This is a genomic window from Enterococcus sp. E4-150 (assembly GCF_035726465.1).
Classification (GTDB): domain Bacteria; phylum Bacillota; class Bacilli; order Lactobacillales; family Enterococcaceae; genus Enterococcus_B; species Enterococcus_B faecium.
The window spans coordinates 1-57,671 of record NZ_JAPRGK010000013.1 but is presented as its reverse complement, the minus strand read 5'-3'; the positions used below and the strand labels follow the sequence as shown (position 1 = coordinate 57,671).

The 57,671-nt window shown below is 36.7% G+C and carries 49 protein-coding genes, 2 pseudogenes and 1 riboswitch (1 of these 52 running past the window's edge); of the genes and pseudogenes, 10 read left to right on the top strand and 41 right to left on the bottom strand.

The annotated features are described in order from the left end of the window. The 3 genes in view from OZ002_RS10830 to OZ002_RS10820 are tightly spaced (at most 13 nt apart) and all read left to right on the top strand, a layout consistent with a single transcriptional unit that may run on beyond the window. Positions 1 to 489, top strand: the 3' portion of a protein-coding gene (locus OZ002_RS10830) for an AAA family ATPase (RefSeq protein WP_002303094.1). It extends 456 nt beyond the left edge of the window; 489 of the gene's 945 nt are visible here — the last part of the coding sequence; its start codon lies off the left edge, out of view; its stop codon occupies positions 487 to 489. Between the two features lie 13 nt (positions 490 to 502). After that, a complete protein-coding gene (locus OZ002_RS10825; RefSeq protein WP_325083297.1) occupies positions 503 to 1,576 on the top strand; it encodes a DUF58 domain-containing protein in 1,074 nt (357 codons plus the stop codon). Further along, on the top strand, positions 1,566 to 3,737 hold the full coding sequence (locus OZ002_RS10820) for a transglutaminase domain-containing protein (RefSeq protein ID WP_325083296.1): 2,172 nt from the start codon (positions 1,566 to 1,568) through the stop codon (positions 3,735 to 3,737). The genes OZ002_RS10825 and OZ002_RS10820 overlap by 11 nt, the downstream gene beginning before the upstream one ends. A gap of 111 nt (positions 3,738 to 3,848) precedes the next feature. Here OZ002_RS10820 and copB read toward each other — a convergent pair whose 3' ends face one another. From copB to OZ002_RS10735, 17 genes are all read right to left on the bottom strand, one after another. Then, positions 3,849 to 6,020 carry a copper/silver-translocating P-type ATPase CopB gene (gene copB, locus OZ002_RS10815; RefSeq protein ID WP_325083295.1) on the bottom strand — a complete coding sequence of 724 codons (2,172 nt, stop codon included), beginning with the start codon at positions 6,018 to 6,020 and terminating at the stop codon, positions 3,849 to 3,851. 19 nt (positions 6,021 to 6,039) lie between these two features. Next, positions 6,040 to 8,226: a heavy metal translocating P-type ATPase gene (locus OZ002_RS10810; protein ID WP_002323434.1), complete on the bottom strand. Its 2,187-nt coding sequence runs from the start codon at positions 8,224 to 8,226 to the stop codon at positions 6,040 to 6,042. Then, on the bottom strand, positions 8,226 to 8,435 hold the full coding sequence (gene copZ, locus OZ002_RS10805) for a copper chaperone CopZ (protein ID WP_002289040.1): 210 nt from the start codon (positions 8,433 to 8,435) through the stop codon (positions 8,226 to 8,228). Before copZ ends, OZ002_RS10810 begins: the two co-directional genes overlap by 1 nt. A 12-nt stretch (positions 8,436 to 8,447) precedes the next feature. Beyond that, a complete protein-coding gene (locus OZ002_RS10800) occupies positions 8,448 to 8,888 on the bottom strand; it encodes a CopY/TcrY family copper transport repressor (RefSeq protein ID WP_002294855.1) in 441 nt (146 codons plus the stop codon). Between the two features lie 77 nt (positions 8,889 to 8,965). After that, a complete protein-coding gene (locus OZ002_RS10795; protein WP_002323435.1) occupies positions 8,966 to 9,502 on the bottom strand; it encodes a hypothetical protein in 537 nt (178 codons plus the stop codon). 614 nt (positions 9,503 to 10,116) lie between these two features. Continuing rightward, the gene (locus tag OZ002_RS10790; RefSeq protein WP_002288779.1) at positions 10,117 to 11,583 is read right to left on the bottom strand and encodes an APC family permease; all 1,467 of its coding nucleotides are present in this window, start codon (positions 11,581 to 11,583) and stop codon (positions 10,117 to 10,119) included. Between the two features lie 310 nt (positions 11,584 to 11,893). Continuing rightward, entirely contained in the window at positions 11,894 to 13,975 is a 2,082-nt protein-coding gene (locus tag OZ002_RS10785; RefSeq protein ID WP_002301949.1) for a heavy metal translocating P-type ATPase, read from the bottom strand. A 524-nt stretch (positions 13,976 to 14,499) separates the two neighbouring features. After that, on the bottom strand, positions 14,500 to 14,859 hold the full coding sequence (locus OZ002_RS10780) for a YccF domain-containing protein (RefSeq protein WP_002288776.1): 360 nt from the start codon (positions 14,857 to 14,859) through the stop codon (positions 14,500 to 14,502). Positions 14,860 to 14,888: 29 nt separating this feature from the next. After that, a complete protein-coding gene (locus OZ002_RS10775) occupies positions 14,889 to 15,230 on the bottom strand; it encodes a hypothetical protein (RefSeq protein WP_002319756.1) in 342 nt (113 codons plus the stop codon). Continuing rightward, positions 15,227 to 15,901 carry an SGNH/GDSL hydrolase family protein gene (locus OZ002_RS10770; RefSeq protein WP_002301946.1) on the bottom strand — a complete coding sequence of 225 codons (675 nt, stop codon included), beginning with the start codon at positions 15,899 to 15,901 and terminating at the stop codon, positions 15,227 to 15,229. The genes OZ002_RS10775 and OZ002_RS10770 overlap by 4 nt, the downstream gene beginning before the upstream one ends. Positions 15,902 to 16,829: 928 nt before the next feature. Beyond that, positions 16,830 to 18,128, bottom strand: a complete 1,299-nt coding sequence (asnS, locus tag OZ002_RS10765; protein ID WP_002291771.1) for an asparagine--tRNA ligase — start codon at positions 18,126 to 18,128, stop codon at positions 16,830 to 16,832. 39 nt (positions 18,129 to 18,167) lie between these two features. Beyond that, positions 18,168 to 19,358, bottom strand: a complete 1,191-nt coding sequence (locus OZ002_RS10760; RefSeq protein ID WP_002296294.1) for a pyridoxal phosphate-dependent aminotransferase — start codon at positions 19,356 to 19,358, stop codon at positions 18,168 to 18,170. Positions 19,359 to 19,378: 20 nt separating this feature from the next. Further along, positions 19,379 to 19,906, bottom strand: a complete 528-nt coding sequence (locus tag OZ002_RS10755; protein ID WP_002348809.1) for a cell wall elongation regulator TseB-like domain-containing protein — start codon at positions 19,904 to 19,906, stop codon at positions 19,379 to 19,381. A 46-nt stretch (positions 19,907 to 19,952) separates the two neighbouring features. After that, positions 19,953 to 22,742 carry a helicase C-terminal domain-containing protein gene (locus OZ002_RS10750; protein WP_002301942.1) on the bottom strand — a complete coding sequence of 930 codons (2,790 nt, stop codon included), beginning with the start codon at positions 22,740 to 22,742 and terminating at the stop codon, positions 19,953 to 19,955. Positions 22,743 to 22,888: 146 nt separating this feature from the next. After that, positions 22,889 to 23,089 (bottom strand): cold-shock protein, encoded by a 201-nt coding sequence (locus tag OZ002_RS10745; RefSeq protein ID WP_002288762.1) that lies wholly within the window; start codon positions 23,087 to 23,089, stop codon positions 22,889 to 22,891. 451 nt (positions 23,090 to 23,540) lie between these two features. Then, positions 23,541 to 23,861 (bottom strand): hypothetical protein, encoded by a 321-nt coding sequence (locus OZ002_RS10740; protein WP_002301940.1) that lies wholly within the window; start codon positions 23,859 to 23,861, stop codon positions 23,541 to 23,543. A gap of 502 nt (positions 23,862 to 24,363) precedes the next feature. Continuing rightward, a complete protein-coding gene (locus OZ002_RS10735; protein WP_002294874.1) occupies positions 24,364 to 25,482 on the bottom strand; it encodes a baeRF6 domain-containing protein in 1,119 nt (372 codons plus the stop codon). Positions 25,483 to 25,714: 232 nt separating this feature from the next. Here OZ002_RS10735 and OZ002_RS10730 point away from each other — a divergent pair, with 232 nt between their 5' ends. The 3 genes from OZ002_RS10730 to OZ002_RS10720 all read left to right on the top strand — a co-directional run bounded on the left by OZ002_RS10730 (position 25,715) and on the right by OZ002_RS10720 (position 28,578). Then, positions 25,715 to 25,837 (top strand): hypothetical protein, encoded by a 123-nt coding sequence (locus tag OZ002_RS10730; protein ID WP_002296297.1) that lies wholly within the window; start codon positions 25,715 to 25,717, stop codon positions 25,835 to 25,837. 115 nt (positions 25,838 to 25,952) lie between these two features. After that, positions 25,953 to 27,260, top strand: a complete 1,308-nt coding sequence (locus OZ002_RS10725; RefSeq protein WP_002302201.1) for a serine hydrolase — start codon at positions 25,953 to 25,955, stop codon at positions 27,258 to 27,260. 118 nt (positions 27,261 to 27,378) lie between these two features. Further along, positions 27,379 to 28,578 carry a YdcF family protein gene (locus OZ002_RS10720; RefSeq protein ID WP_325083292.1) on the top strand — a complete coding sequence of 400 codons (1,200 nt, stop codon included), beginning with the start codon at positions 27,379 to 27,381 and terminating at the stop codon, positions 28,576 to 28,578. Between the two features lie 26 nt (positions 28,579 to 28,604). Here the strand turns inward: OZ002_RS10720 and OZ002_RS10715 are convergent, their stop codons facing one another. From OZ002_RS10715 to OZ002_RS10700, 4 genes are all read right to left on the bottom strand, one after another. After that, the gene (locus tag OZ002_RS10715; RefSeq protein ID WP_002327344.1) at positions 28,605 to 29,873 is read right to left on the bottom strand and encodes a voltage-gated chloride channel family protein; all 1,269 of its coding nucleotides are present in this window, start codon (positions 29,871 to 29,873) and stop codon (positions 28,605 to 28,607) included. A gap of 54 nt (positions 29,874 to 29,927) precedes the next feature. Continuing rightward, positions 29,928 to 29,994: riboswitch (Fluoride riboswitch) on the bottom strand. A gap of 41 nt (positions 29,995 to 30,035) precedes the next feature. After that, a complete protein-coding gene (locus OZ002_RS10710) occupies positions 30,036 to 30,683 on the bottom strand; it encodes a FusB/FusC family EF-G-binding protein (RefSeq protein WP_325083291.1) in 648 nt (215 codons plus the stop codon). A gap of 408 nt (positions 30,684 to 31,091) precedes the next feature. Then, positions 31,092 to 31,595 carry an HD domain-containing protein gene (locus OZ002_RS10705; protein WP_002289559.1) on the bottom strand — a complete coding sequence of 168 codons (504 nt, stop codon included), beginning with the start codon at positions 31,593 to 31,595 and terminating at the stop codon, positions 31,092 to 31,094. Between the two features lie 122 nt (positions 31,596 to 31,717). Next, on the bottom strand, positions 31,718 to 32,482 hold the full coding sequence (locus OZ002_RS10700) for a TrmH family RNA methyltransferase (protein ID WP_002327792.1): 765 nt from the start codon (positions 32,480 to 32,482) through the stop codon (positions 31,718 to 31,720). A 107-nt stretch (positions 32,483 to 32,589) separates the two neighbouring features. On the opposite strand from OZ002_RS10700, the gene OZ002_RS10695 reads away from it, so the two are divergent. Beyond that, positions 32,590 to 32,865 (top strand): acylphosphatase, encoded by a 276-nt coding sequence (locus tag OZ002_RS10695; RefSeq protein WP_002289551.1) that lies wholly within the window; start codon positions 32,590 to 32,592, stop codon positions 32,863 to 32,865. Between the two features lie 596 nt (positions 32,866 to 33,461). Continuing rightward, positions 33,462 to 34,412: a membrane protein insertase YidC gene (gene yidC / locus OZ002_RS10690; protein WP_325083290.1), complete on the top strand. Its 951-nt coding sequence runs from the start codon at positions 33,462 to 33,464 to the stop codon at positions 34,410 to 34,412. A 178-nt stretch (positions 34,413 to 34,590) separates the two neighbouring features. On the opposite strand, the gene lacD is transcribed toward yidC, so the two are convergent. The 4 genes and pseudogenes from lacD to pfkB all read right to left on the bottom strand — a co-directional run bounded on the left by lacD (position 34,591) and on the right by pfkB (position 38,413). Further along, on the bottom strand, positions 34,591 to 35,565 hold the full coding sequence (gene lacD / locus OZ002_RS10685) for a tagatose-bisphosphate aldolase (RefSeq protein ID WP_002330076.1): 975 nt from the start codon (positions 35,563 to 35,565) through the stop codon (positions 34,591 to 34,593). A gap of 50 nt (positions 35,566 to 35,615) precedes the next feature. Beyond that, positions 35,616 to 36,021 (bottom strand): annotated as a pseudogene (locus tag OZ002_RS10680) (fructose PTS transporter subunit IIA). Next, positions 36,018 to 37,481 (bottom strand): PTS fructose transporter subunit IIC, encoded by a 1,464-nt coding sequence (locus tag OZ002_RS10675; protein WP_325083288.1) that lies wholly within the window; start codon positions 37,479 to 37,481, stop codon positions 36,018 to 36,020. Before OZ002_RS10675 ends, OZ002_RS10680 begins: the two are co-directional and overlap by 4 nt. Further along, entirely contained in the window at positions 37,463 to 38,413 is a 951-nt protein-coding gene (gene pfkB, locus OZ002_RS10670; protein ID WP_104873740.1) for a 1-phosphofructokinase, read from the bottom strand. The genes OZ002_RS10675 and pfkB overlap by 19 nt, the downstream gene beginning before the upstream one ends. A 142-nt stretch (positions 38,414 to 38,555) precedes the next feature. Here pfkB and OZ002_RS10665 point away from each other — a divergent pair, with 142 nt between their 5' ends. Next, positions 38,556 to 39,251, top strand: a complete 696-nt coding sequence (locus OZ002_RS10665; RefSeq protein ID WP_325083286.1) for a MurR/RpiR family transcriptional regulator — start codon at positions 38,556 to 38,558, stop codon at positions 39,249 to 39,251. A 319-nt stretch (positions 39,252 to 39,570) separates the two neighbouring features. Further along, positions 39,571 to 41,055 (top strand): nucleotide sugar dehydrogenase, encoded by a 1,485-nt coding sequence (locus tag OZ002_RS10660; protein WP_174125190.1) that lies wholly within the window; start codon positions 39,571 to 39,573, stop codon positions 41,053 to 41,055. Between the two features lie 150 nt (positions 41,056 to 41,205). Here the strand turns inward: OZ002_RS10660 and OZ002_RS10655 are convergent. The 16 genes and pseudogenes from OZ002_RS10655 to OZ002_RS10580 form a co-directional block, all read right to left on the bottom strand. Further along, positions 41,206 to 41,603 (bottom strand): annotated as a pseudogene (locus OZ002_RS10655) (transposase); the annotation flags it as partial. Positions 41,604 to 41,785: 182 nt separating this feature from the next. Then, positions 41,786 to 43,198, bottom strand: a complete 1,413-nt coding sequence (locus OZ002_RS10650; protein WP_104878790.1) for a flippase — start codon at positions 43,196 to 43,198, stop codon at positions 41,786 to 41,788. Positions 43,199 to 43,249: 51 nt separating this feature from the next. Further along, a complete protein-coding gene (locus OZ002_RS10645; RefSeq protein ID WP_104770999.1) occupies positions 43,250 to 44,122 on the bottom strand; it encodes a glycosyltransferase in 873 nt (290 codons plus the stop codon). A gap of 46 nt (positions 44,123 to 44,168) precedes the next feature. Continuing rightward, entirely contained in the window at positions 44,169 to 45,503 is a 1,335-nt protein-coding gene (locus tag OZ002_RS10640; protein ID WP_174125191.1) for an O-antigen polymerase, read from the bottom strand. A 5-nt stretch (positions 45,504 to 45,508) separates the two neighbouring features. Then, positions 45,509 to 46,630 carry a glycosyltransferase family 4 protein gene (locus OZ002_RS10635; protein WP_104770997.1) on the bottom strand — a complete coding sequence of 374 codons (1,122 nt, stop codon included), beginning with the start codon at positions 46,628 to 46,630 and terminating at the stop codon, positions 45,509 to 45,511. Positions 46,631 to 46,682: 52 nt separating this feature from the next. Next, positions 46,683 to 47,585, bottom strand: a complete 903-nt coding sequence (locus OZ002_RS10630) for a glycosyltransferase (protein ID WP_104770996.1) — start codon at positions 47,583 to 47,585, stop codon at positions 46,683 to 46,685. A 41-nt stretch (positions 47,586 to 47,626) separates the two neighbouring features. Continuing rightward, the gene (locus OZ002_RS10625; protein ID WP_104770995.1) at positions 47,627 to 48,808 is read right to left on the bottom strand and encodes a glycosyltransferase; all 1,182 of its coding nucleotides are present in this window, start codon (positions 48,806 to 48,808) and stop codon (positions 47,627 to 47,629) included. After that, positions 48,783 to 49,385 carry a GNAT family N-acetyltransferase gene (locus OZ002_RS10620; RefSeq protein ID WP_270791004.1) on the bottom strand — a complete coding sequence of 201 codons (603 nt, stop codon included), beginning with the start codon at positions 49,383 to 49,385 and terminating at the stop codon, positions 48,783 to 48,785. Before OZ002_RS10620 ends, OZ002_RS10625 begins: the two co-directional genes overlap by 26 nt. Positions 49,386 to 49,404: 19 nt before the next feature. Continuing rightward, positions 49,405 to 50,139, bottom strand: coding sequence for a sugar transferase (locus OZ002_RS10615; RefSeq protein WP_128712587.1), 735 nt, complete (start codon positions 50,137 to 50,139; stop codon positions 49,405 to 49,407). A gap of 13 nt (positions 50,140 to 50,152) precedes the next feature. Then, positions 50,153 to 51,376, bottom strand: a complete 1,224-nt coding sequence (locus OZ002_RS10610; RefSeq protein WP_128712588.1) for a DegT/DnrJ/EryC1/StrS family aminotransferase — start codon at positions 51,374 to 51,376, stop codon at positions 50,153 to 50,155. Between the two features lie 13 nt (positions 51,377 to 51,389). Beyond that, entirely contained in the window at positions 51,390 to 53,207 is a 1,818-nt protein-coding gene (locus OZ002_RS10605) for a polysaccharide biosynthesis protein (protein WP_325083274.1), read from the bottom strand. A 12-nt stretch (positions 53,208 to 53,219) separates the two neighbouring features. Next, a complete protein-coding gene (locus tag OZ002_RS10600) occupies positions 53,220 to 53,984 on the bottom strand; it encodes a tyrosine-protein phosphatase (RefSeq protein WP_002329470.1) in 765 nt (254 codons plus the stop codon). Between the two features lie 27 nt (positions 53,985 to 54,011). After that, a complete protein-coding gene (locus OZ002_RS10595; RefSeq protein ID WP_325083272.1) occupies positions 54,012 to 54,710 on the bottom strand; it encodes a CpsD/CapB family tyrosine-protein kinase in 699 nt (232 codons plus the stop codon). Between the two features lie 11 nt (positions 54,711 to 54,721). Beyond that, on the bottom strand, positions 54,722 to 55,501 hold the full coding sequence (locus tag OZ002_RS10590) for a YveK family protein (RefSeq protein ID WP_002326287.1): 780 nt from the start codon (positions 55,499 to 55,501) through the stop codon (positions 54,722 to 54,724). Positions 55,502 to 55,516: 15 nt separating this feature from the next. Continuing rightward, positions 55,517 to 56,461 carry an LCP family glycopolymer transferase gene (locus OZ002_RS10585; protein WP_002294932.1) on the bottom strand — a complete coding sequence of 315 codons (945 nt, stop codon included), beginning with the start codon at positions 56,459 to 56,461 and terminating at the stop codon, positions 55,517 to 55,519. A gap of 45 nt (positions 56,462 to 56,506) precedes the next feature. Beyond that, positions 56,507 to 57,286, bottom strand: a complete 780-nt coding sequence (locus OZ002_RS10580; RefSeq protein WP_104770989.1) for a hypothetical protein — start codon at positions 57,284 to 57,286, stop codon at positions 56,507 to 56,509. Between the last annotated feature and the right edge of the window lie 385 nt (positions 57,287 to 57,671).

Here is a 57,671-nt window from a genome sequence, read left to right as displayed (position 1 = left end):
CCAATCGAGTACGAAGGAACATATCCTTTGCCGGAAGCACAGCTCGATCGTTTTTTATTCCGACTACAAATCGGTTATCCTTCTTTTGATGACGAACTTTTGCTACTTTTGGATAAATTCGAAAAAGTGTTGGATAACTTAAATGAAGTATTGAACAGTTATGAAATAGAAGAAATAAAAACAAATGTGGCGAATGTCTTTGTCAGTCCCGAAGTGGCATCTTATGCCTTGCAGTTAGTGTCAGCAACAAGAAGTCATGCTGCCATCCAGCTTGGCATCAGTCCACGAGGAAGCCTTTCCTTTATTCAGGCAGCAAAAGCTTATGCTTTAATCCATGGGAGAAATTACGTCACGCCCAAAGATTTGCAGGATTTAGTTCCTTACGTGTTTTCCCATCGCCTGATTTTTTACGATCGTTCATTGAAGGAAGACGAAAAGAAACAAATCATTCATACTCTTGTTGCACAAATTCCTATTCCTGTGAGGTAGATTGAGGTAGACAATGGAAAAAATCAAAGATTATTTCATTAATTTTGTGTTATTTCTGGTATATTTCATCATTGTGCTTTTTGCTCTTGTATTCAACAATTCTTTAGGCTGGTTCTTGTTGGCCTTTTTTACTCTTTATGTATCATGGAGCTTGATTTCATTAAGCAGCTTTCTAAAGAAACTTTCGGTTACTTGTACATTGCAGCCACTCGTTTATCGCAAAAAAAGTATGCAGGTTATTTTTTCCATAGCAAAAAAGAGAACTTTTTCTTTACCTCTCCCTCGTTTACAAATCGGCTTCCCAGCAATCTTTGCAGAAAAAAAACAAGAGATTTTGATTCTTACAAATAAACCGCAAGAAGTCCAATTGCTTTGGCAGCCAAAAGAAAGAGGATGCCATGAAACATTAACTGTCATTTTTACAGCCTATGATAGTCTAGGACTTTTCAGAAAAAGTGCAAAAAGAGAGATCTCTTTTCCTGTGACTGTTCTGCCTGCTTTTTGTAAGATTCAAGCAGAAAAATTACAGAGAGTTCTGGAAAAAAAACAGCAGCTGAACGCGTACCAAAGAGGTCTTGATTTTCGGGAACATCGCGCTTATCGTCCAGGTGATTCTTTCAACCGAATCGATTGGAAATTGTCTGCTCATACTCAAGAGTGGTTATACCGTGAATACGATTATCAAGAAGAAGAATGTTCTCCTCTTTTTTGCTTTTGGGGTTCGCCCAGTCCAAAATTTGAACCTCTGCTAGACTTGTATTTTTCTTTATGGCATTTGAGAAAAGAAAAGCAGCCGGAATTTCTGATATTAGGCAACCGCGCCTTTCATGGCAAAGACCCCGGTCATACCTATTTTGCTTCTTTGGAAGCTGGCGATGAGAAAGCTTTTTTCGCACACTTGAAAAAATATGCAAAAAAACAAATCGTCCTCTTTGTTCCTGAGAATTCTCCTGAAGTCTCAGAAGCTATTGAAACATTGTCAAAAGATCGAACGGTTTATCTTGTTTATTTCGTAGAAAAACAACTCATGGTCCAAGAAAAAGACAAGATATGTTCATTGCCAGGAGGTGAATGGATTGACGATTAAACGGGAAAAATGGCTGCGTGGCGTTTACTCCTTTGTGATACTAAGTGTAGGTGCTCCTATATTTGTAGTAGCTAATCAATTGCAAAACAGCTACCTTCTTATCCTAACTATTGGTGTCCTATGCCTTATTGTCTGCTGTATTCCTAAAAAATGGGTACGTTTGCTGCTTTCTTTGCCAGTAATGATAGGTTGTTTGTTTTTATATTTTCCTTCGAAGACATTTTCCATATTATGGATCTTACAGTTTTTTTCGTCAGTCACAGAGGAATTCTTCCATCTATCCCAAGGTAAACTTTATTATTTGCCAGAAAAGACAGCTTTTTTTCTCATAATGTTGCTGATCTATTTATTTATTACATTGACCGTGGATTACGACTATTGGTACGCACCCTTTCTTTCTTTGATGGCTTACTTCATGATGCTTACCGTTTTTCGGAAAAAAGATTTACTGTACGAAATGATTGCGGTAGTAACTGTTTTGTTCGTGTATCTGGCAGCAAGGCAATTTTTCTCCATCCGGTTGTTGTCGGGAAACACTCGATTCCAGTCATTGACTACAGTTCTGCTTATTTGTTTCTTAACTTTTAGCGCTATCTTGCCTTTATATCTTCCGAAAGTACACCAATCTCTCGAGGAAACGAGTGAACCGATCCGAGAATATCTTAATGATGAAGGGCTTTATGACACACTCCATGAGTATCAATTAACCGGAAGTGCAAGAACAGGCTTCAGTAAGAATGATGAACAGCTTGGTGGACCTTTATATGATAATGGCGAAGTTGTTTTTACAGCGAACCAAAAAGGAAATGGCTATTGGAAGATCGAAAATAAAAATCATTACACCGGTTCTGGATGGATAGAAGATCAGGACGCACCCATCCAACCAATCCAAGAATTCCCTGTTGACATCACGAGCTACCAAACCGTTATAGAAGACAAAGAAAACATTACATTGACCCTAAAAAAACAAGCTTTCTTACCTTATCCTTATGGAAATACTACCTTGACTGATTTTTCATTAGCTAGTGGACAAACGCTTTACTATTTGCCTGAAAGCCAGCGATTCATTCCTGTCCCGAATGAATCGACACGTTCTGCAACTTTACAAACAGAAAGGTTAGTTTTTACGAGAGAAGAATTAAAAAGCAGTCAGTTAAAAGCTGATGATTTAGAAAATCAGCAGACAAATCTTCAATTGCCAAAAAGTTTGCCTAAACGTATTGAGGACTTGGCGGTCGAATTGACCAAAAATGAAGCAACTTTAATTCGTAAAGTCGAAGCTGTCGAACAGTATTTAAAAACAAGCGGAAATTTCCGCTATTCCAAAACGGATACCGGGCATACTCCGAAAGAACACGATTATGTGGATTATTTCCTCTTTGATTCAAAAGTCGGCTATTGTGACAACTTTTCAACTTCTATGGTCGTCCTTCTTCGAACACTTGGTATCCCAGCTCGCTGGACAAAAGGTTTTACAAATGGGCTCAGAACAGGCACAGATAATCAAGGGAATGAGGAATACAGCATTCTCAATAGTCATGCTCATTCTTGGCCAGAGGTATACTTTCCTGGATTTGGCTGGCTTCCATTTGAACCAACCCCTTCATTTGCCAATCCAATGGGTTCACAACCAGTTGCTGAAACAACCGAAACCGTCCAGCCTGCTATCGAACAACCAAATGAAAGCGAAAATATGGCAGAAACTATTTCCAGTGAGAGATCTGAGGTCATTCCATCAGAAGAAACAACACTCACACCAGCTTATAAAATCGTCTTATTCAGCCTTGGGGTGTGTTTATCCGTCTTGTTGTTCTTTCTATTGTTATTCAGAAAATTTCTGCGCTGGACAAGTTATCTTATCTATCTTCATTTTTTTGCTTCTACTAATACGATTGCATATCAAAAACTTCTTAACCATTTGGAAACATTGGTACCGCGCAAACCCGCAGAATCTTTGCAGGAATATAGCCTGCGAATAGAACAAGAATTCAAGCTAGATCTGCGTTTCATTCGATTAACTACTCAATATGAAGCAGAAATATATGGACGACAAGCAGATCCGGTAAAATTCGATAAAAAAACCTATTTAGAAATAACGCATATAATAAGAAAAATTGTATACAAAAAAGTTCTGACAAAAGGGAGCCGCTTCAAAAAATAAGATAAAATTTCTGGAGAATCTACTTCTGGAATGCCGAGAACCAGCTGATTGAGTATCGATTATTCGAAAAAAAGGTTGTGACACGTTTTTTGTCACAACCTTTTTTCATTATTATTTGATTTTCAATGTCAAAGAATTTAGAGCTACAACTATTGTACTTAACGACATCAAGACAGCACCAACTGCTGGACTTAATATGATACCAATTGGCGCAAGAATTCCGGCTGCTAGCGGAATTGCAAGAATATTGTAACCTGCCCCCCACCAGAGGTTCTGGATCATTTTCTTTCGCGTTTGCTTGGCTAGATCAAGAAAATGCAAAATATCTTTTGGATCGCTGTTTGTCAACACGACATCCGCAGAATCGATTGCGATATCTGTCCCTGCACCGATTGCCATCCCGATTGAAGCACGGGCTAAACTTGGCGCATCATTGATCCCATCACCCACCATGATTACTTTTTTCCCTTGGTCAAGGTATTTCTGGACAACAGCTTCTTTATCATCTGGTAATAAACCGCCATAATATTCTTCGATCCCTAAATAATCTGCTACTGCTTGGGCAGCGTTTTTATTGTCACCAGTAAGCATGACAGGAGTGATTTTTCTTTCTTTCAATGTTCGGATAAATTCTTTTGCTTCTGTTTTTACTACGTCACCTAAAGCAACGATTGCAGCTAGATGATTTTCTAAAATCAGGAAGCTGATGGTATTTCCTTGTTCTTGGTAAGGTTTCAATAATGCTTGTTCTACGTTTAATCCGAGACGCTCAACTTCTTTTTCATTAACTATTTTCACTTGTTGGTTTTTGACTGTTGCCTCTAGCCCGACTCCTGAAAGATTTTTTAGATTTTCGGCTTGATAAGGCTTGATTTCATGTTCTTTCAAATAATTCATAATGCCAACAGCCAATGGATGATTGGCATTCGCTTCCAATGCTCCTAAATATTGAAGGATTTCATTTTTATTGAACGCATCATCAAGTACTTCGACACCCGTTACAGTAAATTTTCCTTCTGTTAGTGTTCCTGTTTTGTCCAGCATGATCACATCTAGATCATTGGCTTGCTCCAGTGCATTGCGGTTTTTCAAAAGTAATCCGTTTTTAGCTGCTATTGATGTAGAGCGAGCAACAACTAATGGGATAGCTAAACCTAGAGCATGAGGACAGGCGATGATAAAGACTGTTACCATACGTTCTAATGCATTAGGAAGATCTGTCAAGAACAACCAGGCGATGAATGCCAGGATACCCACAATTAATGCGACATAAAACAGCCATTTTGCCACTTTGTCAGATAATGACTCTAGCTTGGATTTTTCTCCTTGTGCTTTTCGCACCATTTCCATAACCTTCGCTAGATAACCATTTTCACCAGTTCCAGTTACTTCGATTTCGATCGTTCCATCCCCATTGATAGAACCGCCAATCACTTTGTCATTGGCTTGTTTTTTGATTCCTCTTGATTCGCCAGTCACAGCTGATTCGTCAACAATTGTTTCACCTTTCAAGATTACACCATCTGTTGGCATTTTATCACCAGACCGGACGATCAAACGATCACCTTCGTTTACTTCTTTCAATGAAACTGTCTCTTCTTTTCCATCTTTCGTCAAGCGTTTCACTGATTCTGGCAGTAATTCTGCTAGTTTTTGTAAAGCATTGCTGGCATTCGACACAGCATTCATTTCAATCCAGTGACCTAGTAGCATAATAACGATCAAAGTAGCCAATTCCCAGAAGAAATCCATGACGTGTGTATGTGGATTGAGCAGATTTGCGATAAACGAATAGACACTATAAATATATGCAACTGTAATCCCCATCGCGATCAGTGTCATCATAGCAGGACTTTTTTGTTTCAATTCCATCTTAGCTCCACTTAAAAATGGCTGACCGCCATAGATAAATAGTATAGTTGCTAAGATCAATACGAGCCAATCAGAACCAGGAAACGTTACTTGAAATGGAAATTCCATTCCCATCATTGGTGAAAAAAGAATGATTGGGATAGCTAGGATAAGCGATAGCCAAAATTTTTGTTTGAAATTCCCCATGTGCATGGAATGATCCATGCCGCCGTGTTCGTGATCCATGTGCATCGAATGGTCCATTTGTTTGCTGTTTGCTATATCTCCATGGTTATGTCCCATGTGCATGGAATGATCCATCTGACTATGGTCATGTTTCATCTCCATCTGTTTTTCATGAGATTCTGTACTTTCTTTGTTTACTACTTCTTTTTTATGCTCATGTTTTTTCTCCATATCGTTCCCATTCATTTTTACTCCATCCCTTCTCTTACTTTTTCATGTGTCGATTTAAGCTTAGGGAATTCAACAATACACTGACGGAACTAAACGCCATCGCTCCTCCTGCAATGATTGGATTCAAAAAGCCTAGTGCGGCAAAAGGAATACCAATCGTATTATAGACAAAAGCCCAGAAAAGATTTTGTTTGATTTTTCTCAATGTCACCCTAGACAACTCGATTGTTTGTGCAATGGATGCCAAACTGCTATTCATCAGCGTCACATCGGCTGTTTCCATCGCGATGTCCGTTCCACTTCCCATTGCCATACCAACATCAGCTAATGCTAAAGCCGGTGCATCATTGATTCCATCGCCTGCCATACCGACTTTTTTGCCATCTTTCTGAAGTTTTTCTACGTAGGCTGCTTTATCTTCTGGAAGTACTTCAGCAAAGATATGCTTTGGATCAATACCAACTTGTTTACCAATCGTTTCGGCTGCCAGTTTGTTGTCTCCTGTCAGCATAAAAACATCTAATCCTTTATTCTGTAACTGCTTGATTGCTTGTTTGGCTTCTAGTTTGATTTGATCAGCCACGGCAATCAACCCGATCACTTGCTTTTCATCAGCTAAAAACATGACTGTTTTTCCCTGCTGTTCTAATTCTAACGCGTGTTCTTGGTATTCATCAAATGATAGGTTCAATTCAATTAATCGTTTACGTGTACCCGCAAAATAGCGTACTCCATTAATCGTACCGCTGATCCCAGCACCTGGGTGGGCTGTAAAATCAATCATATCGTATGTTGCTGCTTCTTGCAGTTTTCCGTACTCCACGATTGCTTTACCTAGTGGATGTTCAGAAGCTTGTTCTAAAGTATAAAAAATAGATAGGACTTCTTTTGAACCGACTAGATCTGTAACTTTGGGCTTTCCTTCTGTAATCGTTCCAGTTTTATCCAAAACAATGCTGTCTAAGTGAGCAGCTGCTTCTAATGCTTCTCCACCTTTAATTAAGATTCCGTTTCGTGCGCCAACACCCGTACCTACCATAATAGCTGTTGGAGTCGCTAAACCTAATGCACATGGACACGCAATGACTAATACAGAGACACTATGGATCAATGCGAGTTGCCAATCACCAGTGATCAAACCTGTAGCTACGAGCGTGATGAACGCGATGACTAATACGATCGGAACAAAAATCCCTGAGATCCGATCTGCGATTTTTTGGATTGGGGCTTTGCTCCCTTGAGCATCTTCCACCATTTGAATGATTTGAGCTAATACTGTCTGCTTGCCGACTTGTGTAACTTCCATGTGAAGTAGACCATTCGTATTGATTGTCCCGCCAAAGAGCGTGTCATCCGGATTCTTTTCTACAGGAAGATTTTCACCAGTAAGCATACTTTCATCTATCGCACTGCTTCCTGAAATAATTCGACCATCTGCTGGAATCTGCTCACCAGGACGGATGACTAGTTGATCACCAACGACTACTTCTTCAATCGCTAACGTTTCTTCTTTCCCGTTTCTTATCACTTGGGCGGTTTTTGTTTGAAGAGACATCAATTGTTTGATTGCATTACCTGTTTTCGTTTTTGCTGTATGTTCCAAATATTTGCCGAGCAAAATCAGCGTGATGATCATACTGCTGCTTTCAAAATAAAGATCTTGGGGGTGTCCACGGAAAAATCCGTTGTAAATGCTCAATGCAAAGGCAGCCGATGTTCCAATTGCTACCAATACATCCATATTTGGTGCTTTCGTCTTGATTGCATGGTACGCACCTTTATAAAAACGAGCACCGACATAAAATTGGACAGGAGCAGACAGCACTAACTGGACGATTGGAAAATGAAAAAAGTGAACAATCGCCGCATGGCTTCCTAACATCATAGCAATCATTGACAACATCAACGGCAAAGTCAAAACCGTACTCAATATAAGATCGAATAGCATTTTTTTCAAATACGCTTGCTTTTCTTCTGCAATTTTTTGTTTGTGGGCTTCATCGTACAAAATTGCACCATAGCCTATGTTTTCTACGCTTTGGATTAATTTTTCAGTGGTCGTCCCTTCATATTTGACACTTGCTTTTTCAGTGGCCAAGTTGACTGTGGCATTGACCACACCAGGTTGTCCGTTCAGCTCTTTTTCGATCCTAGCAGAACAATTTGCACAAGTCATACCTGTAATGACGAACGTATCCATTTTGGTTTCTGCTGTTGCCATCAAATCACCTCTGCTTTATAACCCAATCCATTGATTGCTTGACAAATCTTTTCGGATTGAACTTTTGTTTCATCAAACTTGACCGTACCGTTTGCTTTTTTCAAATTTACTTTCACTTTTTGCACGCCGTCAAGTGCGCTTACTGTTTCTTCTACTCTTGCTGCACAATGATTGCAGCTCATACCTTCGATTGAAAATTGTTGTTTCATTTTTTCTTCCTCCTATTGATGTTGTTTACATTCACATTGACCTGGGATACAGTTACATTCGATCGTATCTACTGGTTGCTTTTGTTCCAGTTGTTTCAAAATCTCATTGATATCTTCTTGAGTCAAAGTGGCTTCTTCTACTAGATCCGCAATCGTCTCTCCAATCCTTTTTGCACAGATATGGGAAAAAAGATTTTCCGTCGCACTGCGAACTGTTTCCATCTCCGAGACAGCTGGATGATAAATGAATTTTTTTCCTTCTTGTTCTGTCCAGATCACTTCTTTTTTTACCAAACGTCCCAGCAAAGTTTTGATCGTTGCTGGTTTCCAATCCATCGAATCAGCTAAGATCTGCGTAATTTCTTGGGCTGTCGTCTGTCCAAGTGTCCAAATAACACGCATGATCTCCCACTCTGAATCACTGATCTTTACTGGCGTTTTGACTTTTTCCATTTATTTCACACCTTTCGTTTACAAACGTAATCATTAGCTTATGAATACAGATTACACTTGTAAACAAAAACTGTCAATTATTTTTGCTCTCTATTTTTCAATTTAGTTAAAAATTCTTGTTTCTCTCGTCTTGTTTTAAGGATGATCAGTTTATTTCTTGCATTAGCTACTTGGATCAGCTGCTGTATTTTCGGTTCATTGTTTTCTTCAAAATGCCAGATAAAAGATAAAAATTCTAAGTATTCCCTGTTTAGTTTCTCCGAAAATGATTCAGGCATATCTGGCCGAGATTTTTTGTTTATCTTTCTTTTTAGAGAACGCCAAACTACTCGGTAGATGGCGAGATAACGCGGCACTTTAAGCCAAATGATCTTATCTGCTTCTTTAATCCTTTCCTCTAATGTAGAAGTATAATTTCCTTCAACGATCCATGACGGATTAGATACCATAAACAATTGCTGTTCTTGCAAAAACCACTTTTTTGCCTGAATACTGTAGTCTGTTGTATGCCATAAAAGGTCTAGCGGCAGTAGCGGAAAGTCGGTGATTTCTTTGATCTTCCTTGCGAGGGTCGATTTTCCCGACCCACTTTGTCCAATCACGATGATCTTCATTCTTCTCCCTCACTTCTCTTTGGAATTTGGTTCGATCATACCACTTATAACGCCGCAAAAAAACAAGGGACTGTGACAAAAGTCGTGTCAAAGTCCCTTGTTTCGAATAAATGGTGTTCAATCAGCTGACCTTCAGCATTAGCTCAAAAAGCGGCAAAATATGAGGAGCTATTTTTCCGTTTGTTTCTCTAATACTCAGGTCAAATCGCTGATTTTACAACCTCTTCCTTAAACGGTGTTCTCCTGCCAACACCTCGGTCACAAGTCACAATAGTCAACAAACATGAGAAGTTGTTTTTTGAAATTGCTCCTTGTGACTCGGAGTTAAACGGCAGGCTCACTACCTCTTTCTTAAACGGTGTTCCAAAGCTTGCATCTGCGGTAATAAGCCCAGCCAAACGAAAAATATGAGGGGCTATTTTTGTTTGGCTGTTCTTATTACTTGATGCAGGACAGCTTTTTCACAACCTCTGATTCACGGTGTTCCAGAAGTAGCTTCTTCGAAAAACAAGCCGAAACTTCACAAAAATTTGAGAAGCAATTTTCGTAAATTCCTTCTTATTTCTTGAAGCTGACCACTTCTGTCACAACCTCTTGTAACAAGTATTTCTATTTTAAGGCTGAACCACTGTTTCTGGTTCAGTGATTTCTTTGTTTTTGTCTCGACGAGCAATTGCTGGCAAGATCATACCTAATAAGATCAAGACGATTGGTGTGATGATATTCGTAAATAATTGGAACCACCATGCTTTAGGATCAGCAGTATAATCTACTTTTGGCACCATTCCTAGGATACATGCAAACGCAGTGAAGGCAAAGCACCAAGCACCAAAGATAAAACCGATTTTTGGATTTTTAACAAATTTATATTCAGAATTGAATTTCTTATAAGCTTTATTCAACATCATATATGCCAAGAACACCCATAGGTAACGCATTGGCATGACAACTGAGTTCAAGTTCGTCAACCATTTTACTAATTCATTCATATCTTTGATACCAAAAATCGGCAACAAAATAATGATTCCTACTAGTATACCTGTCAGAAGATAACCATTCACCAATGTACCTTTACGATTACGTTTACGTAGCCAGTTTGGTACAAATTCTGGATCCGCATCTGCTAACAAGATTTTTAGTGGTGCATCAATTGAAAAGGCTAATGCGGAGATTTGTCCAATCATGTTTGTCAATGCGTAAATGATCATCAATGAGTTACCGATACCATAGTAATTACCTAAAATTTGAAAAGCACTGTATGCCCCATTTGCCATCAAGTCTTTAGGAATATTATCACTAGCAAACAGCATACCCATTGCGACTGAGCCTAATACAGCACAAATCCCTACCATTGCTGCTAAGAAGATCATCCCTTTAGGAAATTCCTTTGCAGGATTTCTTGTAGAGTTGACATAAGGGGATATTTTTTCCGCCCCTCCAACTGCAAATACTAGCATCGAAACGGTTGTGAAATAACTGAAATCAAATGTTGGAATATATGTTTTCACTTGATTCATATGTGGTGTGGCAAATTCCATCGTTGGATTGATGAACGGTGCCGTTACAGCTAAAAGAATAAATAAGATCGACATGACGAACATCGCTGTTCCGGCCAGTCCGCCAATCACTTTCAAAGTAGAAAGTCCTTTTGTTGATAAATATAAAAAGGCAAGAAATATAATAAGTGAAATAACTGCTACCATTTGTACTGACATCGTATTTACGATATTTCCATTTCCTTGGACTGCCCAACCACCAGCAATCAGAATTGCTTGAGGCTTTTGTGCCAAATAAGGAATATGGACGACCCAGTAAGTCCAAGCGGCATAGTATGCCAGTCGTTTATTAGATGTCGTATTTTCGACCCATGAACTGACGCCTCCTTTACTATCCTTGAAGGCTGATCCTAATTGTCCAACGATCAATGCGTATGGAATAAAATAAATGGCCAAAATCAATAGCCAAGAGGTGACAACTGATACTCCTTGCTGAGCATAGTTATTAACTACATTCCCCATGCCCCAAACCATGTTAAATGCAATTAACGCAACAGTAAACCAGCGTAATTGTTTGTTGTTCATTCGTTCTCTCCTTTATGATAAAAATTTGTTATCCAGATGTAATCATATTCAATTTTTAACAAACTTACAAGACAGTGTTATTTTATGTGTGTATTCTTTTATTTAATACACATCGTTTTTTCATATTTTTTCCATCAAAAAAATAAGTTATTTTCTTTTATTTCATTGACCTTATTGAATTTCAAGCTATTTTGAATTTTCTGCAAAATTAAAAACATTAGTTATTTTATAATCCTATCTATTTTCTTTACATTTTTCATTAAGAAAAGGATATAAAAAAAAGAGGACGTTCATTCGTCCTCTTCATTGATCAACGTTTATTTTTTACATGCAAGCTTCGCATGGCATTCAAAACAGCTAATACTGTCACCCCAACATCTGCAAATACTGCATCTCCCATTGATGCAAAACCAAAAGCACCTAAGGCAAGTACCAAAATTTTTATCCCAATAGCAAAGACAATGTTTTGTTTGACGATTTTCAATGTTTTCTTTGCTAAATGGATTGCTTCTGCAATCTTCGATGGTTGATCATTCATGATGACTACATCTGCTGCTTCAATTGCAGCATCGCTTCCCAATCCACCCATTGCGATTCCTACATCTGCTCTTGCTAGCACCGGTGCATCGTTGATTCCATCTCCGACAAATGCGGTCTTTTTATTGTTTCTTTGTAAGATTTCCTCTAACCGCTGCACTTTATCTTCAGGAAGCAATTCGCTATATATCTTGTCCACGCCTACTTGCTTCCCGATATGATCAGCAATTTTTTTCGAGTCGCCCGTCAACATGACTGTGTTCTTCACACCAGCCTGTTTTAATTGAACCAATGCGTCTACGGCATCTTCTTTCAAGGTATCTGCAATAACAAGATAACCACTGTAACTTTGATCGATCGCTAGATAAAGCAATGTACCGATTTCTTGACTTAAAGGAAAAGAGATTTCAAATCTTTCCATCAATTTGTGATTACCTGCTAATACTTGTTTGCCATCAACTTCAGCTAAGATCCCTTCACCTGCAAATTCCTGGATATTAGTTGTTGGTAAAAGCGGACCTGCGTAGCCTTCTAAAACAGATTGAGCAATCGGATGTGTAGAAAACTGTTCTGCACTCGCAATATATTGCATGAATTTCTTTGGATCGATTTTTGTATCGATCGTCTGGATCGAAAAGTCACCTTTCGTTAATGTGCCGGTTTTATCGAATACCACTGTCTCGGTTTGCGCAAGCAACTCCAAGTAATTTGAACCTTTTACTAATACACCGATTTTACTTGCGCCTCCGATACCGCCAAAGAAACTAAGTGGCACGGAAATCACTAATGCACATGGACATGAGATCACTAAAAATGTCAATGCTCGATAGATCCATTCAGAAAACGCCGCTCCAGAAACAACAAGTGGAGGTAAAACAGCTAATAAAACGGCCAATCCTACAACGACTGGTGTGTAATAGCGCGCGAATTTAGTAATGAAATTTTCAGCTGGTGCTTTTTTACTGCTGGCATTTTCTACTAATTCTAATAATTTGCTGATAGTAGAATTTTCATAAGATTTTTCTACTTGAACTAAAAATGGTTTATTTTTATTGATAAATCCGCTTAATACTGTTTCACCAACATATACAGATTTAGGGACTGATTCTCCTGTAAGTGCTGACGTATCGACTAATGATTCTCCTTCGATGATCGTTCCATCTAACGGTACACGTTCACCAGGCTTCACAAGTACAAACTGACCGATCTGCACGTCTTCAGGGTTCACGGTCATCAATCCTTCCGTCGTCTGCACGTGAGCTGTTTCTGGACGGATCGCCATCAATTCGCGAATCGATTTTCTTGAATGACTGACTGCCAATCCTTGGAAATACTCGCCGATTTGATAAAATAGCATCACTGCTACGGCTTCTGGATATTCACCGATCAACATAGCGCCAATCGTAGCAACAGACATAAGAAAATTCTCATCAAAGATTTTTCCTTTGACGATATTCATCACTGCCTTCTTCACTACATCATATCCTATCAGCAGATAAATCAATAAATACCCTATCAAGCGAATTGGTTCATTAAAATCAAATAATAGCAATAAAGCGATACCTGCAAGGGAAAATAAAATCCGGAACAGCGTATTTCTCTCTTTTTCATTTCCATGTTCAGATACTTTTTCCTTATCTATTTCTGTTACTTTGACATCTGGTTCTAATTCCTTCACTACTTTTTTTGTTTCTTGTTCAATCGTAGCCAAATGATCTTCCTCTGCGTCAATCGTTAGTTTTCCAGAAGTGAAGTTTACCGTTGCTTCCTTGACTCCATTGATCTTCTGAACTCCTTTTTCGATTTTCATTGCACAGTTCGCACAATCTAAACCTTCTAATCTGTAACTTTTCATTTTAATGACCTCCTCGCCTCAACATATGAATATCTCTTCATAACTAATTATAAATGAATGGTTATTCATATGTCAAGGTATCCGAAAGAAAAAATGAAAAACATCTGCATCGGAAAATTTCTTCCATACAGATGTTTTGGCTTATTCTTTCTTTTTCTCTTCGATCATTGCCCCTGCTCTTATCCAACCCGCACTTGCCTTCTTGATCTTGACAGGATAGCAACTAAGTTTGAAGCCTGTTGCTGGCAATTTGTCTAAATTCATTAATTTTTCGATAGGACAATATCTTTTTTCAATCCCTGCAAAATGTCCTTCCCAGATATTCGAAGCTCCACTACGCTTTCAAAAATATAGAAAGAGTTCTTTAATGAAAATTATTTCAACTTTCCATAAACAGTAATCCCATATAAATAAAAGACGTAAAAGTCACATGGGAGAACTTATACAGGAAAACACATAGAGTCAGGTGAAATACATGTATCCCACCTGACTCTATGCGTTTTCTAACCTTTATTATTCTCTTTTTATACAATTTCTGCACCGAATGGCATCAACGCCAATCGAGCAAGTTTGAAAGATTGCTTGGCAAAAGGTATCCCTATGATCGTGATACATAGAAGGATGCCGCTGACGACATGTGCGAGAGCAATTGGTAGGCCTGAAACGATCAGCCAGATGATATTAACGATCAATGACATGCCAGACTGGTGATAAATTACTTCTTTGCCAAAAGGCGCAAAAGAAAGGGAGGCGATCTTAAAACATTGCATACCGATTGGGATACCTATGATCGTGATACACCAAAGTATCCCCGCTGCTAACCAGCTAAGACCACCGATTAGTCCGCCGAATATAAACCAGATGACATTTCCTAAACAACTCATTGTATTTCTCCTTTTATTACTGTTTTTGATTAAAACTGGGCAAAAATTGATTTTATTCTTCTTTTTTTAGCTTCCAGCATCAAGTATTCTGCAAATTTTTTTTGGATTTCTTCCGTATTTTCTTTTGTTACTAATGTGTGTTGGATTAGTTTTCCTGATGGTCGCTGATCCACCCGTTCTTCTGACTGTTGCACGTCCGCTTGCGCAAATCCGATAATCCGTTTTTCTTTTGTTACAGCAACGAGCAATAGTTTATTCTTATCATTTAGGTCAGCTGCCGTTTTTGCTTTTACGAATGATTCTGGATGATCAGTAATCAGCTGATTGATTTGAGGTAAATCTTCTTTTACTGCCCACCGTATTTCCATCATTTCTCACTTTTCTTTCGCTCATTTTTATCTCCACTAAAAAAATCGACTGCGGCAATTGCATCTATCCAGCTTTGTGCAATGATCTCATGTCCGCCAATCGTTGGGTGGACCCCATCTTCTCTTGTATATTTCGAAAAACCATAAGCAATCCCTAAAGCATTGAATATGCCATCTAAAGGAACCAGCAATGCGCCATATTCCTTAGCAAGTTTACGAACAATTTGGATTTTAGGGTCTAAGTCTTTACGCCAGCCATGACGGTCGTCGGTTATAGGAAGTACAAACGGCTCCATCAAGATGATGTTGCAGATTTCCGCTGTTTGAAGTTCATTTAGTAATTTTCGATAAACGGATTCAAATTGCTGCGCAGATTTCTCAGTTCCGAATATAGCCTGATCGCTAGTATTATGCCAGGTATCATTGATTCCGATCAAAATCGATACATAGTCAGGTTGTAAAGCTAAACAATCTTCTTGCCAGCGTACTTGCAGATCTGCAATTTTGTCTCCTCCTATCCCACGGTTCATGCATTCAAATTCCATCGTTGGATATTGGGAGATTAGTTTTCCGGCAATCAAAAGTGGATAACCTTTACCTAGATCAGTTGCTTCTGCTCGGTCTCTTCCTGCGTCTGTAATGCTGTCACCGATAAATAATATACGTTTTTTCATTTGTCAAAAACTCCTTTTTGAATAAAACGATGATTTTCTTCCTTATATTATCCCATAAGCCCTATCAAGACGAAAGAGAAAATATATGTATAAAAAATGACACCAGCCTAGTCCCTTCAATCAATTGAATGAACGCTCATCAAGTGTCTAGTTTTTTATACTTTTTTTCTTAACGTGCCGGATTCCCCTTGATTCCTTCGTTGTTTGGTCCAGAGAAATCGATCACACCTAAGCTTCCGTCAATCAGACCACTGATGACGCCATCAGAACATATATTTATAGGCTCATCTAAGACTTCCAGTAAATGTTCTTTTACTAATATCTCTTCTAGATTGCTTGGGATAGATTGGTCATAACTTTATCTGGTCCGATGATTTCAAGGATGAATTAAACTTACATATGGATCATTGCATGCTGAAAATACGGACCTACTCCATCTTCGAATGTTACTATTAGTTTGTTTTCAGGTACTAGATGCTGCTTTATTTCAACAGCAGAAGCATCATCAAATCAGATTTCCATTTGAATAACCTTCTTTGTATATGTTTGATTGATTGCGATTTCGTTATAGAACCTTGTGAATCAAATAGCAATTTCTTTTGCTTTCTTCTCTTGTCTGCTGGAAACTTACTTTATCCCGTATTTTAAAAAAAGAACTGCGAGAGTTCGCAGTTCTTTTTTTTAAATAAACGTTGCTCTCCGGCCAACTCCTCGGTCACAAGTCACAATAGTCATCAAACATGAAAAACTGTTTTTTGAAATTACTCCTTGTGACTCGGAGCTGAACGGCAGGCGCACAACCTCTCCACTAAACGGTATTCAAAAGCTTACATCTGCGGTAATAAGTCCCGCCAATTCAAAAACATGAACAGCTGTTTTTGCTTGGCTGTTCTAATTACTTGATGCAGAACAGCTTTTTCATCACCTCTTATGGATAAATTCGGTTCAACAAACGTGGGAATGGAATAGCTTCACGCACATGGTCGATACCAGCAATCCAAGTGACTGTTCGTTCAAGACCTAGACCAAAACCAGAGTGCGGAACAGAACCGTATTTACGTAGATCAAGATACCATGAATATTCTTTTTCATCCAAACCGTGATTACGGATTTGTTCTAGCAAGAAATCATAGTCTGTTGCCCGTTCGCTTCCGCCAATAATTTCACCGTAACCTTCTGGTGCGATCATATCTGCACAGATCACCACGTCTTCTCTTGTTGGATGTGGTTTCATGTAGAATGGCTTGATGGCTTTTGGATAGTTTAGGATAAAGACAGGCTGTTCGAATGAATTCGCAATGAACGTTTCATGAGGTGAACCAAAGTCTTCGCCCCATTCGATGTCATCAAATCCATTTTTCTTCAGTAATTCGATCGCATCATCATAAGTAATACGAGGGAATGGCAATTTTGTATAAGTTTTTAAGACTTCTTTGTCTCGTCCTAGTACATCTAATGCGTATTCGCAATGATCTAAAACATTTTGTACTAAGAATGCTACATATTGTTCCTGTACTTCTAAACTTTCTTCTTGATGAGTGAAAGCCATTTCTGGTTCGATCATCCAGAATTCAATCAAATGACGTCGTGTTTTTGATTTTTCAGCACGGAAAGTCGGACCGAATGAAAAGACTTTTCCGAAAGCCATAGCAGCAGCTTCCATGTATAATTGGCCACTTTGAGATAAATAAGCTTTTTGATCAAAGTAATTTGTTTCGAATAGATCCGTAGTGCCTTCTGGTGCGGAACCAGTCAAGATCGGCGGATCGATTTTGACAAAATGATGTTGATTAAAGAATTCATACGTTGCACGAATGATTTCATTTCTGATCTGCATAATCGCATGTTGTCTTGAAGAACGTAGCCATAAATGACGATGATCCATCAAGAAGTCTGTTCCGTGTTCTTTTGGTGTGATCGGATAATCGTGGCTCTCGCTTACCACTTCCACATTTGTAATTCCGATTTCATAACCAAATTTTGAACGGCTGTCTTCACGGATTTCTCCAGTTACTAACACGGATGTTTCTTGGTGCAGATTTTTAGCTGTTTGGAAAACTTCTTCCGGCACTTCGCTTTTTACAACTACACCTTGGAAAAAGGCTGTTCCGTCTCTTAATTGTAAAAATGCGATTTTTCCGCTTGATCGCTTATTTGCGACCCAAGCGCCGATTGTTACTGTTTCTCCCACATGGTTTTTCGAATCGATGATTTGAATTTGTTCCACGTATGACTCTCCTTTTATATTCCTTGAATTTCTTCAGGATTAATTTTGACTTTTACTCTCAATAAATTGCTTGATTCTGCGTACCGCTTCTTCTAACGTAGCGCGATCAGTGGCATAACTCATGCGGACATTTTCTGGTGCCCCAAAGCCTTCGCCAGTCACAAGCGCTACCCCTGTTTCTTCTAAAAGATCTTCTACCCATTGTGTGACATTTTCATATTTACACATGCGTAGCGTTTCTTTTACATTAGGAAAAAGATAAAAAGCTCCTTGTGGCTTTTCAAGAGAAACACCCGGCAGTTCTGCCACAAGCGGATATAACGTATTCAGGCGTTCTTCAAAGGCGTTCCGCATTTCTTCCACTGTATCTTGCTCGCCTTTCAATGCTTCAACAGCTGCATATTGACTGACTGCTGTCGGATTGCTAGTTGATTGGGAAGCAACAGCGATCATTCCATTGATGATCACAGGATTTCCCACCGCATAACCAATGCGCCAGCCTGTCATCGCATATGTTTTAGACACGCCGTTGATGATGATGGTCTGATTTTTGATTGCTTCTGAAATCGTTGCAATTGGAGTAAACTCATTGCCATTATAAACTAAACGGCCATAAATATCATCAGCAACTATCAAAATATCATTTTTTACTGCCCATTCACCGATTGCCTGCAGTTCATTCTTGCTATAAATCATTCCAGTCGGATTCGATGGAGAATTGATGATTACGGCTTTTGTTTTTTCTGAACGTGCTTGTTCTAGCTGCTCAACAGTAACTTTCCAGCTATTGGATTCTTCCCCTTTCACAAAGACAGGAAGTCCTTCTGCCAGTTTTACTTGCTCACCGTAACTGACCCAGTAAGGCACAGGAATGATGACTTCATCTTGCGGGTCAAGGATCGTTTGGAAAAGGGTATACAAAGCAAATTTCGCTCCGTCTGTTACGACTGTTTGTGAAGGTTCATAGACAAGTCCATAGTTTTTCTTCAGATAATCAACGATTGCCTGTCGAAGCTCTGGGATTCCTGCTGTTGGTGTATAATAGCTAGCTTTCCCATTGCGGATTGCTTCGATTGCTGCTTCTTGGATGTTTTCTGGTGTCGCAAAATCCGGTTCTCCCACAGTCAAACTCAGCACATCTCTGCCTTTGGCTTTTAATGCCTTGGCCTTTGCCGCAGCTGCCAAAGTGACAGACGGTTCTAATCGTTTTGTTCTTTTTGATAACTCCATCCCATTCATTCCTTTACCTTTTAAATTCCCTTGATTGTCTTGACTTCATCTCCAGATTCAAAGCCAATCAGGTAATAATTCAGTTTCCCATTTGTTTCTTTTCCTACTACTTCCCACACAGGCTGATCATCATACATCCCCAAAGCAGCTTTTTCGATTTGGATTTCAGGATGGGCCGCAGCAATTGTCTGTTTTGCTTCGTTTTCAGTCAGTCCCTTTGTTTGATCCAATACTTTTACTTTTTCACCAGATTTAGGAATGATAACGGCGATTTCTTTTCCTTTATCATTTGTACCTGTCAGTGAAAAGTATGTCTTCTTTCGAGTAAACCAATAAAAATGATCGGCTTCCTCAAGATTTGCATATTTCTTTGCGATTTCTACTGCTTCTTTCTTCGCCTGCACCGCCGGACGACTGGAACGCAAGTAAAAAATCGAGCTGATCACGATGACCGCTAATAAAAATACGATCAAGCCAAGTAACACGCGATTAATCGTTTTTTCCTTTGTCTGTTTTTTCTTCAAGGGTCGTCGCTCCTTTATCTTCATTCCTTTTCATTATAGCAGATTTTAATTATGAAAAAAGACAGCTCCTCTAACTTCCTTCTTCATTTTTCTTTAAGAATTCCTGGATGTCCTGGTAGATTTCCTCCATAGCTAGCTCTTTGATCGGTACTTTTTTCGGTAATGCATGGATGATCCGTGCACCATATTTTGCAGTGACTAGTCTTCGATCCAAAATAAGCAATACGCCACGATCTGTCTCCGTCCTTATCAAGCGACCTAATGCTTGGCGTAACTTCAAAGCTGCTTTAGGTACGGATTCCTGGTAAAAAGGATTGATCCCCTCTGATTCTAAATAAGCGTTCCTAGCTTTGACCATCGGGCGAAGCGGATTATCGAAGGGTAAACGTGTGACTACAACGATCTGCAAAGCATCTCCAGGCAAATCTACACCTTCCCAAAAGCTGTCAGCGCCAAACAATACGCTTTTTTCTGACAAAATGAAGCGTTTCAAAAGCTTCTCCCGGCTTCCGCCAAACCCTTGAGCTAGTATTTCTCGTCCTTTTTCTAGCATAGACAGATGCATTTTCTGATAGACCTTCTGCAAAACATCATGAGAAGTGAATAACACAAGTATTGGCCGATCTTCTTGTTCGATCAGACCTGTAAGTGCTGTCTCTAGATAATCGATATATGCTTGATTGCTGACTTGATGGACGGCAGGTGCCTCTTTTGGCACATAGATCCTTGCCTGTTTCTCATAATCATAAGGAGAGGCAATCACTTTAAGAGGTGCTGCTTCAATGCCAAGCCGCTTAGAGAGATAGTGTCGATTAGGGCCGATCTTCAGCGTTCCTCCAATATAAAGAATACGATCATATCGAGGATACCAAACAGTCGACGGCAACATAGCCGCTTGAAAATCATGGAGATGAAAAATCATCTGCTGCGCTGTGTTCCCAGGAACGAACCAATGGATCAAATGATCTCGCCAGTCTTCCAGCCATTGATCCATCAGCAAGTACTGCTTGTCTAATTGATCAAATAAGCTATATAAACTTGCTAAATCGATCCGCATCTGGTTTGTCCAGCTTTCTTGGATAATCTCAAAAGTCAGACGCATTTGTGACTGTAGCTGCTGGATCTCCTGATAAAAAAGCTGCAGGTGATCAATGGCTGTCCCAGATTCCAGTGGCAGCTGATCCAACATCTCTTTTGTCATCATGACTTCTTCTGGATACTGTCCGTTAGGTTGCTTGCCGCTCACTAAACTCATTAATCCTTCTGCCATACAAATCTGTGCTTCGCATAGCGCAGAAAGTTCTTCTCGATAAATCGATAACCAGCGTAAGGCTTCATGTTCTTTCGGTAAATAGCTTTGTATTCGGTCAAACAGCTGATTTGGTTCTTCTAATTGCTGGATTTGTTTATGGAAATAGTTAATACTTAATCGTTTGTCATTTACTTTTTCAGCGATTTCCGGCAAATGATGTACTTCATCGATCAACAAAAATGGACTAGCTGGAAGCAATGGTTCTTTTCGCTGTGTTTCTTGTATTAAAAACGCATGATTGACAATCAAAAAATTACTTTGCCTGATTTTCTTTTGCAAGAAACGAACAAAGTCTTGTTCGTAAAATGACTGATTTCTTGCTAAAAATCCAATACCTCTGTGCGCGATATCTGCAAAGAATGAATGGTTCAAATTTGTTAAATGTAATTCATCCAAATCACCGGTCTTCGTTTGCGTCAGCCAAACTAAGACCGCCATTTGATACAAAGCATATTGTTTTTGTTCTGGCGGTTCCACAAGTGTGCCTTTAAAACGCTGTAAATCAATATAGTGGCGATAGCTTTTGATAATTACAGGTTGTATGGGCTGATCTAGCAATTGATTCAGCAATGGAATGTCTTTTTCTATGATCTGCTGCTGCAAAACTAGCGAAACGGTACTGATGACAGCGGGTTTTTCAGGTGTAGCCAAATAACTCAATGGCAGCAGATAACCGATTGTTTTACCCATTCCTGTAGCTGCTTCGATCATCAAATCTTTTGATTCATCTTTTGTGAAATGGTCGTAGACCGCATTCATCAGTCTGTTCTGTTCTTTTCGATACATCAGTGTTTTACCAAACATTTTTTCTTTTGCTTGTTTTTTTCTTGGATATGTCCGCTCGCCATAATGGACGGATGTGAATAGTTCCACTTCTTTTTTCTGCAAAGCTAGCCCATCGACGATTTCTAACGAGGGATCAAGTGGCTCTGGTTTTTCTTTCATTTCTTCAATCACATGATAAATGAAACGACTCGTATCCATACCTGTGTGTCTACTTAATCGCGCAATCTGCTCTAACGTGATGATTGGCAATTTTCTCATCCGTTCTTCGATCAGCAAAAGAAGTTGACCTGTCACTTCGGCATCACTATCTGCCTGATGAGGATTCTCATGAATAAATCCAAGGCTTTCTGACAAATCAGCTAAGCGAAAGCTTGGTTCCGTCGGCAAGAAAATTTGTGCAAGTTCTACTGTATCGATGCCTGGTATCTTCAAACTAGGAAGTCCGCATCGCATGAGTTCATGGTTCAAAAAATTATAATCAAAATAAATATTATGCGCGACAAATATGGTGTCTGCCAAAAGATTGTAAATCGTTTGGGCGACATCTTCGAAATAAGGCGCTTTTTGGACGCGTTGATTCGTGATCCCTGTTAAATGCTGGATTTGTTTTGAAATCTTCCGCCCTGGATGAATATCGATCGAAAAACGTGAAGTGATCCGACCTGATTCAATCATGACGCAGCCAAATTGGATGATCCGATCTTCTTTTGGATTCGTCCCAGTCGTTTCGATATCAACGACTGCATAAGTTCTTGGTTTCAAAATATCTTCCTCTTCTCCTGCCTCTAATGTTCTTTTGAAATTATACTACAAAGTGCAGAAAAATACTCTCATCGCTTTTTAAAGAAAATAGACAAAAACGCCCAGACACGCAAATGTCTGGGCGTTTATTTTTTAGTATAGATTAATTAAGCTTTAGTAACGTTTGTTGCTTGAGGTCCGCGTTGGCCTTCTTCAACATCGAAAGTTACTGCTTGGCCTTCTTCTAAAGTTTTGAATCCGTCGCCTTGGATAGCTGAGAAATGAACGAATACATCGTTTCCGTTTTCTGCAGTGATGAATCCAAATCCTTTTTCTGAGTTAAACCATTTTACTGTACCTGTTTCCATAATAAAAATCCTCCTTGTGTATCAACACATATTTTGCAATTACTTGAATGGTGTATATCTGGAAGATGTTTATTTGAAACAAGCTACCACAGATTACCGAACAAAAACTACTCCTATAGTATATCATACCGTTTACAAAAAAGCTAGAGTTTTTCGACTTTTTTTATTAAAAAAAGTTTTCTCAGCGATTACATAAAGTGAAAAACCGAACTTTTTTTAAAATAAACGACATATTGTTCAGTTGGTGTTTTTTTGCTCTGATGTTCTTCTTTAAACTAAAAAAATTATTCTTTCTGACTACTTATCGGTTCTGTTTCAACGGTCGAGGCTGGGGAAGATTCTTTAGTAGGTCTGATGTTCTCATGGTATTTCTGATAGCCTATGACAGTGACCAGAAGAACAAGGCAAACCAATACGATCAACGAGATTAGTTTTTCTTTTTTGCTCATATCTATACCTCATAAATAACAGGATGATGTCCATCATATTTCTGAGTATGAGTAAAAGCAAAAGCTGCAGCTGTAGAATGTAAGAAATGCCAGCAACTTTCATAATCACAGGTCGGACAGTACCAAAAGTAACCAAATCTTGGCTGCAAAGACCGTTCTTCTGTTTCAGGAATCGCAGAATCAAGATTTGGTGTCTGTACATAAACATTTTTGTACAGACGTGTGCCTGTAATAGGAGACCGCTGTGTTTCTTCAGCAAAAACTGGCTGACTTGTTAAACTTAGGGATAGAAACAGCAAACACCATAACAGTCTTTTTTTCATAAAGACCTCCTTATCGATAAGTTTTTCCCAATTAAAATCATATCTCAAGAACGCCCGTTATTCACATTTTGTTCATAAATGATGTTTTTTGTATCATAATCGTCAAAAAGAGGTCGTGACCACGTCACAACCTCTTTTTTAAACGGTGTTCCAGAAGTAGCTTCTTCGGAAATAAGCCGAAATTTCACAAAAATTTGAGAAATAATTTTTGTCAATCTCTTCTTATTTCTTGAAGCTGACCACTTCTGTCACAACCTCTTCCTTAAACGGTGTTCAAAAGCTTGCATCTGCGGTAATAAGCCCACCAAACAAAAAATATGAAGAGCTATTTTTGCTTGCTGTTCTTATTACTTGATGCAGAACAGCTTTTTCACAACCTCTCATACACGGTGTTTAATCAGCTGACCTTCGGTATTAGCTCAAAAAACGGCAAAATATGTGAAACTATTTTTCCGTTTGTTTCTCTAATACTCAGGTCAAAACACTGATTTCACAACCTCTTTTAATAACGAAGAATCGCTGTCAGACTCTTTTCATCTGGCGCATCTTTTTGATCCAAAATAAACACTTTTCCGCCATTAATGATCACATCATCTGCTAATGCATTCAACACTTGACGCCGATCATATTCTGTTTCAGGATCTTCACCGAAACCATCAGCTAAGTTTGACGTAGCGATAAATAAATGTGACACTTTTCCTTCTTTCGCAGCTGGAACGATATCAACTAACTGATCGATGAATTTCTTATCTAAGAGTTTATTGTATTCTTTTGATTCTTGAGCTGCGAGTTCACTTGACAGCTTCTTCGCCCCTTCTTCGATATCTCTAAAGGATAGCTGCGCAGGAGAAGCAGAAATCGCAACGTCTGCACAATAATAGGGATTTTTAGCAATTTTTTTGAACATCGTCTGATTTTCTGGTAGAGCAAATAAATAAATCGGCCATTGTTCTGGATTTTCGAAAGAATCCTTCAAGTACGTATCAACTGCTTGGTAATAGTTGACCCAATCGATCTCTACTTCTTCATCTTTTGGATTTACGCCATGGAAAGTTACTCCATCTCGGGCTCCGCCTCCTCCATTAGAAGAGAAGTTCAAACCGCCACCTGTCAGTTCAGATCCCAATGCAGTAACGACATCAACCGGTGCCCCTTCTGGTAGAGATACTTCTTTTACTTGTTTGTTGCTGACTTCATACAATTTCATGGAGTCGCGGTTCAATCCCAATAAATAATAAGAATAGTTGAACTGCCCATTTTTGATAATAGCCAGTAAATAAGGAAGATCACTTACATAGTATTGATCGTCTACCGGGATACTCAAACGATGGATATAGGTTTGGTCAGCAGTTATAATGACCGCTACACTCGTAGTTGCACTACGCCAAAACGAAGGATCTCCTAACAAATTTTCAATTTTTTCTTGGAACGGGGACCAGTCATGTTCGGAATATTTTTTCTCAAAACGTTTCTTTGCTTCTTTCGCAAAATTTTTGAATTTGATCTGATCTTTTTCCACATCTTGATGGGCGACATGCGTATTCAGCATAATCGTGACGAATGGTCCTTTAGCGCCTTCTGAAGTCAATTGTGACAATAATTCTTTATCCTTTTTTGCCATAAACGTACCCCTCCTAAAAAAATCATTCCTTTGTTTCTATCTAAAGTCTACCACAACACTATTTTTCCATACAATAAAACGTATCTAAAAAAATAAAACGGTTTCTACGGTTTTAAATTTAGCTATTTTTTTAAGTTATCTTCATAATTTCCTCAATTATTTATCCCCAGTCTTCAACTATTCTTCATGAAATGCTGATAAACTAAGAAAAAGAATAAAAGAGGTGGATCTTATGCATTTGATTATGATTTTCAGTTTATTAAGTATTATCAGTTTATTTGCTTTCAGCGCTTCCCGCTTATTAGATGCGGAAACACAGCCTATTCCTGTAAAAGTACGTAAAAACGACCGCTAACCTTCCATAACGTGCGTTCTTATCCTAAAGTTTTTTCAGAAACATTGAAACTCTCTCCCCTCTCTGATAAAATTTTAATTTGTAGCGAAACAAATTAATTACAAGGAGATCGGATATGTCCATAAAAAAAACACGTCTAGTCCTATTATTGGCTAGTCTCATTCTTTGCCTTGCTTCTTTTCTACCAGCTGTTGCTGTGCAAGCTGAAGATACGTTCAAAGTAAATGCAAAAGCAGCTTTTGCTGTAGATGCGCAAAGCGGTAAGATTCTTTATGATCAAGATGGAGAAAAAACCATGGGGATCGCTTCAATCACAAAAATCATCGGTCTTTACATCGTTCTTGATCAAGTAAAAGAAGGAAAACTATCATGGGATGATAAAGTTTCGATTTCAGATTATGCAGAAAATTTGAGTATCACCCCAGATTTATCGAATGTTCCTTTGCATAAAGAAAACACCTACACTGTCAAAGAATTATTCGACTCTGCAATCATCCAGTCAGCCAATGCTTCAATGGTGGCCTTGGCAGAAAAAATCTCTGGCAGCGAAGCTAAATTCACTGAACGAATGAAAGAACAATTGAAAGATTGGGGAATCAAAGATGCAACGATCGTTAATGCATCAGGACTGAATAACTCTTATCTTGGCGAAAACCGACCAGAAGGCACTGGAGAAAACGACGAAAATCAAATGTCTGCTCAAGATGTGGCCATCGTTGCCCGCCATTTGATCTTGGATTTCCCAGAAATACTGGATGTATCAAGTACTACGACCCAAATGTTTGGCGAAAACACGCAATCACCAGTGGAAATGGTCAACTGGAACTGGATGCTCCCAGGATTCGTTAATTACAAGGAAGGCGTGGACGGATTAAAAACTGGTACGACTGAGCTTGCAGGTGCTTGTTTCGTTGGTACGATCACTAAAAACGATCAACGGATCATCACTGTCGTATTGAATGCGGACGGCCATGCGGAAAACCCGAGTGCCCGCTTCAATGAAACAGACCGTTTGATGGACTACTGCTATGACAATTGGTCAGAAAAAGAGCTCGGAAAAGCTAACGCAAGTATTCCTAGCCTAAAAACCATTGATGTAAAAGACGGAAAAGAATCAACAGTTCCTGTTGTGCTTAAAAGCCCTGTAAAAGTATGGGTACGAAACGATATGGATACTGGCAAATTAACGATCACGCCAACACTTGACAAGAAGCAAGTCACTGACAACGAGATCCAAGCACCTATGGATAAAGGTACAAAAATCGGTACCGCTACGATCACCTTGGCAGACGATAAATTAGGCTATTTAGAAGACAACAATGCGCCATCGACAGAGATCATTACGGATAAAACAGTGGAAAAAGCGAATATGTTCGTGATTGGCTGGCGACGCGTCGCAGAATTTTTCGGCAACTTGTTTTAATTGAACAATAAGAAAAGCATCTTTCCATCGGAAAGATGTTTTTTTGCTTTTTCTAGTTTAAATAACAGCTTTTTTCATCTATTTTCGTTATACTGTATAAGAAAAAGGAGTTGAATTTATGAATCTAACCAGAGATCTGATCTTTTTAGTTCTCTATCTTATTGGGGTATTCTCTATCGTTTATTGGCGAAAACAGAAGAAGGATCCTTCCTTGTTCTTTTACGGCAGTACGTGGACATTTACGGTAATCTTAACTTATTTTGTCGTGTTGGAAATTTTTTATTCGACCTTTTATTTTTTGATTCCATTGTTGTTCTTTAGTATCTTTGCTTTTTCTTATTTCACAGAAAAACGAAGGCTGCTGAATGGTCTTTTATTCAATATTTTCCTCATCAGTTTCGGCATCTACTTGTTTGTCTTGCTGTATGAAACGCAAAATATTTTCCTTGGCGGACTGATCGCCTTGATCACGATTCCATTGCTACTTGTCCTTTTATTTGGTATTTATGGATTGATTGTTTTACTTTTTTGGAACGGGGTCACAGTTTTACGTAGAGAATCGCATTCATTAGCTAATCTTTTAACGTTGATACTAGCCATTTTTCTTACACTGTTTCTTGTTTTTGACTTTTTCTTGTTAAAATATTTGCCGCAATGGATAAATGCTTTGTTTTTCTGCGTTCCCCTGATCTTGATCTATCTATTTATCGTATTCTACAACTTTTTGACTGTCTCATTCTTGTATCAGTTCAACCGGCCTCGATACAATCAAGACTTCATCGTTGTGTTAGGCGCTGGGTTGATCAATGGAGAAACAGTTTCTCCTCTTCTAGCCAAGCGAATCAATAAGGCAATTGCTTTTTATCGGGCTCAAAGCCGTGCTACATTAAATCCGCCCATCTTATTGATGTCTGGTGGGCAAGGAGCAGACGAAAAATTACCAGAGGCCATTGCGATGAAACAATATGCCATGGAACAAGGAATCCCTGAAAGAGACATTCTTGTCGAAACCAATTCGACAACCACTTTGGAGAACATGCTCTATTCAAAGGAAATCATGGATCAGCAAATGAAAGGGCCATACCGCGCGATCTTCAGTTCCAACAATTACCACATTTTTAGAGCCGGTCTTTATGCGCGGCAAGCCAAATTGAAAGCAAATGGTATTGGTGCAAAAACAGCTTTCTACTACTTGCCTAATGCGTTTTTGAGAGAATACATCGCCATCTTGATGATGAACAAAAAAAGACATATGATCATTTGCGGATTGCTTTTCGCAGGCTCCGCATTCTTATCGCTGATTACTTTACTTTTCTAAAAAAACAAGGTGTGACAAAACATATGTCACACCTTGTTTTTTTCTTTCATTCTCTTAACTATTGGCAAAAAGAGTATCCCTTTTTTGACCGCTACTTGCTGAGCAGAATAAATACCGCTGTTGCCTGAACACATAAAGCTGATCAAGCAGATCATAAAGAAGTATACTGCCGCTTGTGAACCGAACAATTCGATCCCCATCACAAAGCAGGCAATCGGTGTATTTGTCGCACCAGAAAATACTCCGATAAAGCCCAATCCTGCAAGAAAAGGAACAGAAACATGGAGCAAAGGCGCTAGTGCTGCACCAAGCGTTGCACCAATTTCAAACAATGGTGTCACTTCTCCCCCTTGATATCCCGCGCCTAAAGACAAAACTGTGAAGAATAACTTCCCAATAAAATCATAGACATGTGCCTGTCCATTAAATGATTCTTGAAGTAACGGAAGACTCAATCCGAGATAACGTTGTGTTTGCAAGATCAATGCTGCTGCCACAACTACAGCTCCACCTATCGTATTTCGCCAAACAGGGTGAGGAATCCATTGCGCATACCGTGCTTTTAAAAAGACGATCGAACGGCTGAATACCCAACCAATCAAACCAAAAGCAATCCCAGCAACAAAAACTTTGAAGAACAGCAACATACTCCATTCAGGAATCACACCCATTTGGTAATGTAGATGAGAAACACCATAGCTTTCCGTCATGAAATTTGCAAACAGTGCAGCAAAGAAGCTAGGGAAGATCGCTTCTGTTCGGACTTTCCCGATTGCCAACACTTCTAATCCAAATAATGTTCCAGCTAAAGGTGTGCCAAATACAGAACTAAAACCCGCACTGATTCCACTGATAATCAAGATTTCCCGTTCTGCTTTATCCAATCGGAACAAACGTGCTGTATTATCTGCTAACGCTCCCCCCATTTGGACTGCTGTTCCTTCACGGCCAACAGATCCACCAAATAAATGGGTAGTTATGGTTCCAAACAGTGTAAGTGGAATAAGTCGCAACGGGATTTTTTCTTCTCCACCATTTCCTTGATCGATCACTAAGTTGTTTCCACGACTAGAAAGTCCGCCGTGATACGCATAGAGATAAGCAAAAAGCGCACCACTAACTGGTAGTAGATAAAGGAGCCAAGGATGTGATAGTCGGATATCTGTCACAACTGTCAGGCTATTTAAGAAAAAAGCAGACAAGCTCCCCATGAATATACCGAGAATCGCTGTGATCACCAGCCACTTCAGCATGTACACTAAAATGCGCACTGGACTCGGTAATTGTTTTTCCATAAAAAATTCCTCCTCAATAAAAAAACGCCTACTAAAGAAAGGGGCTGTCCCCAGACTTTAGTAGGCGTCATTAGCTATCTTTCGTTAGCATTTAAAGGCGAACACCATCACCTATTCACTTCCATTAAAAGATAGCATATTTTTCTGTAAAAAACAATAAAATTATCGTTCTTTCTTTACACGTTCAGCAAATTCATAGAAAGGAGCCAATTTCGTTAACTGTTGATTACATTGGTCACTATCATGACAAATATAATTCCCCTTTTTCGTATACGTGCCATCAGAACCTGCTTTCGTTGTAGAAAGAAAAAGCGAAACATTCGATGTTTTCTGACAGATTGCACAGATTCCCTTATTTATCGTTGGTGATAAAGTACCGCTAATCCCTTTTAATTTTTCATCTTCGTAATAGATCATGAATTTTTTCTGCGTACCTGGATCATTCCAGCCGATGTACGTATGTTCTTGCAAGTCGATTTCATTCCAAGCTGGTTGTTTGAGTTTTTTCACTTTTCGGAATAATTTCTCGATTTGTGGTTTGCTAGGCTGCATAAACGGCTGAACGATTTGCTTCAGCTTCTCCAATGCTCTTTCTGCTTGCGCTTTTGTCAGTTTTACGTCTAAAACTGTCGTTAAAAATGTATCGATTTCTGGCAGTTCGTGATCTAATATGTCTCGAATCTTTTCAGTTGCTAGTGCCTGAACTGTTTGTACCGTTTTTGGATCATTGACAGATGAGTACGCATTTAATAACTGTTCTACTTCTCTTTTTATAAAAAAATATTGGTATGGTTTTATTGTTTGTTCCATGATTTTAAAGTCCTTTCTTCTAACCAAAGTGCATACTTTGTAGAAAAAAGTGATCTTCTGCAAAGTATGTGTTACCTGAAGATCCCGGACTCTTTTAAATAAGATACGTTTTGCATCTTATCATCACCCCCTTTAATGCTTATTCTTCTATGTACATGATTCATTCGATAAATAAAAGTAAACCGTATCTTGAACAGATAGTCAACTGCAAACAGAAAAAAGGACTGTGACAAAAGTCGTGTCAAAGTCCCTTGTTTCGAATGAATGGTGTTCCAGAAGTAGATTCTTCGAAAAATAAGCCGAAACTTCACAAAAATTTGAGAAGCAATTTTCGTAAATTCCTTCTTATTTCTTGAAGCTGACCACTTCTGTCACAACCTCAATATGGTCTATTATTGGTTTTACCTGTTAAATCGAGGATTCTTTCCCAAAGTAACGTTGCCATCTCTTACGCATACTTGCAGACATGGGCTGAGCCGCTTCTTTGACTGCGCAGTATTTGTCCACGAATGTCACGATATATCCTTCTTTATACTTAGGCGGTGCGATCGTTGCACCCCACATGTGCTTCAAAATGATATCTCGCTCAAGATCCGACAAATCGGTGATTTTTTCTGCATTCTTTACAGCAATTCTTGGATGGATATACGCATGTGTCCCCTCGTCAAATTTCGTCGTACGCCAATCATAGTAGAACAGATCATGCAAAAGTCCAGCACGCGCTGTTGCTTTAGCATTGCCACCCCATTTTTTTGCGAGCAGATAACTATAGTAAGAAACACTGATGGAATGCTCCAAACGAGTGGAATGAACATGCTGTGTGTAATTCGCTAATTTTTTCACTGCTTCTGTTTCTAAAAGATCTTGTACATAAGACATATATTCTTCGTCTTCACGCCATTTTTCTGTCATAATTATCGATCTGCCACCTTTTTGAATTTCATTTTCTTCTGAAATTGATCTAAGTATACCACCAGTGTTCGGATTATTCTAGTCGCTCTAGATAAAATAGCTAAAGCTTAATAGTTCCTTAATCATAAAGAAAAATGATAAAGAACGATCCCTGCTGCGACTCCGACATTCAATGATTCCGCATTTCCTTTCATTGGGATATATACGTTCTGATCAGTCAAAGACAAGATTTCCTGACTTACTCCCTGACCTTCGTTTCCCATGATTATAGCGAAATCCTCTGTTTTTTCTACTTTGTCTAATGCATGTGCTTCTTCATTTAATTCTGTACCGTACACCGTAAACCCTTTGCCTTTCATTACAGGGATTACATCTGCCAAATCTTTTTGTAACACAGGCAAATGATAATTGCTTCCCTGCATGCTTCGCAGTACCTTTGTACTATAAATATCTGCCGTTCCTTTACCTAATAAAACACCAGCCATACCAAACGCATCTGCCGTACGGATCATCGTTCCCACATTTCCAGGATCCTGTACATTATCTAGTAAAAGCCAGCCTCCTGAAAAATCTGGCGTATCTTCAGATGTTAACGTCATCACTGCTAAGATCCCTTGCGGTGTAGGTAGATCTGACATAGCGGTCATGACCTCATCTGAAACTAGAAAAGTAGAAATCTCTTTGTTTACAGCCAGCCAGTCTCCCCATTCTTTCATACCTCTCTGTGTCACAAAAAGTTCTTTTATTTCTGCATCAGACGACGCAGCTTCTTCGATCAGATGGAACCCTTCCAAAAGATATTCTGCCTTTTCTTCTCTGTATTTCTTTTTATGTAGTTTTTTTAATTCTTTGATTCTTGGATTTTTTGCTGATTGGATCTCTTTCACATTCCTTCACCTCACCTGATTATATCATGGAATAGGTGCTTGAGCTTGTTTCATCCTAAAAAAATCGGTATCATTGATTTATAAAACAGGAAAGAAAGGTGACGAACATGCGCAAAGTTAAAATGAATGTCCAAGGACGTGTCCAGGGCGTGGGATTTCGCTATATGACCAAGATGGTTGCTGATCAGTTAGGCGTGACCGGAACGGTAAAAAACGAAGACGACGGCTCAGTCACAATCGAAGCAATCGGAAATGACGACATCATCCAAAAATTTATCGAAGAAGTCAAGAAGTCTCCGAGCCCAAGTGGACGAGTGCAGTATGTGGATGTCCAAGAAGATCCGATGATTGAGGAACGAAAGAAATTTGATGTGGTGGGATAAGGTTGTTTTTGAAGCGCTTTGCCTCGAGTATTAAGGAGAAACATTTTCAAAATAGCTTCTCATATTTTGAAATGTAATGACTTAATACCGAGAGGCAGCTGATAAAACACCGTCAATAAGGTTGTGAAAAAGCTGGTCTGCATCAAGCATTAAGGACTGGTTGTGAAAAAGTCGCTTAGTTTTGAGTATTAAGGAAAATTTTGTGAAAATGGCTTTCCACATTTTTGCATAAATTTGACTTAATACCGAGAAACTGACTTTTGAACACCGTCGATAAGGTTGTTTTTGAGGCGCTTTGCCTCAAGTATTAAAGACAGGTAGTAAAAAAGCTGATCTATAACTTGCAATGAATTTGCTTAACCCATATTTTCCAGACAGAACAAAAAAGTTTTTAGTTTTTTAAATAAGAAAGAAACACATGGAATCACTCTTTTCTTTCCAAGTATTTCTTTCTTGATTTTTTGTCTTTTTTTCAAAATTTTTCGCTACGAAAAAGAACGAATATTTATATGAAATTTCTATGAAGTTGATTGAATTCCATGCGCTTTTTTAGTATAGTTAAGTTTGTGTAAAAATTATAGAAGAGGAAGTATTCTATGAATAAATGGAAAAACTGGTTATTGGGATCCGGACTTGTCAGTATCCTGCTCTTTTTATCTGGCTGTGTGCGGATGGATTCAAGCGGAAACCCTGACACTTCAGGAATCGTTTATCGAGTACTCGTCCATCCTATGGGCCAAGCGATTACATATCTAGTTGAGAATTTCAATTGGTCTTACGGCTGGGCAGTTATTGCAATGACTGTGATCGTTCGTATCATCATCTTGCCACTAGGTATCAGTCAATCGAAAAAAACAATGATCCAATCTGAAAAAATGCAAGCGTTAAAACCACAAGTTGAAGCAGCACAGCAAAAGCTAAAAGCTGCAACAACACGTGAAGAACAAATGGCAGCACAAGCAGAAATGCAGCAAGTATATCGCGAAAATGGATTGAGTATGACCGGCGGAATCGGCTGTCTGCCTCTATTGATCCAAATGCCGATCTTCTCTGCCTTGTATTTTACAGCACGCTACACAGAAGGTATCCGTGAATCATCTTTTTACGGCATCGATCTAGGCTCACCAAGTATGGTGCTTGTGGCCATTGCAGGGGTCGCTTATCTGCTTCAAGGATATATTTCAACAATCGGTATTCCTGAAGAACAGAAAAAGACGATGCGTACGATGCTGATCGTCTCTCCTGCTATGATCGTCTTCATGTCGATCAGTGCGCCAGCCGGTGTTACACTTTACTGGGTAGTCGGTGGTGTGTTCAGCTGTCTGCAAACATTCATCACAAACGTTATGATGAAACCACGTTTGAAAGCACAAGTGGCAGAAGAGTTGAAACAAAACCCGCCAAAACAAGTCGTCACTCCAAGAAAAGACGTGACAGAATCAGCAAAGCCAGCTAACAACAAACAAGCAACAAAACAAATCAAACAACCAAAAAACAGTACAAACAACAAAGGCCGCAACGCAGGAAAGCAACAGAAGCGGAAGTAGATAGTAAATAAGAGTGTAATAAAAATTCATTAACAGTTTTAGCAATTAAAAATATCGACCAAGATTTTTGAAAAAGAAATCTGGTCGATATTTTTATTTAAGTGAATGTTTAATTTGAATCATCGATTGATCGCTATCTAATTGCAGCAGCATCTTTTTATGAAGAAACAACTTTTTCTTATCTATCAACGTAGACAGGTGTTGCTGTTTCTTTTAATAATGTACTTAATTCCTTAATATTTTGTTTTCCTTCTTCTAACATCCAACTACTCGCTTTTTTTTCGCCTTCGGTAACAAAAGGTGCCACTCCCTTCGCCCATGTTGCTCGCCCACATAAGACACCATTGAATGTCGAACCTGATTGTTTTGCAAAACGTAATGTATCTTGAAATAGCGTAGCATTGACTCCCGCACTTAAAAAAATAAACGGTTGTTCAGTCACTTTCGATTGTTCATAGAAATACGCGGATGCCTCTGCTTGACTATAACAAGTCTCTTGCCCATATCCTTCCACAAATCTCATATTCACTGGCACTTCTACTTTCAATACATCCACTTGATAACGTTCTTTTGAAAATTCTCGCATGGCTTCAATAACTTTATGTGGTTTTACTTTTGCATAGGCAAGAGAAGACGGATCGCCAATAGTTGCATCATAAGAAAGGATCTCTAAAAAGAAAGGTATGCCTTCTGCTTCGCATTCTGAACCAATCCGTTCTATAACTATTTGTTTTTGCACATTAATCTCTGCTGGTTCATCAACGTCATAGTACAATAAAAATTTACAAGCATCCGCACCAGCTTCTTTTAACCTTTTCACCGACCAAATATTCAATAAATCAGGTAATCTTCCCGGCATTTTCGTATCATAGCCGGTTTTTTCATAAGCTAGCAGCAAGCCACATTCTTTCTCTCGAAGCGCTGCTGCAGGCAGGCCGTATTCTGGATCAAGTAAAATAGCTGAGGCATAGGGAGTCAGGTATTGAGAAACCATCTGTTTAAATTGGATGATGTCTTCTGATGTAGCTTCTTTATATTGGTTGATCATTTTCTTCAAAGCACCACGCTGGTCGATTGCTAACGCGCTAATAATTCCAGCTTCATCCGTCAATCGCTTCAAACGTTCCTGCTTTTCTATACTCATCTTCTTCATAGATCTTCACCTATTTCTTTAGTTAATATTGTGGCTATTTCTGTTTTTGATTATGCTTTTCTCAACTGTTCTGTAACCTCTTTTTCGCATCAATGATCGTGCAACGAGAGACAATAATTTCAAATGAGTCGTTCCTGCTTCTGAATCTGGAATAAATAACGCAAAAATAAAATCAACTGACTGTCTATCTAAACTGTTCCATTCAATTCCTTTGTTCAGTGTGACGATAATCATACTAGGTTCGTTGATTGTTTGAGACTTCGCATGAGGGATAGCAAAACCTGATATTATTCCTGTAGTACCTTCTTTTTCTCTTTCTAGAAGTTTTTGATATACTTCTTTTTCGTCATGAGCGATTCCTAAACAGAATGTTTGCTTTGCTAAAAACTTAAATGCTTCTTCTTGACTATCTAATGGCTGTTGTAAAAAAATGTTCTCTTCATGAATGATTGTCATGATAAGTCTCCTGCTCTTCCTTTTTCGATAACTGTACGATTTGCTGCTTTACTATCCATCTTCTTGTCTTTATCAGTTACTCTTTTCTTTTGGATTAATCCTAGTATCACTCCACCAACGATCGAACCAATAAGAATCGCTGTAACCCATTGGATTTTTCCTGTTACTACAGGTAATACTAAAAAACCGCCATGTGTTGCTGGAACTTGGACGCCAAACAAATAAGTCAAGACAGCAGCAATTGATGAGCCTAACATCATCGTGGGTAACACTCGGATCGGGTCTTTCGCAGCAAACGGAATAGCTCCTTCCGTAATATGAGTTGATCCTAAAATAAAATTAACCAAACCTGCATTACGATCATTGGTATCAAAGTATTTACCAAACAATAAAGTAGCAAAACCAGTAATCAACGGTGGTGCAATACAAGCTGCTGACACACCAGCCATAAAAGTCGTGTTTCCTTGTGCCAAAAGAGCTGTTCCTGTTACATATGCCGCCTTATTAACCGGTCCTCCCATATCAAACGCACACATACAGCCAACAATCACGCCAAGAACAAGTGGATTCGAATGTTCAAATCCAGCTAAAAAGCTCATCATTCCTTCATTTATAGCCTTCATTGGACCTGCCAGCAAAGACATCACAATGCCAATAAATGCTACACCAATAACTGGATATAAGAAGATTGCCTTCAAGCCATCTAGTTGTTTAGGTAAAATTGTCAGTAGCTTTTGCAAAAATAAGATAAAATAACCTGCTAAGAACCCAGCTAAAATACCTCCTAAAAATCCAGTACCGCCATTCATGGCTACGATTCCACCAACAAATCCAACGACTAACCCTGGACGTTTCGCGATCCCTTCTGCAATATAAGCTGCTAAAACTGGAACCATCATTCCCATTGCTGCATCGCCAACTGCTTTTACCATTGCCGCTGTAGCATTGTATTGTGCATGATCTGGATCAAAAGAATAGATTCCCCAAACGGCAAATGAAATAGCAATCAATACTCCGCCAGCTACCACGAAAGGCAACATATGAGAGACACCATTCATCAAATTTTTATAGATGCTACGACCAAAATTAGCACCACTCATCACTTCTGGTTCTAAAGTATCAACAGCTTCATTATCTGCTAAGACAGTACCTTTTCCTGCCAATGCCTCGTCAATCAGCCGTTGTGCATCCTTGATTCCTGTACTGACAGAAACATCAATGACTCGTTTTCCCGCAAATCTTTCTGAATGGACATCTTTGTCTGCGGCAATAATGACAGCATCCGCCTGTTTGATTTCTTCAGCCGTTAATTCATTTTCGATCCCAATTTGTCCATGGGTCTCTACTTTGATCGTGATGCCTTTTTTCCTAGCTGCTTGTTCTAATGCTTCTTGCGCCATGTAGGTATGCGCAATTCCTGTCGGACAACCGGTTGCTGCAATTAGTTGATATTTTCCCATCTTTCGAACCTCTCTTCCCTGATTTTGATTTGTTTACTTAATTCCTCCACATCTAAAAAATCTGTTAATCCTTTGCGAAAAGCGGTTGAGCTGCCTGCTGCTATGCTTTTACGTAACGTTTCATCAAGTGGTCGTCGATTCATGTATCCTGCTAAAAAAGCGCCTAACATGGTATCACCTGCACATGCTGTATTGACAACTTTTCCTTTTGGCGAGTTTCCTCTAAACACCCTGTCTTTCGTAAAAAGAATCGCTCCTTTCTCACCGAGGGATAACAAAACATTTTCTGCACCTAACTCTACTAGTCGTTGTCCATAAACAAAGTAATCTTCATCTGTAACCATTTTTCGTCCGAACCAAGAAGAAAGTTCTTCCTCGTTTGGTTTCAGCAAAAACGGTCGATAGGGTAAACAATCCATGACTTCTTGATCACTACTATCAATAATCAAATGAATCCCCTTTTCCTGACAAATCCGACTGATTTCTATTAAAACCTTTGGAGACAGCCCTCTTGGTAAACTCCCAGAAACACAAAGATAATCTTCTTTTTGTAATGCTCTTATTTGATTTAAAAAATTATGGACAGCTGTCTGCGGTATTTCAGGTCCTTGATTCACTAATTTGTATTCTTCTTTCGTTTGATTGACTTGTGTAAATACATTGATACGCGTCATACCAGGCACTTCAATAAACTCTGTTTGGATTTGTTTCTGCTGTAAATAGTCTTCTATATACTTTCCTGTGAACCCAGCAGAAAAACCAAATGCCGTACTTGGGAAATCTAGCATCTTTAATACTAGTGACACATTCACTCCTTTTCCGTTTGCCTGAATGTCATCCTCTTTTGTGCGATTTACCATAAAAGGATGCATCTCCTCTGTTTCAATAAATAGATCAATTGCCAAATTCATCGTGCATGTGTAGATAGACATAACCAATGACCTCCTTGACTCTATTATGAAATACGCGAAAGAGAAAATGTTTTCTTAATCGTCCCAACGCAAAGAAAACCTTTACATTTATAAACTCGTCGTGCTATTTTTTAACTAACTTTTGGTGAAAGAAGGAAAGAATATGGATCACAAATTAAGTGAAACAGAACAGTACCTCTGGAACTTTATCGAACACCACATCCTAGAGATCCCTAACTACTCCATCGCGAAACTAAGTGAACAAGCAAATGTCTCAACAGCCACCATTGTGCGGACAATGAAAAAGAAAGGCTATGAAGGGTTTACTTCGTTTAAGCATCATCTAAAAGAAGGAGAAAACAAGAACATCAATTTTTCTTTCTTAGATAAAGTAGACAAAGGTATCCGCCGAGCCATTCTAAAAAATGAACAAGAAGTGGTACGTACGATCAATATGTTGGAAATCGGAAACATTGAGGATGCGATACAAAGAATCAAATTTGCTGACCGGGTTTTTGTCTTTGCCCGAGGATTTTCAGAAATGATTGGCCAAGAAATGCTGGTAAAACTTCAATTAACGGGAAAAAATTGTCAAATGCATACTGATCCAGAAATTATCAAAAGCATCAGTCAGAAACTGACTAAGAAAGACAGCGTTATTTTTGTTTCTTTGAACGGCGAGACAAAAGAACTCGTCACCGCCGCAAAGAATTGCTATGATGCAGAGATTGGTTCGATTCTAGTTACAGCCAATCATTCCTCTACACTGAAAGACTATTGCGAGATCAATCTCGTAGGTTTCAAACCAGAAGGTTCTTATTTCCCTGATTATGAAGTACGGTCACGTTTGCCTCTCTAGATCATCGCGAGAATCTTGCTTGACGCCTATGTATTGCGTATGGGGGAGAATTGAAAAGCAGTTTATTATGGTTGGTTACAGTTTAAAACATCACATTTTTTATTCTTTATATTGTATGGACTCACGGAAACTTTTTATGTATAAAGTTATTCACAATCTATAAAGTTACTTTAAGTAACAAAAAATAATTGAAAATACTTAAAACCAAAAAATATCTTTTTAATCAATAAAAAAATTGACAGTTTTATTAATAATAAGCTATTCTGTTATAGAAGAAAAAATTGTTTGTTATTAATAGCAACAAAAGAAGGAGTGCATCATGAAAAAGTTATCTCAAAAACGTTTAGCTCAAATCATTATTGATTCTAGAAAATCTCTGAAAATGACACAACAACAACTTGCAGTAGCTACTGGTATCAACCGTGCCTTAATTAGTCGATTAGAATCTCTCGATTTTATTCCGTCAATACAACAATTAGAATCATTAGCAGAAGTTCTAAATTTTGAACCAACAGATCTATTTATAAATGAATCAAATAAATCAAACAGTATAAAACATCAGTCGAAGAATATTGCTGTAGCCGGTACTGGTTATGTAGGACTTTCCATTGCTACTCTTCTTGCCCAGCACAATCAGGTAACAGCAGTAGATATTCTTCCTGAAAAAGTAAAACAAATTAACAATAAGAAATCTCCAATACAAGACGATTACATTGAAAAATATCTAGCTGAAAAAAATCTCAATTTAATTGCAACGACTGATGGTGCAGCCGCCTATAGAGAAGCCGATTTTGTTGTCATTGCTGCTCCAACAAATTATGATAGTAAACAAAATTATTTTGACACTTCTGCTGTAGAGTCAGTAATTAAATTGGTGTTAGAAGTCAATCCGAAGGCAATAATGGTCATCAAGTCGACGGTACCCGTAGGCTATACCGAAAGTATTCGTAAAAAATACAATACTAAAAATATTCTATTCAGCCCAGAATTTCTAAGAGAATCTAAGGCATTATATGACAATCTATACCCTTCGCGAATTATTGTTGGCACGGACCAAAATGACAAAACTTTACTAGAAGCCTCTCAAACTTTTGCAGATTTACTTCAAGGAGGAGCAATCAAAAAAGATATCGAAACTCTTTTCATGGGATTCACAGAAGCTGAAGCAGTGAAATTATTCGCTAATACTTACCTTGCACTTCGAGTATCTTACTTCAATGAACTTGATACTTATGCAGAAATGAAAGAATTAAATACCAAAGATATTATCAATGGAGTATGTCTCGATCCAAGAATTGGCACTCATTACAATAATCCCTCTTTTGGATACGGTGGCTATTGTTTACCAAAAGACACAAAGCAACTTCTAACTAACTATAACGATATACCTCAAAATATGATGAGTGCAATTGTCGATAGTAACCGAACAAGAAAAGATTTTATAGCAGACCGCGTGCTTCAAAAAACTGGATATTATTCTTACGATGATGACAATACTTTCGATTTGTCTCTAGAAAAAGAAGTGATTATTGGAGTCTATAGGCTTACAATGAAAAGTAATTCGGATAACTTCCGTCAATCTTCTATTCAAGGTATTATGAAAAGAATCAAGGCAAAGGGAGCCACTGTGATAATTTACGAGCCAACACTTAAAGATGGTAGTACATTTTTTGGTTCAAAAGTAATAAATGATTTAGAAAAATTTAAAAGCATAAGTCATAGTATTATTGCTAATCGATATGATAGTATTCTTAATGATGTAAAAGAAAAAGTATACACTAGAGATTTATTTCAGCGGGATTAATCATCCCCCTTTCTAAAGGGTAAATTGAACAAGGACTATAACCCCTCTATTTTTGGCAAGCGCCTAATGACGCTTGCTTTCTCATTTCTTGTTCAATCCCTATTGCTCCTTGCTACGTTTCAACACCTTTAAAAACGTAGTAGGTTTTACTTACTCTCGCTTAAAAAGCTCCTCGTTTTCTCTGATACTCAGTTTATCTAGTACGATTTCATGTTTTTCTTGTTCTTGAACATATTTTTTGTGGTCGATTCATTCAATCCAACTGTATTCGCATAATATACTTCTACCCAAAAATGTCGATTTCCAAACTCATATTTACATGCTTATCAAAAATCATCCATCAGTTTTTCCTTATAAATTATACATCCATCTTAGATGGTTATATAATTGGAATACTCAGTTATAGACAGACCTGTTCTGACATAACGTTTTCTTCTAATATTTCTATCTCTTTATATTTAACATAACTTCTTGATAAGAATTTCATTACTTACTCGATATTGACTATAAATAATTTTTCTTTTACATTTTGATATGAATACAGCGTATTACACAATCAGTTTATACGGGTTTAATTTGCCATTTTCCACTTGTATAGCAAGTAAGTTAATATTTTACTCGCTTTGCGATTTTAACTATGTTTAAAGACAATAATAAAATGAACAGATAAGATGTCCCTTTTTATTCACCAATATCATTTAACGAATAACACTAATTAAAAATAGATCCATTATTTTTTAATTGCCAAATCATTTTTCATTATTCGCAGAACAATATAATAAATTATTATTGATACTAAAATTGAAACTATTAGTCTTATGATATAATTATAAATTATAAATTTAGAAAATATACATACTAAACATATTAAAATAGTTCCTATAAAAACAGAAAAAATATTTTTTCTCTTTATACTAATATCACAGTAATTTCTCCCTTTTATTATTGATAAAACTGTAACAATCACTTCTGATATTAATGTTGTTATTGCTGCTCCAACAATACTGTAAGAAGGTATCAGTAATATATTTAATCCTATATTTATCATTGCTGAAAAAACGGTAATAATAAGAAAAGATTTTTCTTGTCGATTGGTGATTAAGATAGCATTACACCAAAATCCTGATATAACAGCAAATACAAGTGCAATTCCTAAAATTTCTAGCGCTAATGCTCCTTTCAAGTATTGTTCTCCTCCAACTAACATCAAAATTTCTTTACTCATGCAAATTAAACCAACCATTAATGGGAATACCAATGAAAATAAATATGTGAACAATTTGTTTATTATCAAATTATAATTATATTTATCACCTTGTCCTAAATAATATCCCATTCTAGGTATAATAACATTCACTATAGCACTCAACAATCCTTTAATAATTGTATAAATTTTTGATGCCACTGTGTATATACCCACATCATATTCAGTTTTCATGATTCCTAACATAGTTATATCTGATTGTATATATATAGTAGTCGCTAACTGTCCTACAAAAAGAATACTAATTGGTTTTAAGTGTTCTTTTAAATTAATCTTATTCGTAAATCTAAATTTTATATATCTCTGGGTATAAAAAAGATTAATTATATATCCAAAAGAGATACTAATCATATAAATTAGAGAATATATTATGTAATCATTACTATTGCGTACAAATATAAATATTGCAATTATTCCAAGTAATTGTAGCAGTACATATCTTACAGTAATATATAAAAAATCCTCAAATATATTATTAATCCAATCTCTTCCTAACATTGTACAAGGAATTATAAATGATAAAATTAGCAATAGCTCCTTGTATTCATATAATTTACTATATATAATTGTCAGAATCCCTAAAACAATGATTGATATTACCATTGAGATAAAATTTATCGTTGTTATTTCACTTGCAAATTTATTTAAATAGTCTTTGTTATTTCTTATTCTAGCTCCTTCCCTAATAGCGTATGTGTTTATACCCAACATAGCAAATAAGGTGAAATAATTTACAATTGACAAAATAAAACTGTATTTTCCGTAATTTTCAGGTCCTAACACTCTAGAGATATAAGGAAAAATTATTAATGGAAAAACTATTGAACACCCTTGTCTTATTACATTTAGTATTACATTTTTTTTTATAGAACGGTTCATATTATTCCTCTTCCTGTAATTCTTTATTTTAAGCCTAACAACACAAAAAGTTTATTTTATATTATTAATCTCTTCCAAAAGAATATTTAAAGATTGGATTTGATTTTTCCTTTGAAAACTATATTTACTTTCTCTATCTGCAAACAAAAAATTAGTTGCTGCATCTTCTAAGTGCAAAATTTTTATATTATTACTATATATAGTAGTTAGTCCAGCTCGTTTAACTCTTATAAAGAGCAATTCTTCCTCTCTATACATAAAAGTATTACTATTAAAAGCTTCTTGGAAAATATTTATATAATCTTTAGAAAAAACTAAAAAACAACCATGTAAAACTACATCTTTCAGTTCGGATGGATAAGGTTTAATTAAATTTTGTTTTATTCTCCTGATTTTTAGCATAAATTTGGGAAATCTATTTATAGTTTTGAACAAAAAACCTTGTTCATCTGCATATTTTTTATATGTTATACACTTTTTCCATTTCTCTAATTCCTTATTGTAATAATTTAAACTATATAACTTAGGATTAAAACTTTGAATTGAACCATCAGATAAAATAACTTCTGGAGCCAAAACTCCAAAGTTTGTTTCTTTGTATACAGTTTCTATTTTTTTTTCAAAACTACTATTTAATAATTTTGTATCATTATTAATACAACATATAAAATCTAAATCAAATTTTTCTCGCAAAAACTTGTATCCAATATTGTTTCCTTTAGCAAATCCAAGATTTTTCTCGTTTATTAGTACAAATACATTATCATAACTCTTAAATTTCTCTATCAATTCATTTCCTGAGTTATTTGAAGAGGCGTTATCAACTACTACAATTACTGGATTAATAACATTACTTAATATAGATTCTACACACTGAATTGTTTCATTAATGGTTTCATAATGCAATACTTCAAATCCTATCATCTTTCAGTCCCTCTTAGCCTATATACTATAATTGTATCCTTATTTCTCAATATTTTTTAACCTCATCTTTCTTTGATATATTAACTACTAATTTATTAAATAAATAATAAAATAATACTGCATAAAATATTCGTAATACTGTTCCTAATGAGATTACTGATAAAAAAAATCTTTCTTCAATACAATAGTCAAATAAAAACTTTAATATTATCAAATATATTACTAAATATAATTCGAGTTTTACTTTTCTCCGTTGCAAATTTACATATATCATTTGATAAAACATCCCTAAAAACAAATTATAAAAAAACAAACCAATCAACCCAAATGAGGCATAAATCCGACCAAAAGATCCATAAATGTTAGTAACTAAGTTTCCTACATTAACATTTGGTGCCACTTCTTGACCTACATTTATTTTATAACCAAATTTACCCAAAAGCTCAAATATTCCAATAAATACATTACTTCCCCAGTATTCGTTTACAAAACTAATATTATTCTGAACTAATTGACTAAACGCTGGAATTGGAGATCCTAAATAAACAAAAAGTGTACTTCCAAAATCTAATCTTGCTGTTTTTCCTGTAAGTCCCCCTAAAAAGTAGAAACTTATAAATACCAAAATTATACTGAGCATTATTTTCTTTAAGTATTTAGTTTCAATACTCCTCCCTCTTACTTTTTGTAAATAAAAAAGCGTAGAAAATATTAATGCCTCTATATAATATAAAAATTGTGTTCTTCCTCCAGACAATATGCATTGAAAAAGATAGGCAAAAATTGTTATCAGTTCTAAAAAAACAATTTTCTTAGAAAAATATTTTATTCCAAATACTAATTTTTTCGAAAAATCCACAATAATTAGATAAGAAATTGCAAAAGATACAATTGTCATTTGTCCAACTATATTACTTCGACTAGAAATTGCTTCACTGCCATTTAGAGTAGCATTCCTATAATAATAAAGCATTGGTAATTCACTATCTCTAACATATCCGATTAATTCAGAAACTTTAGTTACTTCACGATATAAAAGGATAGTGGTAAGCAATACAAAAAACAATGAAAAAATTATAATTTTACTTCCATAAAACGAAATTTCTGTTTTTTTTAACACTATGGAATTTCGAACTTGATGCGGGATCATAAAACAAGGAATAGAAAATATCAATACCGAAAATATCAGAATCAAAGTTGCTTCAGGAGATAAGATAAATCCGACTTTTTTATAAAAAAATGCCGCTATAATTATAGAAAAAAGCATCATTATATATATAATTGTATTTGGGCTAATTAAATCATTATTAGTCAATTTCATATTTATTGTAAACAATAACAATAAAAATAATGTTAACATTAGTAGCATTAAATAGTTCACCAGGCTCACCTCTTGATTCTTGTAATATTTTCAAATAACCTCTCAATCATATTAGCTGTTTTTTTAATTGAAAAATGTTTCTCCACATATTCATATGATTCATTGATCATTTTATCGTTAATTTTATTTTTAGTAACCATATCTATTTTTTCAGCTAAATCTATGTGCCCTCCATCGTAGAGATATCCATATTTACCATCAATTATAATCTCTGGTGTAGCACCTGCATTATTCCCTATCACTATTTCTTGATTAGCCATAGCTTCAATCGTTACCCGTCCAAATGCTTCCTGTTCTGAACAAATTAATACAATCTTATCTGGTGTTCTATATCTTGATATATCCTGTTTGTATCCTTTAAAAGTAACATAAGGGTTTAGTTCATTTTGATCTATATACTTCTCAATTCTTTTCATATAATGAAAATTTGTAACTTTTCCCAAAAAAGTAATTGGCAGAACTGTTCCATTTTTTTTTAGAAGATAATTCATTGCTTGTAATGCAACCAATTGCCCTTTATCATAATTAATTGCACCAACAAACAATAATCCATTTATAGAAACCTTATTTATTTCTTTTTTTGAGGGAATTTTGATCCCATTATATATTATTTCAACCTTATTTATATCTACTTCATTTTTAATATGTTGAGAAATAAATTCAGAAATAACTATTACTTTTTCTGAATTATTAATTAACTTTAACGACTTCTTTTTATTAAAAAATTTCAAAGAAAATGTTTCTTCTGCTAATTCTCTAATATGCCAAGTATACTTTTGTTTCAATAAACTAAGCGATTTTGCTCCGCATCCATATGTAGATGAGTTAAAATGAACAATATCAAATTTATTAAATAAAAAATATGAAAAAAAATTAACTTCAGCAAGTATATTAATTAATAACTTAGATATTATTTTAATTTTTTTTTCAGTATTTGAGTACACCCACATTCCAGATAGTATGGTTTTAAAAGGGATACCATTTTTTTCTAAAAATTCCGATAACTCTCCCTTTCTAGGAATGATTACTGTAATTTCATTGTCATTCCGTAGTTGGAAAATCAGATCAACTAAAGATCTATTTGCTCCGGACAAATCATTTAAATGTGCAATAAAACATATCTTCAATTATATTTACCCCTTATCAAAATTTAAAATAAAAAATAGTAAAAATACTTTATTATGATCTATAATTTTTTGTTTCAGGAAAAGAGTAATGTAAACCATCTTTTATTCCTTTAAAGATTGCATTAGACACCATCTTTTTATCACGTTCTATAATTATTACTGATAGGAATCTGAGAATGTAGCTCATCAAAGGTATAAAACTACCATTGAGCCCTCTGTATTTTCGAATAATAGCTAGATTGTTTCTTGCCATATAATACCATCTTACCTTTGAATAATTAAATCTAAAGGCAGGTTTTATTGACATATTTCCAGCCAAATCTCTATATATACGATAAATATGAGTTTTTTCTGTTTTATTTCCTTGTTGATGAAGAATATAACAACTATTAATACGATAAATCTTATATCCTTGTTCTCTGACTCTATAACTATATTCAGAATCTACTCCATCAATAAACATATTATCAATAAATCCATCTAAATCATTCCAAATTTTTATATTTATGAATGATCCAGAAGTTATTGCATAAGCACAGAGTGATTTTTCAGGTAACTTCAATTTTTTGTACTGATTTAGCGTTATTTTAAATTCGTCTACTATATATGGAGCCAAAATAGCAATATCATTGTCATTAATATAATTAGAATACGCTTTAATAAGATTATCGGAACAGATACTATCCTGATCCATTAACAAGCACCAGTCATATCTGTTTTCTCTAGCGATTGTGCATATTTGATTTAGTGCACTGGCAATGCCTATATTACTAGTATTAAATATAACGCTAACCTTAATATAACTTCCCAGAATATTTCTAAGCTCGTTTTGATTTGAAGATCCATTATCTATAATTATGATCATATCAACCTGTTCAACTAATGCATCTATATTATTTTTTAATCTACTAATATTTGGTTGGTATGTCACAATACCTGCACATCTATAATTCATGCTATGATCCCCTTTTTCCTTCTCTAAATTATCTATAAAAATCAAATTATTTTCTTCAATATATTATCGACATTTTTTTCATAAATTTCAGCAGAAAAATTATTATCAAACATTTTTTTTGCTCCATCCATCAAATTTTCATATTCATAGTTATTCATGTTACATAGTTTTTCTATACAGTTATCATCCCCTAATTCATTCAAGTTTAACCCCGCATTATAATATTTTACTAATTCCATAGTATCCGAACCAACCGAATTAATCAGTGGTAATCCTTCACATAAATAATCCATTGATTTTGTTGTCAAACCTATTTTCAAGGTGTTCTTCATGACATTCAGTCCAAAATGACATCTACTTAAAATCTGATGTTTTAAATCATCGTCAAATATTGGACCATAAAATTTTACATTTATTTTTTTTTCTTTAGCCAACGAAATGAAGTACTGTTCATGATCACCACAACCTATAATAACCAAATTAATATTTTTTTTTCTATTTACTTTATCTAATAAATCTATCATTCTATCAATATCGATGATACTATTGATAGAACCCACATATGCAAAATTGATTTCATTCAGAAGCTTTCGTTCCACGTTATACTTTCTTTTCCCTTTCTGTAAATAAAGGACATCTGAATTTTTTAAATTTATACTTTCTTCGATTTCATTTTTAAATAAATTGCATTCATAAATAATTCCATCTGAGGAAAGTAATGCTCTCGTTCGCATTTTTTTCCATACACTCATTATAGGTTTTAAAATAACTCTTTGTTTTGTTATAGGTAACGATTCTGGCCACATATCCAAAACATCAATTATAATTGTTGCCTTAGGGTTTATTTTTCTATAACTTTTAATAGCCACACCAAGGAAATTAGAGGGGATCAAACATATTACTACGTCTGGTTTATTTTTTTTTAGTTTATTCAAAATTTTTTTTGCAAATACCATATTTGATATAATTCTATTAATTGAAATATTCTTTTTATAAGCTGGAACATGTATATAGTGTCCGATATCAGGTAATTTCTCTCCCATGTTATATTCTTTACTGATATGATCAAAATCAGCAGTATAATAATCTACATCATATCCATTGCTATTCAACCAATTTGCAAAATACACTTGTCTACTGTACCACCATCTGTAAAAACTTATAATAACAGCTCTCTTATTATTTTTTTTCATAGTTTCACCTCCCGTAATATCGATATTCATTCATAATTCTTCCTTCATTAGTAGAATATTTACGTTCTAAAATAAACTCATTCTTTTTATAAAAATTATTCACAACATCATTATTTAATGCATCTGTTTCTAGTGCAATATATTCATATTTTGAAAAATCAATTCTACTCTTTAAGTTATCTATAAGCATGGAACCTACTCCTATCGATTTCTCTTTCGGATTAACTCCAATAGATGCTAATTCCACATAATTTTCATCACGTTTTGTTTCGCTTGGTTTTAGAAAAGCTCTAAAAAGCCTCATAAGGATATTGGGTTTCTTTATAAAGGCTACACAACTATAAAATCCAAACGGTATTATTCTTTTCTTTATCATATACTTGTATAAACCACTCATATCTCCAGAATATGCAAGAAATCCTATTGGCTTATCATTTTTAATAGCAACCAATATACCAGAATCATTATATTCTGTGTAAGAACGATACATCAATTCCAAAAACTTTTTTCCCATAAAAGTCAAAAAAAAATTTGTAAATGTTCTCATATGAATATCGACAATCGAATTAATTAACTCTTTATCCGAACTTTTTATCTCTTCAATCACCAAAACTCTTATCCTCCATTCATTTTATCTGATTAATAAACTCTCGTTCACCTTCTAAGTCGGCTTGATATTCTTTACCAAATATAACAAAAATAGTTTTACACATTATTTTCAAATCATTCATACAACTAAATTCACTGATACTTTTCAAATTGTAATACATTTTACTGGGAAGAATTTTTTCTATATAAGTTTTGTCGATGTTATTTTTATCATGCAACAATTTATCTTCATCTTTGTATAAAATACTAGTTTCTGATGTAATCCCGGCTGGTAATAATAATGTGGCTAACATTAATGGTGAATACGACTTTACATATTTTCCAACTTCTGGTCTGGTTCCTACAAAAGACATATCTCCGACCAAAACGTTAATTAGCTGACTAATTTCATCTAATCTATATTTACGGATTACCTTTCCTACTCTTGTAATACGATCATCATTTTTCACAGTAACAAGAGTGCCATCTTTATCTGCATTTATTACCATAGTACGAAACTTATAAATTTTAAATTTTTTTCCATAACGAGTAATACGTTCTTGTCTATAAAATACAGGTCCAGGAGAATCAATTTTTATCACTATTGCAAGAATAAAAAATAACCATGAAAGTGTCAGTAACAAAGTTGCAGACACTAAAATATCAAATACTCTTTTTACCACTAAGCTGAATTTTTTTTTACTGAGGATATCATAATAATACCGTATTTCATCATTCTGCATTTCTTTTGGCAAATCTTCCCACTTTCTCATTTTGCCTCTCCTATCATCCAACCAAATCCTTTACAATCTTACTATAGTTATTAATTACGTATTCTACTTCTTCATCTGTAAGTTTCGTGTGCAATGGTAATGTAATCTCATTTACAAAATGAGCATAGGCATTAGGATAGTTATTAATATCAAACCCCATATTTTTATATGCTGTAAACATTGGAAGTGGTTTATAGTGAACGTTGCAAGCAATCCCTTGTTCTGCCATTTTTATAATTATTTCATTTCTTTGCTCAGAACTAATGTTAGGTACTCTAGTAATATATAAATGGCCTGAAGAACTATAATCATCTGTATAATGCATAAGAACTTCAATTCCTAGTTGTTGAAAGGCTTCATCATACCTCTTAATTATATTCTTTCTTCTTTTCAGAATATTAGGATAGCGTTCAAATTGTGCCAACCCAATTGATGCAGTAACATCAGTCATATTACATTTATACCATGGACCCACAATATCATACTCCCATGCACCCAACTGCGTTTTAGTAAGTGCATCTTTTGACTGTCCATGCAAAGAAAGCAGCTGGCACTGATGATACATTGCCTCATTATCTAGTTTGTCGTGCTCTTTCCATACTAAAGCTCCACCTTCTGCAGTTGTAAAATTCTTAACAGCATGAAATGAAAATGTTGTCAAGTCAGCAACATTACCAACCATCTGATCATGCCAATTAGCTCCAAATGCATGAGCAGAATCTGCCATAACAATTATACGACCATAAGCTTTCTGAATCTCATTACTAGGTTGAAATAAATTTCTTTTTTTCTCCACAATCTCAAAAATACGGTCGTAGTCACAAGGTATACCACCAAGATCAACAGGAATAATCACTTTTGTCTTCTCCGTAATTGCTGCTTCTAATGCATCGTAATCCATCTCCAAAGAATCTTGTTGACAGTCTATTAAAACTAGGTTCGCGCCTATGTGGCATACAACCGATGCACTGGCAGAATAAGTATAAGCTGGGACGATAACCTCATCATTTTCTCCTATTCCCAGCAAACGTAACCCTGTTTCTGCAGCAGCAGTTTGTGAATTTAAACAAACTACTTTAGAAGTTCCTAACCACTTTGTAATTTTTTTTTCTAATTCTTTTGTCTTTGGTCCCGTAGTTATCCATCCAGATTTTAATACTTCTACAACGTTTTTTATTTCTAAATCAGTAATATCTGGCGGTGAAAATGGTATCTGACGTTTTTCTAATTTATTCATTTATATTTTCCCCCTATTTATTCGAAGCATTTGCAAAAGTGACAATATCTTTAGCCAATTGTTCATCGTCTTGTGGCAGGCTCTTAACAAAATCCATCACTTTTTGTATTGAGTAACCTTTGATGTTTCCTACAAAGATTTTCTCATAAACTGCTTCATCATTTCTTTCCTTATCCAACAATAGTTCTTCATATAGTTTTTCCCCTGGACGGATACCTGTTTCAATGATTTCGATTTCGTCTTCGCTATACCCGCTCAATCGGATCATGTTTTTGGCTAGGTCTACAATCTTCACTGGTTCACTCATATCTAGAATAAAAATTTCGCCACCTTTTGCTAATGCGCCAGATTGAATAACTAAACGACTCGCTTCAGGAATCGTCATGAAGTATCGGGTCATACGAAAGTCTGTTACAGTGATTGGACCACCTTGAGCAATTTGTTCTCTGAATACTGGAATCACACTACCGCGAGAACCAAGGACATTCCCAAATCTGACAGCTGAGAATTTCGTACAGCCTTCTTCATTCAATCCAGTCACGATCATTTCAGCGATTCGTTTTGTTGAACCCATGACGTTTGGAGGATTGTTAGCTTTATCTGTCGATACCATGACGAAGTTTTTCACTTTTGCTGCTTTAGCTGCTTCTGCTACATTTTTTGTACCGAAAATATTGTTTTTGACTGCTTCTTTTGGATTATATTCCATCAGTGGTACATGCTTATGAGCAGCTGCATGGTAGACGATATCTGGATGATATTGTTCCATGATCTCATTGATTTTCTCGCGATCTTGGATATCTGCGATGATCGGTACGATTTCTGTAGGACAATTTTGATGATGCGTGCGTAACTCACGGTCAATCAAGTAGATCGAGTTCTCCCCATGTCCTAAAAGCAATAGTTTTGCAGGATTGAATTGAATGATTTGCCGACAGATTTCTGAACCGATCGATCCTCCTGCGCCGGTGACAAGAATGACTTTGTCTGTGATCTGATCTTTGATGGATTCAATATCCAGCTTTACCTCATCTCTTCCCAGTAAATCCACTACGTCAATTGTTTTTAATTTTGATACGCTAATTTTTCCTGAAGCAAGTTCTTCTATAGAAGGCATCGTGTTGACTTTCACATGAGCGGATTCGACTAACTCGAAGATTCTTCGTAATTTTTTTCTTGATAAGGAAGGGATAGCGATCGTTACCATTTGAATGTCATATTTTTCAATCAATTCCGGAATATCTTTTAATGCACCTAATACTTTTTTTCCTGAAAGATACGTATTTCTTTTATTCGGATCATCATCTACAAACCCGACAACATGGATATCTTGAGCCGTTTTGGATCCAAGAAAGCTGTTGTATAAAATACGCCCGCCTTCGCCAGCACCAACGATCAAGGTATTTTTAGCAGAATCTGCTGATACATATCTCATATTTTTTGTTTCGATGTAGATACGCCAGATCAATCGGCTACCGATGATCAATAAGAGCGAAAGCAGATAAGCAAAGATAACTAACCGTAAACTGTATCGCCGATTAATGAACAGCAGTATGAGGATACTTGAGGCAGCACTTGCAGATAGTGAACTAAAAATTGCAATGATCTCTCTTAAATTTGTATAGCGATTGATTCGAGTGAAAACTTTAAATAAACTACCATAAAATAAATAAAAACCAATCGACAAACCGATAGAGATTAAAATAAGGTCCATTGGTATAGATACAAACGGCTTCATGAATTTAGCTGCTGCAATATTTGCAGCGATTAATAACAAGCTGTCCACAACAACCAATGTGGCAATTTTTCTTCTTCTTGTTAATACAAACACCCTACATTCCCCCTAAAATAAACCAAACTTCTTCTTTTTTACCTCTTCATAGACTGGATAACTGATTTCATCCCCGTTGATCAGATCCTTTGCGACTTGTTTCATCTGTACTACTTTTTCCTTACCAAAGTCCTTGCCAATCTGCTTATAGCACTCTTTTAAGTAAAAGGTGCGCTTAGAGACCCCATGGGCATCAGAAGCAGCCATCTGCACAAGATTATGTTTGACCATCGTTTTGGCTGTTTTCTGGATGTCTTTGCCAAATACCCCAACATAACTTGGCGCAGTGAGTTGGGCCAAACATCCCATATCTAGGAACGGAAGCAAATGATTTGGGTCTTCGCGAAAATGCGCGTTACGTTCTGGATGGACGATCACTGGTGTCTTTCCTAGTTCTAACAACTCAAAAAAAAGCCGTTCTGCATATAACGGCACTTCCAGTGTCGGAAATTCGATCAGAAGATATGTATCATCTAAATCTGTAAATAATATTTCATCTCGATGGATGTCTTCGATGAGCGTTCCGGTAATACGTACTTCTTGTCCTTCCAATAACGTCAAAGGCAACTGTCTTTTCTCTAATTCGGCTTGTAACGAAGCGACTAGAGAAATGACTTGTGATTTTTCATTGCTGTATTTTCCATTATTGTGGTGTGGTGTGCATAAAATATGCGTGATGCCTTGCTGAATCGCTTTTTCAGCCATTGCAATACTTGCTTCTAAGTTTTCTGCCCCGTCATCGATTCCTGGTAGGATATGGCAATGTAGATCGATCATTTCTCTTGTCTCCTCTCTTCTTATTCCTTAATTTCCGTAGTAATAACCAGCATCTTTGCTATGTTCTGCTCCGTTGTACACAACACCTAAGACTCGTGCTTGTACCATCTCCAGCAGTTCTTTTGCTTTAGTCAAGGATTCTTTACGTGACGTATTTTCACGTACGACCAATAAAGTGCCATCCGTTTTTGAAGACATGATCTGTGCATCTGTTACGGCTACTACTGGTGGCATATCGAATATCACCACGTCAAATAACTGTCTTGCTTCGGCTAGAACCTGATCCATTCTTGGCGAGCTTAACAATTCTGATGGGTTGGGTGGCTTAGGTCCACTAGGCAAAATCGACAAGTTTTCGACTGGCGTTCGTTGGATCACATCTGCTACACTTTCTGATGAACTAAGTGCTGTACTTAATCCACTGGCATTGTTCAGCTGGAATGTCTTATAGACGACGGGTTTACGTAAATCTGCATCGACTAGTAGAACTCGTTGACCGGATTTAGCAAACACGACTGCAATGTTTGCTGCAGTGGTGGATTTTCCTTCTCCAGGACCTGATGAAGTCACGACAATCGTTTTGATTTGCTGACCAGCTGCGGAAGCAAACTGGATATTCGTCCGGATCGTACGATATTGTTCGGCGATTGGTGAAGATGGGTTTGTTAATGTGATCAAACTGACTGCATGAGTTTGTGTTGCTTTTTGTTTCTGTGTTCGTGCCATTTTTCTTCCTCCTAGACTCTTGAGCGGCTTCTGCGTGATGGGGCTGTTTTATCGTTTGTAGCTTTTGGTCGTGCAGGAGCTGTTCCTTTTTTACGGATACCAGCGTTCAATTCTTTCGCTGACATTTCTGGAACTGTTCCTAAGATTGGGAATCCTAATGTATCCGTCACATATTTTTCATCTTTCACTGTCCGATCAAGTAATTCGAATAAGAATGCCAAACCTACGCCTACCATCATTCCTAACACTAAGCCAATCACTAGATTCAATTTATTATTTGGCGAAACAGGTGTCGTATTGGCAACTGCACCTGAAATAATCGAGATTTTATCGACATTCATCACGTCTTTTGCGTTCTCTTGGAAAACTTGTGAAGTTGTATTAGCGATCTGTTGAGCAGTCACTGCATTCGTGCTTATTGCCTGGATCGAGAACATTTGTGAATTTTGTGACTGATTGACGGAGATCGCATCTTTGATTTGTCCAGCAGTCATTTTCACATTGTCTTCTGTTTCTAGACGATCTTTGACTTCATTTAATACTAGATCACTAACGATCATATCTTTATACGTATTGATCATTTGCAGGTTCGTATTGACATCATTGACATTCGCTGTGTCTGATTGTGGCAGTGTCACGATCAATTGTGCTTGTGAACTGTATTTTGGTGTCAAGATGAAAAACGTCACGATTCCTGAGATGGCCAAGCCAGCAAACATTGAGATGATGATTGTTACCAAGTGTTTGCGTAATGTTTCAAAAATTTCTTTCAAGCTGATTGTCTCTTCCATTTTTTCTCCACTTTCCTATTTATTCTCTAGATTCATTTGATCTTTTAATTCTTTTTTTACACGATCAAGTTCTTGATCACTGACTTTTTGATAGGAGATATTATCTTGCATGAAGCCTTCTCCTTGCAGCTGATCTTGCTTGATCGTACCAAATGCCTCCCGATAATCTAAAGCAATTTTTTTCATTTCATCAAAGCTCATGTCTGTTTTCATATTCGACTCTAGAGCATTCAAAACGGATTGATAGTTGCTGACACCGTTTAGACTCAATACTTTTTTCGCTACACCTTCTACGATCTTTCTTTGACGCTCTTGTCTACCATAGTCACCGTTTGGATCTTCATAACGCATACGAGAATAAGATAATGCCTGATCCCCGTTCAAAGTAATTTTACCGATTGTAAAGTCATAGCCATCTTGTGAGAAAGTGAGGTCATTATTGACTTCGATACCACCAACTGCATCAACGAGTTCTTTTAGCCCTTTCATGTTGATAGAGACATAGTGATCGATTGGGATGTCTACATATTTTTGTACAGTATCCATCGCCATGGCAGCTCCGCCGAATGCGTAAGCGTGGTTGATCTTGTCTTTTGTGTCACGACCTACGATGTCGACATACGTATCTCGAGGAATGCTGACGATCGTTGTCTGTTTGTCTTCAGGACTGACTGTGGCAACCATCATCGTATCTGATCTTCCTTGATCGACCCGACCTAAATCTCCAGTATCAATGCCCATCAATAGAACAGAGAAAGATTCTTGTTTGTCCAGATCAACTGGTTTCGTTCGTTCTCCTTGGGTTCGTTCCACTGATTCGTAAGTTTTCTCAATAGAATGTGAGAGATCCAGATATAATTTTGCTCCTACTCCTACAATTGCTAATACTAATACGATAAGAACTGCTAAAATAATCAGAAATATTTTTTTCCCTCTTGATTTTCTTCTTCGTCTTGCCATAGTTTCCTCCGTTTGCTAACCTTGCTTGAATCAACGTTTTAACTGTCAATAGCTTATATTGCTATAGCCCATTTGCTGAGCAACAGTTTGTGCTTTTGTTGCGTATGCTGCGCTTATTTTTTCATTCCGGATCTGCTCTATTTGACTGAGCGCCGTCAAATATTGATCGTAAGTAGCGGTGGCAGTCACTTGACCATCCTTCAACATCGTATCGAATAACTGATCTAGTTGCGTGACTTGCGCGATCTGAGTATCAGCGAATCCTAGATATTGCATAACAACTGTTTCCCAAGGACTATCTTTAAAAAAGCTCATATTTTCACGTACACGAGCGACATCTGCACTTGTCACCTTTTCTTTGATGATGACATCGTCTACAGCTTGCTGCCAGTTTGATACATTTTTAGTAAATAAATCGTTGACAGCTGTCTGAATCTTCAGTTTTGATTCTGCACTATCTAACTGTGTCACGATTGCTTTCTTCTCATCTTGGATTGCAACAGCTTCTTTAGGCAATTCTGATTCTTTGATGTCGTAATCATCTGCTGAAAGTTTGACAGAGGATAGCTTATTGGACAAACTTGTGATTGTTTCTTCTGTTATTTCAGGGTTTAGAAAAATTTTTTCTTTTGTACTATACAGCTTGTCTACTTCTTTTGATAAAGAAGTCAAGGTGTCTTTTTGATTGGTGATGGCAGATTCTGCATAATTGATCCGTTGCTGATGTTGCCGCTGATTATTGATGTGGTATCCAAACAAACAGATCGCAATAGCACCTGCACCTACCGCCACAGCAGTCAATGACTTGACGAATGGCTTTTCCATAGATTCACTCCTAAGTATTGATGATAGATAAATTAAGATATAATTCACTTACATAAAAATGACAGCTTTTTATTTTAAAAAACATAATTAAACTAATATATTCACAGAAATATTTGTAAACAAGTTTTCCCTATATAATCATACCACAAACTGTTTTCTTGACTAGGGCAATTTACGATTAAAAAGTAAATAAAACATTAATAAGATAACAATTAATCGATTTCATTTTTATTTCCTTAATTTTCATAGGTATTTTCAAGGGAGCGTCAATAATTTTGTGTAAATAAATTGTCCTCCTGCAAAATAATTAGTTACTCAGTAAACATTGAAACTAATGTATCGGTTACCTGTTGAAAACCTTTATGGCTTCTGTTTAGAAATTTTT

What these genes read in the sequence shown, in the direction of transcription:
- OZ002_RS10725 (WP_002302201.1), top strand. Translation starts at nt 25,953, where the DNA reads ATGTCCATAAAAAAAACACGTCTAGTCCTATTATTGGCTAGTCTCATT.
- OZ002_RS10735 (WP_002294874.1), bottom strand. Translation starts at nt 25,482, where the DNA reads ATGGCAAAAAAGGATAAAGAATTATTGTCACAATTGACTTCAGAAGGC.
- OZ002_RS10585 (WP_002294932.1), bottom strand. Translation starts at nt 56,461, where the DNA reads ATGGCAAGACGAAGAAGAAAATCAAGAGGGAAAAAAATATTTCTGATT.
- OZ002_RS10780 (WP_002288776.1), bottom strand. Translation starts at nt 14,859, where the DNA reads ATGAGTTGTTTAGGAAATGTCATCTGGTTTATATTCGGCGGACTAATC.
- OZ002_RS10730 (WP_002296297.1), top strand. Translation starts at nt 25,715, where the DNA reads ATGCATTTGATTATGATTTTCAGTTTATTAAGTATTATCAGTTTATTT.
- OZ002_RS10600 (WP_002329470.1), bottom strand. Translation starts at nt 53,984, where the DNA reads ATGATCGATCTACATTGCCATATCCTACCAGGAATCGATGACGGGGCA.
- OZ002_RS10715 (WP_002327344.1), bottom strand. Translation starts at nt 29,873, where the DNA reads ATGGAAAAACAATTACCGAGTCCAGTGCGCATTTTAGTGTACATGCTG.
- OZ002_RS10825 (WP_325083297.1), top strand. Translation starts at nt 503, where the DNA reads ATGGAAAAAATCAAAGATTATTTCATTAATTTTGTGTTATTTCTGGTA.
- OZ002_RS10810 (WP_002323434.1), bottom strand. Translation starts at nt 8,226, where the DNA reads ATGGCAACAGCAGAAACCAAAATGGATACGTTCGTCATTACAGGTATG.
- lacD (WP_002330076.1), bottom strand. Translation starts at nt 35,565, where the DNA reads ATGAAGAAGATGAGTATAGAAAAGCAGGAACGTTTGAAGCGATTGACG.
- OZ002_RS10760 (WP_002296294.1), bottom strand. Translation starts at nt 19,358, where the DNA reads ATGGAGTTATCAAAAAGAACAAAACGATTAGAACCGTCTGTCACTTTG.
- OZ002_RS10645 (WP_104770999.1), bottom strand. Translation starts at nt 44,122, where the DNA reads ATGATAGGATTTGAAGTATTGCATTATGAAACCATTAATGAAACAATT.
- OZ002_RS10660 (WP_174125190.1), top strand. Translation starts at nt 39,571, where the DNA reads ATGAAAAAGTTATCTCAAAAACGTTTAGCTCAAATCATTATTGATTCT.
- OZ002_RS10795 (WP_002323435.1), bottom strand. Translation starts at nt 9,502, where the DNA reads ATGAAGATCATCGTGATTGGACAAAGTGGGTCGGGAAAATCGACCCTC.
- OZ002_RS10665 (WP_325083286.1), top strand. Translation starts at nt 38,556, where the DNA reads ATGGATCACAAATTAAGTGAAACAGAACAGTACCTCTGGAACTTTATC.
- OZ002_RS10745 (WP_002288762.1), bottom strand. Translation starts at nt 23,089, where the DNA reads ATGGAAACAGGTACAGTAAAATGGTTTAACTCAGAAAAAGGATTTGGA.
- OZ002_RS10800 (WP_002294855.1), bottom strand. Translation starts at nt 8,888, where the DNA reads ATGGAAAAAGTCAAAACGCCAGTAAAGATCAGTGATTCAGAGTGGGAG.
- OZ002_RS10650 (WP_104878790.1), bottom strand. Translation starts at nt 43,198, where the DNA reads ATGAACCGTTCTATAAAAAAAAATGTAATACTAAATGTAATAAGACAA.
- OZ002_RS10740 (WP_002301940.1), bottom strand. Translation starts at nt 23,861, where the DNA reads ATGAAAAAAAGACTGTTATGGTGTTTGCTGTTTCTATCCCTAAGTTTA.
- OZ002_RS10610 (WP_128712588.1), bottom strand. Translation starts at nt 51,376, where the DNA reads ATGAATAAATTAGAAAAACGTCAGATACCATTTTCACCGCCAGATATT.
- OZ002_RS10675 (WP_325083288.1), bottom strand. Translation starts at nt 37,481, where the DNA reads ATGGGAAAATATCAACTAATTGCAGCAACCGGTTGTCCGACAGGAATT.
- OZ002_RS10705 (WP_002289559.1), bottom strand. Translation starts at nt 31,595, where the DNA reads ATGACAGAAAAATGGCGTGAAGACGAAGAATATATGTCTTATGTACAA.
- copB (WP_325083295.1), bottom strand. Translation starts at nt 6,020, where the DNA reads ATGAATGGGAACGATATGGAGAAAAAACATGAGCATAAAAAAGAAGTA.
- OZ002_RS10785 (WP_002301949.1), bottom strand. Translation starts at nt 13,975, where the DNA reads ATGAAAAGTTACAGATTAGAAGGTTTAGATTGTGCGAACTGTGCAATG.
- OZ002_RS10770 (WP_002301946.1), bottom strand. Translation starts at nt 15,901, where the DNA reads ATGAAAAAACGTATATTATTTATCGGTGACAGCATTACAGACGCAGGA.
- OZ002_RS10595 (WP_325083272.1), bottom strand. Translation starts at nt 54,710, where the DNA reads ATGGCACGAACACAGAAACAAAAAGCAACACAAACTCATGCAGTCAGT.
- OZ002_RS10755 (WP_002348809.1), bottom strand. Translation starts at nt 19,906, where the DNA reads ATGAAGATAAAGGAGCGACGACCCTTGAAGAAAAAACAGACAAAGGAA.
- copZ (WP_002289040.1), bottom strand. Translation starts at nt 8,435, where the DNA reads ATGAAACAACAATTTTCAATCGAAGGTATGAGCTGCAATCATTGTGCA.
- OZ002_RS10625 (WP_104770995.1), bottom strand. Translation starts at nt 48,808, where the DNA reads ATGAATATCGATATTACGGGAGGTGAAACTATGAAAAAAAATAATAAG.
- OZ002_RS10580 (WP_104770989.1), bottom strand. Translation starts at nt 57,286, where the DNA reads ATGGAAAAGCCATTCGTCAAGTCATTGACTGCTGTGGCGGTAGGTGCA.
- OZ002_RS10775 (WP_002319756.1), bottom strand. Translation starts at nt 15,230, where the DNA reads ATGATGGAAATACGGTGGGCAGTAAAAGAAGATTTACCTCAAATCAAT.
- OZ002_RS10790 (WP_002288779.1), bottom strand. Translation starts at nt 11,583, where the DNA reads ATGAACAACAAACAATTACGCTGGTTTACTGTTGCGTTAATTGCATTT.
- OZ002_RS10695 (WP_002289551.1), top strand. Translation starts at nt 32,590, where the DNA reads ATGCGCAAAGTTAAAATGAATGTCCAAGGACGTGTCCAGGGCGTGGGA.
- OZ002_RS10630 (WP_104770996.1), bottom strand. Translation starts at nt 47,585, where the DNA reads ATGAATTATAGATGTGCAGGTATTGTGACATACCAACCAAATATTAGT.
- pfkB (WP_104873740.1), bottom strand. Translation starts at nt 38,413, where the DNA reads ATGTCTATCTACACATGCACGATGAATTTGGCAATTGATCTATTTATT.
- OZ002_RS10710 (WP_325083291.1), bottom strand. Translation starts at nt 30,683, where the DNA reads ATGGAACAAACAATAAAACCATACCAATATTTTTTTATAAAAAGAGAA.
- OZ002_RS10720 (WP_325083292.1), top strand. Translation starts at nt 27,379, where the DNA reads ATGAATCTAACCAGAGATCTGATCTTTTTAGTTCTCTATCTTATTGGG.
- yidC (WP_325083290.1), top strand. Translation starts at nt 33,462, where the DNA reads ATGAATAAATGGAAAAACTGGTTATTGGGATCCGGACTTGTCAGTATC.
- OZ002_RS10615 (WP_128712587.1), bottom strand. Translation starts at nt 50,139, where the DNA reads ATGAGAAAGTGGGAAGATTTGCCAAAAGAAATGCAGAATGATGAAATA.
- OZ002_RS10590 (WP_002326287.1), bottom strand. Translation starts at nt 55,501, where the DNA reads ATGGAAGAGACAATCAGCTTGAAAGAAATTTTTGAAACATTACGCAAA.